Here is a 56,551-nt window from a genome sequence, read left to right as displayed (position 1 = left end):
TTCAAAGGGGTCGCGGCTCGCGCGATCGATCACGGCGACGGAGACGTTACAGTGACGCTGGAACTTCATCACGACGACCCGGACCTCTGCGTTCCGCTGCTCGTCGCACACGACCTGTCCGATATCGCGGCCGACTGGCGCGCCTGGGCGGAGGCCTATCGCATTCCGATGCTGATGGTCGAAGCGGATGGCGTCGCAAGGCCCCTCGAAGAGCATCTCGGCGATGTGCGCACCGCGCCGGTCAAGCCGCGGCGCCGCCACTCCTTCTTCGCCGAGCGCCGGCCGCGTTTCCTCGTGCGCCGTTCCACCGGCACGCTTGGCGTTCACATGAAGATCGACGGGCGCGAGATCATCGCCCGCAGCTAATTCGCAGCAGCACCTCCAGCGCGACAGCCGGCCGTTCCCTGCGGCCGGCTGTTGTCGTTTGATCTCCGCGCTGCCGATTTTGGGGCTGCCGATTTTGGGATGCCGTTGCGGACGGCAAGCCATTTCACAGGTTTTCTGGGATTGCTCGAGATGTTCCCACGGAAACAGCTCCGCCGCCTTCTTCGTGCCATATCGGGTTCATAGCCAAGATCACGAAAGAAGGAGAAACCCGATGCGCAAGCATATCGCCGCCGCCGTTGCTGTCATCCTGTCCAGCTTCCGTGCGCGTCACGAGGCGAAGGAGCGCAAGGCCGCCCGCGAGATCAGCTGGGCCTGAAGCTTTTGCGGCCCGCCACTACAGCGCCGCGCGTCTTTTCAGACGCGCAAAGGTCGCTGTAGCAATTTCAGGGCTGCATGTTTTTATCCTTAAACCGACTAGGATTTAAGGAAACATGCAGAGGCGGGACGGACCGAATGCATGAAGAGGATCCTCCGCCGCGACGGAGGATTTTTCATATCAGGCGAACAAGAAACGCCAGCACCAGGCCGACAAAGATGATCAGGCCCACGACCCCATTGAACTTGAACAGCGCCAGGCATTGCGCCGGATCGTGGATGTTCAGCACCAGGATCTGATAGGTCAGCATCGCCGCCGCAATCAGAAGTCCGATATAGGCAATGGCGCCGGCACCGGCAGCCACGAAGGACATAAGCAACAGCAGCGTCGCGATGCCATAAAGGCCGATCAGCCACGGCCGCGGATTTTCGCCGAACCGCCTTGCCGTCGAACGCACGCCGATCAGCTCGTCGTCCTCCCGGTCCTGGTAGGCGTAGATCGTGTCATAGCCGATCGTCCAGGCAATCGCCGCACCGTAGAGCAGCACGGCTGCCAGCGACAATGTACCGAACGCGGCCGCCCAGCCCATCAGCGCGCCCCAGGAGAAGGCGAGGCCCAGGAAGAATTGCGGCCAATCGGTAAACCGCTTGGCGAAGGGATAGATCGCCACGATCGCGAGCGACAGAATGCCGAGCACGATCGAGAAAGTATTGAACTGCAGCAGTACGACAAGGCCGACGAGCGCCTGCAGCACCATGAACACCTTCGCCTGAAGACGCGAAACGCGTCCCGACGGCAGCGGCCGCGAGCGGGTGCGCGCAACCTCCATATCGATGTCGTGGTCGACGATGTCGTTGTAGGTGCACCCGGCGCCGCGCATGGCAATCGCGCCGGCGGTGAACAGGAAGCAATGATACAGGAAGCGGCCGAACGAGAATTCTTCGGTGCCCGCCGCTGCGCCCGTCGCCAGCGCCACGGACCAGAGGCAGGGCAACAGCAGCAATTGCCAGCCGATCGGACGATCCCAACGGGCAAGCTGCGCATAGGGCCAGAGCGCACGCGGCAGCACGCGATAAACCCAGTTGTTGGAGGGCGCGTCGTGGACGCGGCCGGAATCGGCGGAGAACGTGTTCATCCCCCTGTTTGACGCCGCCCGTCCGGCCGGTCAAGCGGCGAGATCGTCGCGGCGCCGGACCAGCGCAATGTCAGGGAAGGGTGAAGTCGAAGCGGTAGGTCGCCGACAGACCGACCAGGACCTGGTTGCGGCTGCCACGCTCTTGAACGAGGCTGGAATCGGCGGCAGGGCCAAGCAGGCGCCGATACTCGGCATAGGCACTCGTCTCAAGCTTCTCCGTTGCCTGCCAGGTGATCGCGGCGCCGACGCCGGCGGATCCGACGCCGCCATGCGGATAATACGTGGCGAGGCCGGATGCGGCAGACTCGCGGTCGTTCACGCCATAATAGGCGCCGTAGTAGTCGCTGGTCGCAGCGGTCAGGCGTGGACCGCCGGAGATGCGGACATTGCTGCTGACATCGGTGAGGGCGTCGGCCGCAACGTCGGCGACGATACCGTGGTGGCTGCGAATGCCCTGGCGAACTTCGGCGCGCACCCGCAGCCAGTCCGTCGGATAAACCTCCGCAAAGCCGCCGACTTCACCGCCGAACTTGATCGGATCGAGGCCCTTCAGGTCGCTGGAGGTGCTGGCGTCGCGCTCGAAGATCAGCTTGCCGACGAGACCGGCACGGAAACTTCCCTGGTCGACGAGCGCATAGGACATGTTGTCGTTGCGCGAGGAGAAGCGGACCGAGCTGCCGGCCTTGCCGAGCGAGATCAGGGGCGCGGCCTGGAACATGCGCTTCGAGGCGCCTTCATACTTCGGGCCGAGGAAGCCGGTGGCACCGACCTTCAGATACCAGTCGCCGGACCAGAAATACTGGCCGTCAGCGGCAGAGGCGGCGTTGGCCGACAGCAAAAGGGTTCCAGAAAGGAGGACGAGAGAACGGATACGCAAGAAACAACTCCGGAAGAATCATTCGCCGGGGCGAAGTTTGACCGTGCCGCTGCGCCGAAGGAGGGAGGTGGGCAGGAACGACACGAGGGCGGTTTATTGCGGCTTGTTCCTACGATTCCGTTAACCAGGTCAATTCAACCTTCCTTTGCCATACCCGGTTGGCGAACCCCGGTCACTGGCCAAGATAGGTCTTGAGATAGACGCTCGGCGGGCTGCCGAGCATGCGGCGAAACATGGTGGTGAAGGCCGCGACATTCTCATAGCCGGCATCAAGGGCCACATTGGTGATTGGCTCGCCATCGGCAAGGAGCGGCAAGGAAGCGAAGATACAGGCCTGTTGGCGCCAGGTGACAAAGCTAACGCCCGTCTCCTTGCGGAAGAACCGCGTGAATGATCGCCGGCTGAGGCGCATGCGATCCGCCCACTGGTCGATGCTCGCTGCCGCCGATGGCGCCTGCAGGAACTGTCGGCACAGCGCCGCGAGCTTCTCGTCGCGCGGAAACGGCAGGCCGAGCGGGCGTTCCTGGAGTCGGCCGATTTCTTCCAGAAGCAGATCCGTGACCAGTTGTTCGCGCCGCTCCGACATCGTCTCGTTCTCGACGCTGACGAGCGCATCGACAAGGCTGCCGGCGAGCGGATTGATTTCCATGACCATCGGCCGTTCGGCGCGCAGCAGTTCCGGCGCGAAGTAGATGGAGTGCATGCGCACGTCACTGATCATCTCGGCCGAGTGCTCCATACCGGCCGGGATCAGCAGGGCATGGCCGGGCGGAACCATCCACCGCCCGCGCTCGGTGCGCATCAGCACGACGCCGCCGCGCGCCCACCAGAGCTGCGTGCGCGTATGGCTGTGGAAGGGAACCAGAAGACCGGCGCTATAGTCTCGTCCGAGCGCCAGCACCGGGGCGTTTCCCGTCTCGACCCAATCGAGGTTCCGGAAGTGATCGTCATCGGGAAGCTGCGGCAAGGGATATCGGCGGATCGGCATTTGGCCCACTCACGAAAGAAATCGACCAGATCACAAAAGCAGGCCAATCGCAACCTCAGTACAGATAGCCCTTGCCGCATACAACCTTCGAGACGGCAAGGAATCACCCATGTCTACCGTGACCTCAACTTCCGGGATCTCGCCGGAAAAGACGGCCTTCTCCGTCATCCTGGCTGTCAGCTTCTGCCATATGCTGAACGACATCATGCAGTCGCTGCTGACCGCGCTCTATCCGCTGCTCAAGGCGAACTATTCGCTCGATTTCGTGCAGATCGGCCTCTTGACCTTTACCTTCCAGCTGACGGCGTCGATGCTGCAGCCGGCCGTCGGCATCATCACCGACCGCTGGGCGCTGCCCTATTCGCTGCCGCTCGCCATGCTTTCGACCTGCAGCGGCCTGATCCTGCTCGCGAATGCGCATGATTTCTGGGTCCTGCTGGTGGCCGCGAGCCTGATCGGCATCGGCTCGGCGATCTTCCATCCGGAATCGTCGCGCATCGCCCGCCTCGCCTCCGGCGGTCGCCACGGATTGGCGCAATCGCTCTTCCAGGTGGGTGGCAATGCCGGCAGCGCCATGGGTCCGCTGCTTGCCGCCTTCATCGTCATTCCCTTCGGCCAGGGAAGCCTCAGCTGGTTCTCGATCGTCGCGATCATCGGCTTCTTCGTGCTCTCCTGGGTCAGCACCTGGTATGTGCGCCATCGCCGCACCACGATGAGCCGGCCGGCACCGAGCCGTGCCCTTCCGCTGCCGAAGGGGCGGGTCATGTGGGCGGTCGCCGTGCTCGTGCTCCTGACCGCCACCAAGAACGTCTACATGGCGAGCATCTCCAGCTACTTCACCTTCTTCGTCATCGAGAAGTTCGGCATCGACGTGCAGCAGGCGCAGCTCATGCTGTTCCTGTTCCTCGGCGCGGCCGCGGCCGGAACCTTCCTCGGCGGGCCGATCGGTGACCGTTACGGCGCCCGCTTCGTCATTTGGTTCTCGATCCTCGGCGTCATCCCCTTCGCCTTGCTGTTGCCCTATGCGAACCTCTTCTGGACCGGGGTCCTGTCGATCATCATCGGCCTGATCTTCTCCTCGGCCTTCTCGGCAATCGTCGTCTTCGCCCAGGAGCTGGTGCCGGGTCGCGTGGGGCTGATCGCCGGCGTCTTCTTCGGTTTCGCCTTCGGCTTCGGCGGCATGGGCGCGGCCGTGCTCGGCATCTTTGCCGACCGGCAGGGCATCGAGTTCGTCTACACCATCTGCTCCTATCTGCCGCTGCTTGGCATCCTCACGATCCTGCTGCCGAAGATCCCCGCGCGATAGGCTCTTCGCGCCGAAATCGCTTCCGTTTTCACCGGGCGCCGCCATGCGGCGCCCGGTTTTCGTCTTGCGCCACAAGCAGCACGCGACACCCCATCCCCGTCGCAGCCCCACGTAATCATTCATCAATTTTTGCGCGCTACGGTCGTCTGACGGGCTTGGGCAGGGGTATAGAATGCAGGGGCGAACGGCGATTCCGGCCTTTCTGGCGACGTTGCTATTTGCAACGGCGGCACCGGCCGAGACCCTGAACCTGCTGATCTGGGAATCCTATATCGACCAGAAGATCCTTGATCGCTGGACGTCGATAACAGGCGTCGCGGTGCACCAGGTCTATTACGATAGCGGCGACACCCGCGACGAGGTGCTGGCCGACCCGAACAGCCGCGTCGACCTGGTGGTAACCGGCGAAAACAGCGCCGCCCTCTTCGGTCGCAAGGGCGTGCTCGAAAAGCTCGACGAGACCAACGTCGCCTCGCTCCGGGACTATGACGAAAGCTGGCGCAAGCGCTGCTCGGGCCGAGGCCTGCCCTATCTTTGGGGCACGATGGGCATCCTCTACCGATCGGACGTCGTTCGGGAGGCGCCGGCCTCCTGGCAGGATCTCATGCGCCCAACCCCGGCACTCTCCAAGCATGTCGCCATGTACGACGACCACAACGAGGCCTTCGTCGCGCCGCTGATGCTGCTCGGCCAATCGATCAACACCAACGACAGCGCCACCTTGAAGGCCGCCTTCGGCCTGATGAAGGAACAGGCGCCCTCGGTGCTCACCTACGAATATATCATCAGCTCGATCCAGAACCCGACGGTCAGCAAGGACATCTACATGGCGCTGGGCTACAGCGGCGACCAGCACGTGCTGAACGACAAGGCAGGTACGCCCGGCGTCTGGCGCTACGCCGTTCCCAAGGAAGGCACGCTTTCCTGGCTCGATTGCATGTCGGTCGTCGCCAAATCCCCGAACAAGGACCGCGCGCTCGCTCTCCTCGACTATCTCGGCTCGCCCGGCAGTGCTGCCGCGAACGCGCTGGCGCTCAACATGCCGACGGCAAGCCGGGCAGCCTATGCGCTCCTGCCGGAAGAAGTCCGCGCCGACCCCGCCATCTACCCCTCACCCGACATCCTGGCCAAGAGCCAGTATCAACAGGAACTGTCCACAGAGTCGGTGCAATTGCGCCGGCGCATCATCAGCACATTGGCGAACTTCCAGTGAATCTCGGCAAACGCGCGCTCATCCTGATCTTCCCCGTCGTTCTCGCTGGCTACCTACTGGCGGCAGTCTCGGTCCACGTCACGCAGAGCCGCTCCATCCGCGCGCTCGAACACGCCAAACTGTCGCAGCGCCTGGAACATGCGGCCGCCGTCTTCCAGAACGAGATCGGCCGCAGCAAGGGCTTCCTCAATGCGCTCTTGAACGGCAACTCGCTGCGCCAGTATGTTTCAGAGACGGACGAGAACTACCGCGCCAATGCGCTTGGTGTCAGGCTGCAGGAAAGCATCAAATCACTCCTGGACGACCCGACGGGCTACGTGTCGCTGGCGCTGCTGACTTCCGATCTGAAGACGGACTACTATTTCGAAAACAGCTGGGACCCCTTCGCCCAGATCGACGAGGCCCAGCTCAACCTCGCCCGTCGATTGATCCGCGAAGACACGCTCGCCGACTGGACCTATCTTTACGAAGCGGGACAAAGACCACGCATCGTTTATTCCTTCTTCCTCGATCCGGTCGCCTTCACCCGGCCGCTGCCGAGCAAGAAATCGAGCGCTCTGCTCGTCCAGGTCGCGATCCAGCCGGACCGCTTCCTCGACATGCAGCAGGCACTGAAGAAGGAATACGGCTCCGACATCGTGCTCCAGCCCTGGCCGCTGGCGATTACCGAAGACCTTTCGGCAAGCGTTCATCTCGGGCCCTCGCTCTATGCGACGCTCACGGTTTCGAGCGAACATTTCGATGCGCTGTTGGCCAGGCAGAAGATCCTGCTGGCGCTCGGCGCCGTGGCGATGAGCCTGTTCTCGATCTGGCTGATCATCATGCTGATCCGCCGCTTCATTACCGACCCGATCGCAAGCCTCGACGCCAACGTGATGGCGGTGATGGTGGGCGCGCGCGACGAGATCCGCGACATGGAGGAGAAAGGCGAGATCGGGCGGCTGACGGAAAATATCCGCGAATTGCATCGGCAGTCGGTGCAATCGCTGAAACTCGTGCAACGCAGTTCCTGGACCGACACCCTTACCGGCATCAGCAACCGCGGCCATTTCAACGCGCTTGCCGCCGGCGCCGTGCGCGAGGCAATCGCCGCCGGCGAGAAGTGCAGCCTGCTGTTTATCGACATCGACAACTTCAAGTTCGTCAATGACAAGCACGGCCACGAGATCGGCGACGAGCTCCTGAAGACGCTGGCCGTCCGCATCGGCGAGCGTGTCGATGCCATTACCAAGCGGCGCGGCCAGAAGCCGGCCATTCTTGCCCGCCTCTCCGGCGACGAATTCGCCGTTTTCGTGCGATCGCGACCCGGCGACGGAACGGTCCGGGAAATCTCGGCCGCCATTCTGGGATTGTTCGAGGACGGCTTCGAAGTCTCCGACAAACGCTATCCGGTGACCGCAAGCATCGGCGCGGCGATCTGCCCGGACGATGCGACCAACCTTGCCGAGCTGATTTCGAATGCCGATGCCGCGATGTATCAGGCGAAGACCAGCGGCAAGAATCGTTCGGCCCGTTTCTCGCGCGCGCTTCACGATAAGCGCACGCGGCTGCGCCAGATCCAGGACGAGCTGCGCGCGCTCGATCCGGACGAACAGTTCCATCTCGTCTACATGCCGATGGTCGACACCGAAGGCCGCGTCACCGGCTGCGAAGCGCTGCTGCGCTGGTACTCGCCCGTCCTCGGCAATGTTACCCCGGATGAATTCGTGCCAATCGCCGAAAGCTCCGGCCTCTTCACCAAGATCGACTGGTGGGTGATCAACAAGGCGATGTCCGATTGCCGGCAGCTCAAGGCGCTGTTCGGCCCGGAAACGGTGCTGGCAATCAACATCTCCTCGGCCGAACTGCACTCCAAGGCGATTGCCGACCATTTCTCTGACTGCCTGGAGCAACATGGGCTGGAGGCGCGTTCGATCGAGATCGAGCTCACCGAAACCTTCGCCGTCAAGTTCAGCGACCAGCTTCGCCGCAACATAGATGCCCTGCGCCAGAAGGGCTTCCGCCTTTCGATCGACGATTTCGGCGCCGGCTACACGTCCGTGCAGCAGATCATCGAATACACGGCCGACACGATCAAGCTCGACCGGGCGCTGGTCTCGAACCTGACCGCGTCGCAGTCGCTGCCGGTGCTCAAGGCGCTCATCGCGCTCTGCCACGCCAAGGACGTCGCCGTCGTCGGCGAAGGCATCGACACGCCAGAGAAGCTTTCGATGCTGACCGCAGCCGGTTGCGATCTGTTCCAGGGCTATCTCATCAGCAAGCCGCTGCCGATCGGAGATCTCGGCATCTGGGCGCTGACGCGCACCGCCCGCTACGCGCACGACGAAGGGCTGGATGACGTACAAACTCGGCAGGCCATCGCCTGAACGGTGGCGATTGCGGGAATCGCTGCCCGGACTCCCGTTTTCCCTTGACCTTGCCGCCCTGCCGTCCTAACCGCAGCGCAGCAATTTCGGGATATCGGGGGCTGCAATGAAGGTTCTTCTCATCGGATCGGGTGGGCGCGAGCACGCCCTTGCATGGAAGATTGCGCAGTCTCCCAAACTGACGAAGCTCTACGCGGCACCGGGCAATCCCGGCATCGCCGAAGAAGCTGTCATCGTCGCGCTCGACACGGACGATCATGCGGCCGTCACCGATTTCTGCCGCAAGGAAGCAATCGATTTCGTCGTGGTCGGTCCTGAGGGCCCGTTGGTCGCCGGTCTCGCCGACGTCCTGCGCGCAGCCGGCATCGCCGTCTTCGGCCCGTCTGCCGCCGCCGCCCAGCTCGAAGGCTCCAAGGGCTTCACCAAGGATCTTTGCGCCCGCTACGACATTCCGACCGGCGCCTATGGCCGCTTCACCGATGCCGAAAGCGCCAAGGCCTATGTGCGCGCCCAGGGTGTGCCCATCGTGATCAAGGCAGATGGCCTGGCAGCCGGCAAGGGTGTCACCGTCGCCATGGCGCTCGATGAGGCGCTCGCTGCCGTCGACGATTGTTTTGCCGGCGCTTTTGGTGCTGCCGGCGCCGAAGTGGTGGTCGAGGCCTATCTCGATGGTGAGGAAGCAAGCTTCTTCTGCCTGTGCGACGGCAAGACCGCGTTGGCGCTTGCCTCCGCGCAGGATCACAAGCGCGTCGGCGACGGCGATACCGGGCCGAATACCGGCGGCATGGGCGCCTACTCGCCCGCTCCGGTCATGACGGCCGAGATGATCGAGCGCACGATGAAGGAGATCATCGAGCCGACGATGCGCGGCATGGCGGAAAGCGGCCATCCCTTTTCCGGCGTCTTCTTTGCCGGCCTGATGATCACCGCCAAGGGCCCGGAGCTAATCGAATACAATGTCCGCTTCGGCGACCCGGAATGCCAGGTGCTGATGATGCGGATGAAGAGCGATCTTCTCCCGTTGCTCTATGCCGCGGCGAGCGGCACGCTCGCAGGCATGGTGGCCGATTGGCGCGAGGAGACGGCGCTGACCGTCGTGATGGCCTCCAAGGGCTATCCTGGCAGCTACGCCAAGAACACGCCGATCACCGCCCTGCCCGTGGCCTCGGCCACCACCAAGGTGTTCCACGCTGGCACAGCGATGAAGGATGGCGCCCTGGTCGCGACCGGTGGCCGCGTGCTCAACATCACCGCAACGGGCGCAAATGCAGGCACGGCCAAGGACAGAGCCTATGCGGCGGTCTCGGCCGTTTCCTGGGACAACGGCTTCTACCGGCACGATATCGGCTGGCGTGCGGTTGCACGCGAGAAAGCGTGATCCGGAGCGGAACTCATTTCCGGATCATTCTATTTTTACCAATTCTCCTGACGGGAAAGTAAGGGAGTGCGCATATTCTCGCCGCTAACAATTGCGGGAGAAAGCGTATGCGCCTGTTGCTGATCACCACCGTCCTCGGGCTTGCCGCCGGCAACGCAGAGGCGTCGTCGATCGAGGCGCTCGCGTCGGGCACGACCGACAACGCCAGTGTCGCCACCGTCTCCTGCGCCGCGTGCCCGCCGCTGCAGTCGAAGAAGAAGGTGACCTATGTGGTACCCACGATCGCTGCGGGCGACGAAACGGTCGAGCTCAAGAAAATCAACGGCGAGATGAAGATGGTGCGCACCGAAGCCTGGCTCGGTGGCTCCCCGGTCGTCTTTGTCAGCAAGCCTTCGCAGGAGATCATCAAGGCGGCTTCCGCCGACAGTGATGCCTCCCCGACGGTCGTCGTCTCGACGAATGCGGACGACCAGAACCCGGTGGCGGACGACGCGAAGATGATCGCGATCGACCAGACCGCAAAGACCGCCGCGGTCACGCCGATCGGCGCCTCCATGGGCGGCTCAGTTGCACCGCCGACCGAAGACGGCTCACAGCAATTTGATCCGTCCACCCTCGAACTTCGGCTAGACTGATCTCCTATCGGGAAAGTTCCCTGCCCCGCTCAGCTGTCCCCTGCATGCAAGGCTGACGGGCGTTTCGCTGCACAGCGAGAGATTGCGCCCCTGAGAGAAGCAGGGGCGCAATCTTTTATTATGGGCCTTCCAATCCTTCGATCCGCGCGACCAGCGCCTCGATCTGCCTGTCCGAATAGACTTCGATGCCATTGCCGGCGAGCAATGCTGCCGTCACACCCTCGCCCGGATGGCGAGCGCCGGAAAAGCTGCCGTCATAGACGAAGCCGGGTCCGCAGGACGGGCTGCCATCAATCAGCAGCGCAAAACGACAGCCGGTTTCCTTCGCCAGCGCAAGCGCGTTTTCGGCGGCCCGCACGAAGTCTTCGGTCACGTCGCGGCCGGTGATCTCCACCACCCTCGCCTCGCCTTCGAGCACATCCTTGCCGACGGCGCCTGAAGCAATTTCCGCTGGCGGGCGCGGCACCGGCATGCCGGCAGACATTTCCGGACAGATGGTCACGAGACGGCCTTCGGCGCGCCAGCGATCGATCGCCGGATGAAGGAGCGGTTTCGACTGACCGTCATAACGGACGGCATGGCCCATGAGACAGGCGCTGACGAGGATCTTTGCGGGCATATGCCTTCCTACTCCGAGGCGGGATGGTCATCAAGCGCGATCCCGACCCTACAGCGCCGCGCTGCATGAATTCGTCCTCAAATCGAGGTCGATTTGAGACATGCAGTGAGCAGCCACGCGCGTCAGATCCAGCGATCGTTTTCCGCCGTGCGTTCGCCGCCCTCATGGCCGGTGTTGAGGGTGCCGCGCGGCTCGATCAGCAGCATCTTCACCTCGCGCTCCGCATAGGGCTTGTGCTCGACGCCCTTCGGCACGACGTACATCTCTCCTGGCCCAATCGTCACCGACCCGTCGTGGAAATCGATGCGCAGTGTACCTTCAAGCACGATGAACGCCTCGTCGGTATCCTTGTGATCATGCCAGATGAAGTCGCCCTCGATACGCACGATCTTGAACTGATAATCATTGAGTTCGGCAATGACGCGCGGCTGCCACTGATCGCTGAAGAGCGAGAGTTTTTCGGCGAAATTGATCGGCTTGTGGGTCCTCGTCGCGGTATCCATCGGCTGTCTCCATCTGCGTGATGGAGACAGGTTATAGGTCGCCTCACGGCGACCCGCTTGAACGTTTGTGCGGGAGCAACAGCGGATGCTTCCGGAGCCGGGAGCCGACCTTTTCGCCTTAGCCTGCGATCTTGGAGAAGTCCGCGACAGTGCCGGTTGCCGAACGGATCAGGCCAAGCAGCGCCAGGCGGTTCGCACGGATCGCGGCATCGTCATCATTGACCAGAACGTCGTTGAAGAACTGATCGACCGGCTCGCGCAGCCTTGCCAGCGCTTCCATCGCCGAGCGGAAGTCTTCCTTGGCGATCGCGTTGCGCGCTTCGCCCGAGCCGGTTTCGACGGCCTGGTGCAGCGCCTTTTCGGCATCGAGACGGAAGAGGCCGGCATCGACGGCGTCCGCGACGGTCGTTCCCTTCTTCTCTTCGGCCGCGAGAATCTGGGTCGCACGCTTGGTGCCGGCCAAGAGGTTGCGACCTTCCTCGTCGGTGATGAACGCCGTTAGCGCCTCGACGCGGCGGGCAATCATCAGGAGGTCGTCCGAATCCGACGTCAGAACCGCGTCGATCAGGTCGTGACGGGCGCCGAGATCGCGCAGATAGACCTTGAGCCGGTCATGGAAGAAGGAGAGCAGATCGGCGGAAACGTCGCCTGCAAGCGCCGGCTTCTGTGCTCGGAGAGCAACGAGCGCGGCTTCGAAGGCCGGGAGCAACGCCAGGCGCGCCTTGCCTTCGAGGATCAGGCGGATAACGCCGAGTGCCGCGCGGCGAAGCGCATAGGGATCCTTCGAGCCGGTTGGCTTTTCGTCGATCGCCCAGAAGCCGACCAGCGTGTCGAGCTTGTCGGCAAGCGCGACGGTCACCGCCACCGGATCGGTCGGCACGCGATCGGACGGGCCCTGAGGCTTGTAGTGATCCTCGAGCGCATCGGCGACCGACTGCTCTTCGCCTTGAAGCAGCGCGTATTTGTGACCCATGATGCCCTGAAGCTCGGGGAATTCACCGACCGCTTCGGTGCGCAGGTCCGCCTTGGCGAGCACCACGGCGCGGTCGACGAGCTTCTGATCCGCGCCGGTCACCTTGGCGAGTTCGGCGGCCAGCGCCCGGATGCGGGCGACGCGTTCGCCCTGCGTGCCGAGCTTGGCGTGGAAGGTGACGTTCAGCGCGTCGAGCTTGGCCATGCGCTGGTCGAGCGGCTTCTTGAGATCGAGAGCGAACTTTTCCGCGGACGCTTCCAGCGTTTCGAGATCCGGCAGGTTGCCCTGGTCGCGGTGCCAGAAATGGGCGGCGTCCGAAAGGCGGGCGCGCACGACCTTGCCGTTGCCGTGCACGATCTCCTTGCCGCCGTCCTTCGCCTCGATGTTCGAAACGAGGATGAACTTGTTGGAGAGCGTTTCGGCGCCAGGTGCGCGGGTGACGAAACACTTCTGGTTGGTCTTGATGGTCAGACGGATGATTTCCGAGGGAATTTCGAGATAGGCATCCTCGAAGCTGCCCATCAGCACCTGCGGCCATTCGACGAGGCCGGAGACCTCTTCCAGGAGACCCTCGTCCTCGACGAGCTCCAGGCCATTGGCGAAGGCGACGTTACGCGCGTCGGCAAGGATCATTTCCTTGCGGCGCTCGCCATCGAGGACGACCTTCGCCTTTTCGAGCTTCTCGGCGTAGTCGGCAAAGCGGCGAACCGTAATCGCCTCAGGCGCTTGGAAACGGTGCCCATAGGTGACGTTCGAGGCAACGATGCCGTCGACTTCAAACGGGATCACATGCGTTTCCTCGGTTTCCGAGCCGAAGGTGCAGACGATCGACTGCAGCGGGCGGACCCAGCGAAGCGCACCGGGCTTTGCCGACGCAACGCCGGAGCGCATCGGCTTCGGCCAGGGGAAATTGCGGATGATGCCGGGCATCGCCTCGGCGATGATCTCTTCGGCCGGACGGCCCGGCTTGACGATATGGGCGACGTAGAAATCGCCCTTCTTCGGATCGCTGTGGACATGCGCCTCGCTGATCGAGGAGAGACCGGCGCCACGCAGGAAGCCTTCGATCGCCTTCTCGTTGGCGTCGGTGCGCGGGCCCTTGCGCTCTTCGCGAATATCGGCGGAGCGGGCGTTGAGGCCACGGATATCGAGCGTCAGCCGGCGCGGCGTCCAATATTCGCGCGCACCCTCATAGGTCAGGCCCGCCTCGACCAGGGCATCGGTCAGCAGCTTCTTGAAGTCGCCGGCCGCCTTGCGCTGCAGGCGGGCAGGAATTTCCTCGGAGCGGAGTTCGATAAGAAGATCGGGCATGGGAGCGACTTTTTCTGTTCCTGACGGTTGCGGCGGACTTAGCAATCTCTGGCAACATTGTCACCAAGCGCCGCGATGATTTTGGCTTTCTATGCCCGAGCGCGCTGCGGATTCACCAACCACCACCGCCGCCACCGCCACCGCCGCCGCCGGAGAAGCCGCCGCCGGTCGAAAAGCCTGACGATGACGATTTGGGCGGGGGAGGCAGGGACGAGGTCATCGTGTCCGCCATCGAACCGGCAAATCCGCCGATACGGTCGCCGAAGGTGCTCGAGCCGAAGCCGTCGCCGTGATACCAGCTCGGTTGATAGGCGGCCGCCGCCGCCGCGGCGGCGAGCAGCCATCGATCGAAGGTCTCTGTCCACGGTTTCTCGACGCCGAGCGCTACCGCATAGGGCAGAAGCGTCTCGAAATGCCGGGGCGACATTTCAGGCGCGCCCTGCATGTTCATCCGGTCCTTTTCGGCGAGCGTCATGTACTGCCTAAGCCCGTCGATACCATCCATCATCCGCGTGCCGAGCGGCGTCGGCGCACCCATCAGGAAGAAGAACAACACGTTGACGAGGACGATGGCGCCGATCACGAACAACAGCGGCAACTCATCGGTTTCGGCTGCCGAGTAGAAGACGGCTGCGAGGATCGCCGAGAAGATCGTGAGGGCCACGAAGCCGATGAAGGCGACCACCACGATCGACATGATCCGGCTCATCAGGCTCTTCTCACGGCGCAGCGACTTGCCGAATGAGACGGCGAGGATCGACACGAAGAAGGCGATGAAGACGGGAACGATTACCAGCGGCAGGCTGTCTTCGCTGAGATCGCCGAAGAGGAAGACCGCCGCGACCGCCAGGACCGACAGGACGACCCCGGCGACGATGTAGCCGCTGTTCGCCAGGTAGTACTTGCCGCGATGCTCGCGCTCCATGGCATTGCGAAAATCCGCACCGGTCGCCTGCACTCGTGTGCCATGAGCGCGATCGATCGTGAGCGTGCCGCCGGCCGCATTGACCGCCTTCATGACGGCCGCTTCGCCGGTCGGCAGTTTTTCGTTGCTTCCCTTGCCGGTGGCGGCGATGACGATGGCGTTCTTGAGATCTTCGAGAACCACGTGGCCCTTGACCGCGAGGTTGAGTGCTGCCGCCGACAGTGCGGTCCAGCCTTCGCCGGAAAAACCCTTGTTGTCGATGTAGTTGACCAGCGCCGGCGAGATGCCTTCCGGCGGATCCCAGCGCGGCACCATGACGCCGCGGTCCGGGTCACGCCCGACCCGCAACCAGGCCTGGCTGTAATAGATGAGGACGAGGACGAGCCCGGCACCGGCGATGACAAGCGCGAGGTGGTCACGCAGCCACCAGGCGTTCTCCTGGCTGGAGGACGGCCTGATGATGCTGCCCTTCGGCATCTTGATGGCGATCGTCAGCCCTTCGCGCGGATCGAGACGGCGGGTGGTGGCGAAAAAGATCTCGCTGCCGTCCCGCGAGCCTCGGGCGTCCTTGCCGGTCGCGCCGTAGCCGCCGGTGAAGAAATCGAGTGCTTCCACCCTAACGCCTTCCGGCAGGGTCACCGTGGCGCTCGCCTCGTCGATCGGGAAGTCCCACTCCGTGCCGGTCACGTTCCAGTAGAGTTCGTCGTGATCGTCGAAGAAACGGATCTGCCGGCCGGTCTCGTAGGTGAACTGGAAGGTATGCTCACCCGGGTCCAGAAACACCTCGGCAGAACCGGTGTAGATGCGGACGCCGCCGCTGATCGACTCCGTGCGGTAGGGCTCCTCCTCGCCATCGCGCTCGACCGATAGCAGCTCGAAGTCGACCTTGCTGCGCTTGCCCTTCGCATCGGTGAAGGTCAAAGGCAGGTCGCGATAGATGCCGCGGCGGATCTTGTTGCCCTCGACCGTCGCCGTGATCGTCTCCGTCACGGTCATCGTGCCGTCCTTGGCGAGGTCGATGACGGAGCGATAGGCGGAGAAGACCTCCTCCGCCCGCCCGATGCCCGCCGTCGCCAGCAAAAGAACCAGAATGGCGAATGCGGCAGCGAGACGGGCCATGCGGATCAAGCTTTCTTCCGGTTGAGGGTCAAGTTCCGGTTGGGGGTCAAGGCGCGGCGATTTGATAAGTTAGAGCGGGATGCGGGCGGAAAACCGCATACACTTTTCCTCATCCGCTCTCGATCACGGCCGGTCGCCGGTGAATTCGACGCCGAGGGATGCGAGCGCGTCCCAATAGGCCGGATAGGTCTTGGCGACGCAGCCAGGGTCCTCGATGGTGATGCCGCGGATCTTCAGGCCGGCAAGCGCGAAGCTCATGGCGATGCGATGATCGGCAAAGGTGTCGATCGATGCCGGCAGGGTCTGGCCGGCAAGACCCGGGTCGGACGAGACGATGAGGTCGTCGCCTTCCTCATGCGCAAGACCCGGCCGGATCGCTGTCAGGCCCAGCGAAAGCGCGCGCACGCGGTCGCATTCCTTGACGCGCAGATTGGCGAGACCGACGAAGCGTACCGGCGTGTTGTTGAAGGCGGCGAGCACCGCAATCGTCGGGATCGCGTCTTGCATCTGCGAACCGTCGATGACAGCAGGCAGGTTCGGGAAGCTTGAGATCACTGCATGAGCGCGCGCATCTGGCTGGGAGAAGGCTGTTGCCGGGACGCCGAGATCGATGGCGCCGCCGGTCAGCACTTCCGCCGCCCAGAGATAGGTTGCAGCCGACGCGTCAGGCTCGATGACATAGTCCGCCGCACGATAGCCGGTCGGGGCGACCTGCCAGACGGACGGGCTCACCTGCTCGACTTCGGCCCCGAAGGCGCGCATGGCGGCAACCGTCAGGTCGATGTAACCACGCGCGCCGATCTCGTCGCCGGCAAGCTCGATGCTGACAGGCCCCTTGGCGCCCGGAGCCGCCATCAGCAAGGCAGAGACATACTGGCTGGAAAGGCCGGCATCGATGACGACGCGGCCGGCCGGAAAGCCGCCGGTGCCCTTGACGGTGACCGGCGGGCAGCCGGTCTCGGAGGTAACCTCGACGCCGAGGGCGCCGAGTGCTTCGACCAGCGGCTTGATCGGGCGCTTGCGCATATGCTGGTCGCCGTCGACGACGACTGTGCCATCGACGAGAGCGGCCGCCGCCGTCAGGAAGCGCGTCGCCGTTCCGGCATTGCCGAGGAACAGCGGTGCAGCCGGCGGGAGCAGCTTGCCCGTGCTGGTCACGACGAATGTGGTTTCATCCGGCTCGCTGACCTCGACACCCATCGCCCTGAGTGCATCCGCCATGTAGCGGGTGTCGTCGCTCTTCAAGGCACCCGTCAATCGGCTCGTGCCTTTCGCAAGGCCGGCCAGCAAAAGCGCGCGGTTGGTGATCGACTTCGAGCCCGGCGGGCGCACATGGCCGCGAAGCGGATGGTCGGTCGGCAGGATGGTCAGCTTCTTCATGGTATCGGTGGTCATCGAATAGGTCTCTTGATGCGAATGAGCTGCGGCGGGAGCCCGCGGCCGGGATGTTCGTGGCGATCGGAACCGCGGATGGGAAAAGCTCAGAACTTGACCTGCGGCACCGCGCGATCGGCTTCGTTGGTGATCTCGAAATAGCCGGCTTTGACGAAACGGAAGGCGTTGGCGATCAGGTTCGACGGGAAGCTCTCGACCTTGACGTTGAGATCGCGGGCAGCGCCGTTGTAATAGCGGCGCGACATCTGGATCTCGCCCTCGATCGTCTCCAGTGAGCGCTGCAGTTCGGCGAAATTCTCGTTGGCCTTCAGATCCGGATAGGCTTCGGCAAGCGCGAACAGCTTGCCGAGCGCCTGGGACAGCGCGCCTTCGGCCTGCGCTCGCCCCTCGACATCGCCTGCAGGCACCGCTTGCGCCCGGTTGCGCATGGCGATCACCTCTTCGAGAGTCGACTTCTCGTGCGCCGCGTAGCCCTTCACGGTTTCGATCAGGTTGGGGATGAGATCGGCACGACGCTTCAACTGCACATCGATGCCGGACCAGGCCTCCTCGGCGATCTGCCGCGCCTTGACGAGACCGTTATAGACGAAAACCAGATACAGGATCACGACGACGGCGATTGCCAGACCGATCATAGGGTGCCCTCCAAAATTGCCCGGCCGAGATTAGCACCGGCTTTCAAGCTGCAAAGGCCTTTCTACCGCAATTGCGCGGAGAAACGCACTCCTCCCCAACTGTCGCTTCAAACGGAGACAATGCGCATTCCCCCTCGTGAACACAGTGTTCGCGTGCGGCGTCCAATCCCTGTTCCAACGGGAACGGCAGCATTGCTGACCTTCAGCCATATTCCAATCCAGAGAGCAACTCCTGGAAAACGAAGCTAAGGTCATGAAAACGTTCGCACCCCTCATCAACGCAATCGCCTTCACGGCGCTTTTCGTTGCCTATGCGAACGTGTCCATCGCAGAGGAAAAGCCGGTCGGTGTTCGTCGCGCCTTACAGACCTATGCGGGTCAGATCTACACCGGCGCCTACCCCACCCTGGACCAGGCCAACAACGCTGCCGCCATCGTCAATGTTGTTTGATCACGCAAAGATACGGCCGGCGATATGCTCGGCGGCCTCATTGGCGCCAAGCGTCGTCACATCGATCTCGACAACCGCATGACCATTGCCCCGCAGCAATCTGTGTCTGGCCCTAAGGTCCAAAAGGATCGCAGGATCGGTCAGCTTGTGTTGCTTTGACCGTCCGGCCCTTGTCAGCCGCTTGAGATTTTCCTCGACATCGCAATCGATGACGACCGCAACGAAGCGGGCGCCGCGCAGGCGCGCAAGCTCGGCGTAGTCTTCGAAGGCGCGGGTGTCGGAGGCGTCATCCGAGAGCGCATCGGTAAAGACGAAGGATTGTTCCCCTGGCGCCCTCGCCAAATGGTCCAACACACTCTCACGGATCGCCGCGCGCAGCGATCGATAGAGCGGTGTGCCGCGCGCAAACAGCGCCTCGGCCGGATTGATCAGCGTGTGGTTGTCGGCAAGCCGCGCGCCCAGCCTTTCGGCCAGATGGCGCGCGATCGTCAGCTTGCCGGTTCCCGGCCAGCCGTTGATGTGAACGACGAGGCCGGACGGTTGCGTGATCAAGCCGCGTCCCGGTTGAAGTTCGCGCCGCCAGCGTCGGTCAGCAGGAAGGCTTCGCCGCAGGCCTTGGCCAGCGCTCGGACGCGCAGGATGTAGCTCTGGCGTTCGGTGACCGAGATGACGCCACGGGCATCGAGCAGGTTGAACACGTGGCTCGCCTTGATGCACTGGTCATAGGCGGGGAAGACGCATTTGTGCAGCTGATTGTTGCTGTGATCGCCTGGTGCGCCGGCGGCCAACAATGCCTGGCACTCCGCTTCGGCATCGATGAAGTGCTGATGCAGCATGGCGGTGTTGGCGTATTCGAAATTGTAGCGCGAATATTCCTGTTCCGCCTGCAGGAAGACGTCGCCATAGCTGATCTTCTCGGCGCCTTCGCGGCCGTTGAAATTCAGGTCGTAGACGTTGTCGACGCCCTGCACATACATGGCGAGACGCTCGAGACCGTAAGTCAGTTCACCGGAAACCGGCGAGCATTCGATGCCGCAGACCTGCTGGAAATAGGTGAACTGCGACACTTCCATGCCGTCGCACCAGCACTCCCAGCCGAGGCCCCAGGCGCCGAGCGTCGGGCTTTCCCAGTCGTCCTCGACAAAGCGGATATCGTGCAGCAGCGGATCGAGGCCGATCGCCTCCAACGAGCCGAGATAGAGCTCCTGCAGGTTGGACGGGTTCGGCTTCAAGAGCACCTGGTACTGATAGTAGTGCTGCAGGCGGTTCGGGTTTTCGCCGTAGCGGCCGTCGGTCGGGCGACGCGACGGCTGCACATAGGCGGCACGCCAGGGGCGCGGACCAAGCGCGCGCAGGGTCGTTGCCGGATGGAAGGTACCGGCGCCCACTTCCATGTCGTAGGGCTGCAGGACGGCGCAACCCTTGTCGGCCCAGTAGTTGTGCAAAGTCAGGATCAGGGCCTGAAACGAGCGCTTCGGGTTCATATGATCGGGCAGAGTGGTCATGGATCGCGTCCGGATTTCTTCATAAAAATTGAGCCGGACAGGTGCCACGCCTGATGAGAAGGGTCAAGCAACTACAGCGCCGGCCCGCCAATTAGACGCGCCGGAGCCTCCGCGCCCTTTGATCTCGCTACTCGTCGTCGCGTTTCAGCCTGTACTCACCGGTCTCCGGATCCTGGACCAGCGTGCCCTGCGCCCCGGTCCGCTCCTCGCGGCGGGTCTGTTCACGCTGGCGCGTCAATTTCTGCGCATCGGCCACGAACTTGCGGTAGCCGAGCCAGAAGACGAAACCTGCAATCAGGAGCAGGATGAGTTGCGGCATTTTTCCTCCAAGGACATCACGCGTGAGCCAGGGCGCTTCCGATCAAATTCAGTCGTCGAAACGCCCTATCTCATGTTCTACGCAATTCCGGATGCGAAACCGTCGTACAATTTCGCTGGAATTGCTTGGGCTCAAAGCCCGAACCGCGCCCACAATGCCCTTTCCTCGATTGCTTCGGCAAGACCCGCTGCCGCCGACGCCGCCAAGGGCTCGACAAGGGCGCCGGCAACGGCCGTGCCGGTCTGCCGGCGGCCGAAAAGGCTGCGCACCGGCTGGATGAGTTCGAGCCGCGCCTTGTCGCCGTAACGCTTCTTCACCTCGCCGCGCAGATCGCCGAGACCGTCGATTAGCCCCAGTTCCAATCCGCGCCGGCCAGTCCAGAAAAGGCCGGAGAAGATATCCGGATCATCGGCGAGCATCTGTCCGCGACGCGCCTTCACCATCTGGATGAAGGTATCATGGATGTCGAGCTGCAGGTTCTTCAGAAACGCGATGTCCTGCTCCTTTTCCGGCTGGAACGGGTCGAGCATCACCTTGTTTTCGCCGGCGGTATAGACGCGTCGTTCGACGCCGATCTTCTTCAGCAGCTCCGGAAAGCCGAAACCGCCGGAAACGACGCCGATCGAGCCGACGATCGAGGTAGGATCGGCGATGATCTCATCGCCGGCGAGTGCGATCATGTAGCCGCCGGACGCTGCAACGTCCTCGACGAAGATCAGGACGCGCTTCTTCTTCTCCTGGGCGAGGTCCCGGATACGCTGATAGATCAGGCGCGACTGCACCGGGGAGCCGCCGGGCGAATTGACGGAGATCGTAACCGCAGGCGCTTCCTTGATTGCAAAGGCCTTTTCCAGAAGCGGTGCCGCCGTTGCCAGGTTGAGCGCCGGCCGGAATTGCCCGCCGCCAGCCATGATCGCACCGTGAAGCCGGACAACGGGGATCGTCACGCCTTCCCTGCGAAATCGCCTCGGCAACAACCGTCTCAGGAACGCCTTCATTTCAACTCCTGCCTACTGGATCGCTTTGGAGCAGCGTGAGGAAAACGGCATGGCACCTTTCCTCATGCCGCTCCGATGGCCAAATGTATTGGCCCATCCATGGCATGTATGCACTGCCACGACAAACGCAATGCCGCATACGGTAAATCAGCGGCGGCGATAGGCGGCACGACCGTTGTTGAGATCGTCGACATGATCAGCGAAGCGATGCCCCTCCTCATGCATGACGAGTGGCGCGCGCAACACCAGCCGCTTGCGGCTCTGCTTGATCGCCGTCACCAGGATGCGCACGGCGTTTTCGCCGACACGCGGATGCAGCGCAGTGATCTCGATGCCGCCGAAGCGGCGGCCGCAGGCGGCGATGATCTCGGCGATCGATTCCGGCCGGGCAATCAACGACAGTTGCCCGCCCGGCTTCATGATCGCACCGGCCGTCTTCACCCAGACCTCGAAGAGCCCGTCGCTCATCGCATGGGCCTCAGCCTTGAGGCTGTCCGGCGTCTTTCGGTCGGAAGCGTCGTTGAAGGGCGGATTCATGATCACGTGGTCGAAGCTGTCATCCGCCAGACCCGCCGCGACACGCGCCTTGCCGGCAAGCGAGACATCGGCCTCCAGCACCGAGACCCGCGAAGCAAAGCGGGCATTCTCAGCCAGCAGCAGGCTGCGACGGGCATACTCCGCCATGATCGGTGAGCGCTCCACCAGCACCACCTCCGCAGCTGCGATCCGCGAAGCGACGGCCATGCCGGCGGCGCCCGCACCGGCGCCAAGATCGGCGATGCGGCAGGGATGATCCGAGGAAACGAGCGATGCCAGCAGCATCGCGTCCATGCCCGAGCGATGTCCCTGCCCCAGCGGCTGAACGACATGGAACTTGCCGCGATGGAAGGCATCGACGGTTTCGGTTGCGGCCGCCAGCACTGGGTCCGAGTTCACGACCGCAACTCCGCCTCGAGCCCGGCGTCGATCAATATCCGCCGCGCGGCTTCCGCGTCCTCGTCCGCGACCAGAAAACGGCGGGGCAGCAGGCCGAGCGAGCCTTCCAGAATGCTCATCCCCTGATCGGCGATGAGACTTGCGATGCCGGCATCCTTCATCAGGCTCTCGGCAAAGGAGAGCACGACGGCATCGTTGGTACGGATCAATTCCTTCATCCGGCGGTTTTTCCTGTCCTATTTCAGCAAGCGGGACAATTCGCCTCTTGCCGCACGGGACACCCCTTCCTATTGTCGAAAGCGACAATGAAAACAGGAGTCCCGGTGTGGGCGTAGTGATACCGCTGGAAGACAGCAAAAACAAACAGGCGTCCGTTAAGCCGCTCGTCGACCTGACAGCGCCGGACATGGAGCGCGTCAACCAGCTCATCCTGTCGAAGGCCGGTTCCGACGTTCAGATGATTCCCGAGGTCGCCAACCACCTGATTTCTTCCGGCGGCAAGCGCCTGCGCCCGATGCTGACGCTCGCTTCCGCCTCGATGTTCGGTTACGAGGGCGACGCCCACGTCAAGCTCGCCACCAGCGTCGAGTTCATGCATACGGCGACGCTGCTGCACGACGATGTCGTCGACGAAAGCGACCTTCGCCGCGGCAAGTCCACCGCGCGCACGATCTGGGGCAACCAGGCGAGTGTTCTTGTCGGCGACTTCCTGCTCGGCCAGGCCTTCCGCATGATGGTCGATGTCGGCTCGCTCGACGCGCTCGACGTGCTCTCGACGGCGGCTTCGGTCATCGCCGAAGGTGAAGTTCTCCAGCTTTCCGTCGCCAAGAACATGGAAACGACCGAGGACGATTATCTCCAGGTCATTCGCGCGAAGACCGCGGCACTCTTTGCCGCTGCCGCCGAAGTCGGACCGATCGTCGCCCAGACGAGCAAATCCGACCGCAATGCGCTGAAATCCTACGGCATGAACCTTGGCCTCGCCTTCCAGCTCGTCGACGACGTGCTCGATTACGGCGGCTCGTCGAGCGACCTCGGCAAGAATGTCGGCGACGACTTCCGCGAAGGAAAGATCACGCTTCCGGTGATCCTGTCCTACCGCCGCGGAACGGCAGAAGACCGGGCCTTCTGGCGCGAGGCGATCGAAGGCGGCGACAGCAGCGATCAGAACCTCGAAAAAGCGCTCGGCCTAATCAAGCGCTACGGCGGCTTGAGCGACACCATCGCGCGCGCCCAGCACTACGGCACGATTGCCCGCGATGCGCTGGCACCGCTGCCGGCGTCCCCCTGGAAGTCGGCGCTCACGGAAGTGATCGACTTCTGCATCGACCGGGTAAGCTGACGGGACCTCAACCCTACCGGGACGACCGACAGGATTTTCTTGCCGCATTGCGCCAAAAAAGCCATTCTGTTCCTCAAGAGTTGCGCTGGGCTATATGTGGCTGACTCCGGAAACAACCCTCAGTGGTGCGCAAGACCGAGCAATCGGCACGAAAGGTTTGACATGCGGCAAATGACGATCCTCCGCCTCCTTAGCGGCGCAGCACTGCTGGCTCTCGCCGCAGTCAGCGGCAGCCACCAGGCCTTCGCGGAAGACAAGGTCGCCGCTGTCGAGGAAAGCGAACCCTTTGACATCAAGACGGTGAACACTTTCGCCGGCGCCTTCCTCGCTGCCCGCACCGCCGATACGGATCGCGACTTCGCGTCCGCCACCGAGCTCTACAAGATCGCGCTGCAGTTCGAACCAAACAACAACGACGTCAAGCAGCGGCTGATGATCACCCTGCTGATGGCCGGCCAGTTCGATGAAGGCGCCAAGATTGCCGAGCAGCTGAAGTCAGACCCGGCCGTCGAGCGCATCACCATCGTGATCCGCGCGATCGAAGCGATCCGCAAGCGCGAGTATCGCAATGCGCAGAAGCTCCTCAACTACCAAGGCCCCAACGATCTCGACCGGCTGATGAACGGCCTGCTTTCCGCCTGGGCGAAGTTCGGCCAGGGCAAGCCGAAGGAAGCGCTGGCACAGATCAACGGCCTCGAGGGCCCCGACTGGTTCCGCGTGTTCAAGAACTATCATGCAGGCGCGATCGCGGTTGCCGCGGGCGACAAACAGACGGCACGGACCAGGCTCAACGATGCCATTCTGGACCGGGAAGGCGGAAGTGCTGCGCCCGACACCTTCATGCGGGCGGTCGAAGCGCTGGCTCGGTTCGAGGCGCGCGAAGGCAACAAGCAGAAGGCGCTCGACACCGTCGCCGTCGGCGAGAACATGGTCAACAACTACACGCCGCTGCAGGCGCTGAGGACCGACATAGAGAACGGTGTTCCGCAGGAACAGCAGGTCAAGAATGCCAGCCAGGGTGCTGCGGCCGTGCTCTTCTCGATTGGTGCTGCGCTCAATCGCGACGGCGCCGAGGATATCGTTTCGCTCTATCTGCAGACCGCCCGCCGGCTCGACCCCGACAGCGCCGACATCCTCGTGATGCTCGGCGGCATCGCCGAAAACCTGAAGAAGCCGAACGAGGCGATCGAGCTTTACAAGGCTATCCCGGAGACCTCGCCGATGCGGCGCGTCTCTGAACTGCAACTCGGCCTGAGCCTGGCCAGCATCGGGAAAGTCGACGAAGCGAAGAAGCACCTGAAAGCGCTGATCGACGTCGATCCGAAGAACATCCGCAACTATCTCGCCTATGGCAGCGTGCTCTCCGACGCCAAGGACTACAAGGAGATGGGCACGCTCTACGACCAGGCCGTCGAACAGATCGGACCGGTGCCGAAGCGCAGCGACTGGACCGTGTTCTTCCAGCGCGGCATTGCCTACGAGCGCCAGAAGCTTTGGGACAAGGCCGAACCGAGCTTCAAGAAAGCGCTGGAACTCAACCCGGACCAGCCGCAGGTTTTGAACTATCTCGGCTATTCCTGGGTCGACATGAACATCAATCTCGACGAAGGCCTCGAGATGATCCGCAAGGCGGTCGAACTGAAGCCCGACGACGGCTACATCGTCGATTCGCTCGGCTGGGCCTATTTCCGCATGAACCGCTTCGACGATGCGGTGGTGGAACTGGAAAAAGCGGCTGAACTGATGGCCGGCGACCCGACGATCAACGATCACCTCGGTGACGCATACTGGCGCGTCGGCCGCAAGCTCGAAGCGGTGTTCCAATGGACGCAGACGCTTGAGCTGAAGCCCGAGGAAGCCGAGATCCCGAAGATCAAGGCGAAGATCGAAAACGGCCTGCCGCCGCTGAAGGAAGAGGTTCCGGCCTCCGCCGATGCCAAGGAAACCGCGCCGAAGAAGGTGACCCCGGAAGCGGAAGCGCCGGCGCCGGACAAGAAGTCCTGATCGATCCATGATTGATGACGGCATCGCGGGCTTCACGCTGACGCGCGCGGCGCCCGCAAAGATCAATCTGGCGCTCCACGTCGTCGGCCAGCGGGCCGACGGCCACCACCTTCTCGAAAGCCTCGTCACCTTTGCCGATCGCGGCGACAGGATCGGCTTTGCATCGGCAGACGCCGATCTCTTTACCGTATCTGGACCCTTTGCCGCCGAACTGCCAATGGATGCCAGCGCCCAGGGCGGCAATCTGGTCCTAAAGGCGCGAGATGTCCTTCGTGAGGAACTGCGGTCCCGCAACCTCGCCGCTGCCGGCCCTGTTCATCTGCATCTCGAAAAGAATTTGCCCCTCGCTTCCGGCATCGGCGGCGGTTCCGCCGACGCGGCGGCGACGCTTCATGGACTTCTCGAACTTTGGCACGCCGCGATCGAACCCTCCCGCCTCGATGCAATGGCATTGACGCTCGGCGCCGACGTACCGATGTGCCTCGCCGGCATTCCTCTCGTGGCGAAAGGCATCGGCGAGAACATCACGCCGCTTGACGACCTTCCATCCCTGCCCCTCGTACTGGTCAATCCGCTTGTTGCCGTTTCGACGCCGGTGGTGTTCCGGACGCTCCCGAACAAGACCAATGCGCCGCTCGTTTTGCCTCAGGCTTCGGGAACGCTCGACGCGTGGCTGGCGGCAATGGCAACGATGCGCAACGATCTGCAGCCGCCGGCGCAGCAGCTGCAGCCTGTCATCGGCGACGTCTGCCAGTCGCTGATGGAGGCCGGGGCCCTGCTGGTTCGGATGTCGGGCTCAGGCGCCACTTGCTTCGGCATTTTCGACAACGGTGAGCTTGCGGCTGCGACAGCGCGTACTCTTTCGGAGGCGCAGCCCGGCTGGTACGTTCTCGCCTGCAACACGATAGGAAGAGGCAAGTAGAATGGCTGGCATCGACGAAAAACGCCCCTTCGTTCCCGTCGGAATTGCTGTCCTCACGGTGTCCGACACCCGCACGCTCGCCGACGACAAATCGGGCGACACGCTGGAGGCGCGGGTGCGCGACGCAGGTCATCGCCTGGAAGCGCGCGCGATCGTGCCGGACGATCGGGCGCAGATTTACGACCAGGTGAAGGCCTGGACGCTCGAACCGACGATCGACGTGGTGATCACGACCGGAGGCACGGGCTTCACCGGCCGGGACGTGACGCCGGAGGCGCTGGAGCCGCTGTTCGAAAAGCGCATGGACGGCTTCTCCGAGGTTTTCCATCGGATCTCCTACGAGAAGATCGGCACCTCGACGATCCAGTCACGCGCAACTGGCGGCGTTGCCAACGCCACCTTCATTTTCGTTCTGCCCGGCTCACCCGGCGCCTGCCGCGATGCGTGGGACGGCATATTGAAGCAGCAGCTCGATTACCGGCACATGCCCTGCAATTTCGTCGAGATCATGCCCCGGCTCGACGAGCACCTCAAACGCGGTTAAGCCCGGATCCTCCACGTCCCATCGCACTTTCGGCCCGTCTGTTACCTTTGGAACTGACAGCCATTTTTCGTGCCTTTAGCGTCCGATCATCAGCCCACCGAAGATCGGACGCCGCACGTTTCTCTTCAGGCTGCAAAGACGCCTCCCCGCCGATATCCCCGGGCGGGGAGAACAAGGGGATACGACGTGCAGCCAGAATGCTGCCCGGCAAGAAATTTACCAGACAAGGTCATTTGAGAGCCACCTTGAGGTGCCGTCCCCTGGGACTGGCACCTTTTTAGTGCACAGCGATCAGGAGCGTCCCGGCGTCGGCTTGCTTTCGGTGACGACCCAGGCCGGAACGAGCTCCGTCGAGAGTTTGCGGACCGCCCGGACATTCGTCATGTCGCCGAGGCATCGATTGCCGTCGGCCGCTGCGAGCGCATCATGCTTGTTCACGAGGAAACCCGTTTCCAGCGGCTTTCTTCGCCGGATCAGGCGACGGAAGAACGGTTTGCGGTGCATTCTGGAATCGGAGAAGCGCGCGGGCGCCCTGTTGAGCGAGACGTATTCGGCAAGCTCGTCGATCCACCGGCCGATCGGACGGGCACCGGGTTCGAGCAGCATCAGCCATTCGCCGCGCGCCGAACGCACGACGTCGCCGAGATTCCAATCGACGTGAAAGCGGCAGCCGGCCGCTTCCGCCACACGCGACGAGCCGTCCTTGGAGCCGTGATCGAGGACAATCACATCACTGACGAGGCCCTCCACGGCGCCGGCGACGAGCACCGACAGCGTCTGCACCAGCTCGGCTTCGTTGTCCCGCGTTTCCATGATGATCGTCAGCATAGCCCGTCCTACCGCATCACACTCACAATTGCTACATGCACTGCTGGCTTGGCTGAAAACCAAACCGGGGAGCACGAAACTCCAAACGTACTGCTCCCGCTTTTTGTTCTTGAATTGTTCTCGTATTCGAGATAGGAAAATAATCAGAACAAAACGGGATCAAAGCTCTGATTCCGGGGAGATTCCAATGAACGAGCTGTCTCAGATCAGGCAGGGTGCGCTTGCGCCCGCCAATACGGCAGATGTCGCCGAAGCGATGATGAGCGCAACAGGCTTGCGGATCGATATCGACCGCCGCCGCGGACGCGGCGCCGGGCTCAACACGTCCGGCCGCTTCGAGCCGCAGGCGCGGGAAAGCTTCGACGACGGCTGGGAAAGCCTGGAAGATCTGCCCCCCTTCAAGACCGAAGTCCAGGTCGAGAAGCCGCGGACGGTGATCACCCGCAACGAATCTCCCGATATCTCCTTTGACCGTTCGATCAACCCCTATCGCGGGTGCGAGCACGGCTGCATCTATTGTTTCGCCCGCCCCACACACGCCTTCATGGGCCTGTCGGCGGGTCTGGATTTCGAGGCGAAGCTCTTCGCCAAGCCGGATGCCGCGCGGCTCCTGGAGCGCGAACTGGCGCGACCGGATTACAAGGTCAGGCCAATCGCCATCGGCACCAACACCGATCCCTATCAGCCGATTGAAAAGGAATGGCGCATCATGCGCCAGATCCTCGAAGTGCTGAGGGACGCCAACCACCCGGTCATGATCGTCACCAAATCGGCGATGGTCACCCGCGATATCGACATTCTCGCGCCGATGGCCGAGAAGGGACTGGCGCGGGTCGGCATTTCAGTCACCACGCTCGAGCGCAAGCTGGCGAGGACAATGGAGCCCCGCGCCGCAACGCCACCCAAGCGGCTGGAGGCGATGCGTGCCATTGCCGAGGCCGGCATCCCCGCCGGGGTTCTCGTCTCTCCGATCATCCCGGCGCTCAACGACCATGAGATCGAGCGGGTTCTCGAAGCGGCAAGGACGGCCGGTGCGACGGAGGCGAGCTATGTGCTGTTGCGCTTGCCGCTCGAAGTCAGCCCGCTGTTTCGTGACTGGCTTCTGCGCAACTATCCGGACCGCTACCGCCACGTCATGTCGCTCGTCCGCTCCATGCGTGGCGGCAAGGACTATGACGCCGAGTTCGGCAAGCGCATGAAAGGCGCCGGCCCCTATGCCTGGCAGATCGGCCGCCGCTTCGATCTCGCCACCAAGCGCCTCGGCTTCAACCCGACACGCCGCCAGCTTCGCGACGATCTGTTCGTGCCGCCGCTCGGAACGGGGGTGCAGCTCTCGCTTCTTTGAAGGTTTTCCGGAATGGCCTGCGTGATGGCTGTTCCGGGTTTGTAGCCAGCGATAGGCACCGAGGATGCCCGGGCAATGGGGGAGTTTTCGTCACCGCCCCTCAGGCAAGCCGGTGTGAACGCTAGAAGGTCGCAAAACAGTTCCGGTGCCCCGCCCCCGCCTGGGGCATCGGCCATCCCCCCGTCCGCCGCCGCACTCGGACCTGGGGGCTTGAAGAGAATCGGTCGATCATGCGAATTAGACTTATGTCTCGCAGGTCGTCCGATTCTCCCCTTTTTCCCGATATCATCGAAGCACCCGATTTCAGTTTTGAACTCTCGGCAAGAGGTGATGGATTTTGGCCGGTCGCCGGCGCCGATGAAGCTGGTCGCGGCCCGCTCGCAGGACCGGTCGTAGCGGCTGCGGTCATTCTCAATCCCGACGCCATTCCCGAGGGCCTCGATGACAGCAAGAAGCTCAGCGCGCAGGCGCGCGAGAAGCTGTTCGACGAAATCCTCGCGACATCGGAGGTATCGATCGCCTCGGCCTCGGCCGGCACGATTGATGCCACGGATATCCGCAAGGCAAGCCTGGAGGCGATGCGACGCGCAGTGGCGGGTCTTCCCTCGACCGTACGCTTCGTACTCGTCGACGGCCGCGACGTGCCGCCCGGGCTTTCATGCCATGCCAAGGCAGTCGTAAAGGGCGACGCACGGTCGCTATCGATTGCCGCCGCTTCGATCGTCGCCAAGGTTACGCGCGATCGCATGATGGCTCGCGCCGACCTCGCGCATCCCGGCTACGGCTTCGCGCTCCATGCCGGCTACGCGACCGTAACCCACCGGCGCGCCATAGAAACGCAAGGTCCCTGCGCCCTGCACCGCATGAGCTTCCGGCCCCTGCGGCAGGATTAATGGCGGCTGAACGGTTCTTGGGAGCGCCGATTCTAGCTCGCCAGCTTGCAGAAGAAATCTTGTCTGACACAGCAGCGCGTGCCCATAGGGCCACGCGCCGATGAATATGCGCGCGTAAAGTTTTATCGGCGTCACCGGCGCCTCGCGAGGCGCCCGCCGTGAAGCGGGGGCATGCGCATTGTTGTCTCAGCGATCGCCCAGCGTATCGCCGGCAAGCCAGTGCCTGCAGCCAAACCCGGTGCATGGCCCAAACAAAAAGCCCCGCACAGGGCGGGGCTTTTCAAATCCGGAATGTCCTGAGGCTTAGTTCAGGCGTGCCTTGACTTCGCCAAGCGCCTTCGTGAACAGATCACTCTGTGCACCGGCGTCGGCCTTGGCGGCGACGACCTTCTCGGCAGCGGCAATCGCCAGATCGACGGCAGCGGAACGGACGGCGTTGATCGCGTCGCTTTCAGCCTGCTTGATCTTCTGCTCCGAGAGAGCCGTGCGACGGGCAACGTATTCCTCGGTCTTCTGCTTGGCTTCCGCCGTCAGCATTTCGGCTTCGCGCTGAGCGGCAGCGACGATACCGGCAGCTTCCGCTTCGGCATCCTTACGCTTGCGCTGGTACTCGGCGACAAGGCTCTGTGCTTCTTCGCGCAGACGCTTGGCTTCGGTCAGCTCGTTGCCGATCTTTTCGGCGCGGGCGTCGAGCGCCTTGCCGATCATGCCCGGAACCTTGAGATAGGCGATCAGGACGAAGAACAGGATCAGGCCGACGAGGGCATAGAAGGTCGCATCAAGATGCATGGTTCAGTGCTCCTCAGTTACCGGCCGATGCCTTGACGGCAGCGGTGATCTCGGCCTTGGTGACGGTTCCACCGATCAGCTGCTTGACGACAGCGGTCGCGGTTTCCTCAGCGATGGCGCCGACGTCAGCCAGTGCCTTTGCCTTGATGTCGGCGATGCGGTCTTCCGCAGCCGAAATCTTCTTGGCGAGATCGGCTTCGACGGCCGTGCGGTCTGCATTGGCCTTGGCCTTTGCGGATTCGCGAGCGTCGTCAGCGATCTTGTGACCCTTGGACTTGGCCGTTGCCAGATCCTGCTCGTAGGAAGCGATGGCCGCGTCGGCTTCGCCCTTGAGGCGGGACGCTTCATCGAGATCCTGAGCGATCCGATCGTGACGGGTTTCGAGAATTCCGCCGATACGCGGAATGATGACCTTCGACATCAGGATATAGAAGAGGCCGAACGTGATCGCGAGCCAAAGCAGCTGCGATGCGAAATGGGTCGAATCGAAGGGCGGGAACACGCCGGAGCCAGCCTCGCCTTCGTGGGCCACACCCGTTTCGGTGTGCACCTCACCGGCCGCAGCGGCATCGTGTGCTTCGGCGCCTTCAGTGGTGGTTGACTGCTGGGCATAGGCCGCGGTCACAAACATGCTCACCTCCAGGTGCACTCAAGAATATGCGCGGCCGCGGCCTTTTGACGGGCCGCGGCCAAAACTCCAGCCGATATTAGACGGCGAAGAGGAGGAGCAGGGCTACGAGCAGCGAGAAGATGCCCAGAGCTTCCGTAACGGCGAAGCCGAATACGAGGCGGCCGAACTGACCGTCAGCAGCCGACGGGTTGCGCAGTGCGCCGGACAGGTAGCTGCCGAAGATGTTGCCGAGGCCGAGAGCCGTGCCGGCCATACCGAGGCAAGCGAGACCTGCGCCGATGTACTTTGCTGCTTCCGCTTCCATGTTTGAACTCCTTCGAATGGTGTTGCGGCTTAGGATTGTGCTTCCGGCGGAGGGCCGGCCGAAAGCAAGCGACTGTTATTCCTTAGTGGCTTCCGGGATGGACAGCGTCGTTGAGGTACATGCAGGTCAGTACCGCAAAGACATAGGCCTGGAGGAAGCAGACGAGGAACTCAAGACCGGTGATGGCGACGGTCATGATGAGCGGCAGGATCGCGCCACCGATGCCGAGCGCGCCAAGGGCGCTGAGCGACGTGACGAAGCCTGCAAAGACCTTCAGCGTGATGTGGCCGGCCAGCATGTTGGCGAAAAGACGGACCGAGAGGCTGATGGGGCGGGAAAGGAACGAGATGATTTCGATCGCGACGACAAGCGGCAGAAGCACGCCAGGAACACCATGCGGCACGAAAAGCTTCAGGAAACCGAAACCGTGCTTGTAGAAACCATAGAGAATGACGGTACCGATCACAAACAGCGCCAGTGCGAAGGTGACGATGATCTGGCTGGTGATCGTGAAGAAGTACGGGAACATGCCGAGCAGGTTCGCCGTCAGGATGAACATGAACAGCGAGAACACCATCGGGAAGAACTTCATGCCGCCGCTGCCGGCGCCTTCGCGCAGCATCGAGGCGATGAACTCGTAGGACATTTCGGAGACCGACTGCATGCGGTTCGGGATCAGACCGCGCTGCGACGTCGTCAGATACAGGAAGCCTGCGGCAGCACCCACGGTCGCGACCATGAACAGCGACGCATTGGTGAAGGAAAAGTCAATTCCGCCAATCTCGATCGGGACAATCTTGTTGACCAGGAACTGGTGGGTCGGATCGTTTGACACCGCGCTTCTCTTTCGTTCTGCCCGCCCAAGAGCGGAAACCGTTTTCTTCGGGACAACGCCTCAGTGGGCGTCTCCGTCCTTCTTGTCATCCTCAGGGCCGCCTCTTCCAGCTTCCGGTGTTGCCACCATACCGGCCGAGCGCAGCACATTCAGCACGCCAGCGCAGAAGCCAAGAAGCAAGAGGATGATCATGCCCCACGGCCCTGTACCCGCAAAGTGGTCCAAAAGATAGCCCAGAAACGCGCCGACAACGATGCCGGCGATGAATTCGCTCGACAGCTTCATCGCCGCCGCATAGCCCTTACGGCTTTCGGCGGCACGGGCCTCCGCTGCATCAGACGTATGAGGCTTCTTGGCCTCAATCTTATCGCCGAGCTGCTTCAGCCGCGCTTCCAGACTTTCTTCAGGTTTCTCCGCCACGTGGCCACTCCCTTGCCGTCCTGATCGGGTCTCAGACCGCGATTTCGGTCATACAATAGGCCATCGTTCAAGCCACGTTTCGGCCCCATTTGAAGTCGCGCGCAACATAGTTTTAGGCACCCGCATAGTCAAGGCATGCGGGCAGCTTGACCGTGGACAATATTATTACGATAATTCAAATAGTTAGAATTGCAAAGCACGATCCGCGACAAGGTTGTGCAGGATTCCTGCACTCTGTCGGCTGGAATCTCGGTTCTACGGGTTAGACAGGAAAAGACGGCGGAATCGCGCCAGGCGCCGATCAACTCCAGCCGCCGCCATAGGTCCGGTAGAAGATGTGCATACCGATCTTGCCGACCCGCTTCATCGTCTTTGCCCAGGGCGGATTGACGTAGGTCGCATGGTAATGGGTGGCAGAGCCCACTTCCGGCAGCCAGATCTTGCCGGCCGTGACCGCCATCGCGACTTCCTTGGCCATTTTCCAGTGCGAGCGCGAATAGATCAGGTCCCGGATCATGTCGCAGGCGAAGGAAAACTGGCAACGGTTGCGCCAGGTCTTGTTCTGATAGACGACGCCGCAGATGGTTTTCGGATAGGTCGGATTGCGGACGCGATTGAGAATCACTTGAGCGACGGCCGCCTGGCCCTTGAGCGACTCGCTGCGCGCTTCGAAATAGATGCCTTCAGCCAGGCAGGCCTGCTCTTCCTTGCTGAATACGGCCGAGGGCAGCACCGTTGCCGCCCAAGCGTGGTCGTCAGGCGCGATTTCGGGAATGAAGCGGCCAGCGTTCTTGTCCTCGCGCAGGATCGAATCGAAGGGTGATTCACGCGCATAGTCCGGCTCGGGCCGGACGTAAGCAGTCGCAAGAATGTCGGGCTTGTCGTTCGTCACGAGCTTGGCCAGCATCGGCGAAACGCCGGGATCCGCCTTTGGCGGCTTCTTTCCATAGAAGGCCGTGGCGATCTCGATCTCCTTGCCCTTGATGCGCGCCTTGGCGAAGACCATTTTCTCGCCCTCCTCGAAGCGCGGCTCCGTGAGGGAACTCGTGCGCTGCAGGATGGAGCCGGCGCTGAAATCCTTGGGCGGCGTCATCGGCGTGACGGCGACGATGCGTCCCTTCTTGTCGCGGCGGTTGATACGCTCTTCGTCTGGCGTGCCGGAATGCTTGGTCTCGGACGTGAGTGCGACATGGCTGCCGTCGGGCATGTTGATGCCGGCGCCGCCATCGAGCGCGCCCGTCGTGATCGGATCGGCAAAGACCATCTCGACTTCGTGGATCGAGCCCGCCGGCGACGGCGTCATGTACATGCGCCAGCGCTCACCGCCACGATTGATGCCGGAGAGAAAGGTCGCGAGATCCGCATAGGCCGCAACGGAAGGGAAGCCGAGATAGAGCGCGAGGCCGATGATTGCAGGCGCCATCCACGTGGACACGTTCAGGCGAGACTTTTGACGCAGGTTCCGACTCTTACGCACCAACCGACTCCACGCAACGCTTGACGAACGGCACGGCTTTGCCCGCGCCGGCAAGAAGCCAGCGTCGGAGATTCCGCGCGGGAAGCTAAGACAATGAGGCGGCCGGACACCCCGCCGGAGCCGCTTCGTTCGAGCTTTGAAAATGAAGCATTAACCTTGATGTTTAGTTAATGCAGCCTCGCTGAAGAACACGGCCGTCATAACGCGAACGGAGCCGCCCCGGCCGGGTACGGCTCCGCTTTATCCGACTGTGTGCGCGAAGCCCCTGCCCGGTACACCAGGTTGAGGGACGCAAGGATCAGATGATGACGTGCGAGCCGAGTTCGACGACGCGGTTGGTCGGCAGGCGGAAATAGTCCGAGGGGTCGATCGCCGCATTGGCCAGTGCGATGAACAGCCGGTCCTGCCAATGGGGCATGCCGGATTCGGCATCGGGCACGAGCTTGCGGCGACCGAGATAGAAGGAGGTCGACATGATGTCGAACTTCAGCCCCGATTTGCGGAAAAGGCCGAGCGCCTGCGAGACGTTCTGCGTTTCCATGAAGCCGAAGCGCATCTCGAGCAGCGTGAAGCGATCCGAAAGCGGCTGCATGCTCACCCGCTCCGACTTCGGCACTTTCGGTGTATTGGCGGTACGGATCGTCAGAATGAAGTTCTGATTGTGCAGCACATGATTGTGCTTGATGTTGTGGAGCAGTGCGGCCGGGGTCGATTCCGGATCGCTCGTCAGGAACACGGCCGTGCCGGGAACGGCCACCGGTGCATGCTCGCTCTTGCGCTCGATCGACTTGATGAAGCTCGCAAGCGGAATGTCGATGTGGCGCGTCTTGGCGTGCAGGATCTCGGTTCCGCGCCGCCAGGTCCACATGATGACGATGAAGGTGGCGGCGATCAGCACCGGCACGTAACCGCCGTCGTGGATCTTCAGCATGTTGGCGCCGAGGAAGATGAACTCAAGCCCAAACAGCGGCAGCAACACCGCCGCCGCCCAGAGCCCGGACCAATTCCAGCGCGTGCGCAGGAACTCGAACGAAAGCACCGTCGTCACCACCATCGCGCCGGTGACCGAGATGCCGTAGGCGGTGGCGAGCGATTCCGACGAACCGAAGACGAAGACGAGCGCCATGACGCCGAACATCAGCAGCGTGTTGACGTTCGGAAGATAGATCTGGCCCGTATGCGTCTCCGACGTGTGGAAGATCGCCATGCGCGGCAGGAAGCCCAGGTGGATCGCCTGACGTGTCAGCGAAAAGGCCCCTGTTATCACCGCCTGGCTGGCAATGATGGTCGCCGCCGTCGCCAGGATGACGACCGGTAGCAGCGCCCATTTCGGGAACATCAGGAAGAACGGATCGGACATCGCTTCCGGGTTCTGCAGCACGAAGGCACCTTGCCCCAGATAGTTGAGGGTCAGCGCCGGGAAGACGACCAGGAACCAGGCCCATTGGATCGGTCGGCGACCGAAATGTCCGAGGTCGGCGTAGAGCGCCTCGGCACCCGTCACCGTCAGGAAAACGGCGCCAAGGACGATGATGCCGACATAGCCTTCATTCAGCATGAAGCTCACGGCATAGTAAGGATTGAAGGCCTTGAAGATCGTCAGGTCGTCGGAAATGTGGACGAGGCCGATCCAGCCCATCACCAGGAACCAGACCAGCGTGATCGGCCCGAAGAAGTTGGAGACGGCCGCCGTTCCCTTTGACTGCACCGCAAAGAGCATGAGCAGGATGACCACTGCGATCGGAACCACGTATTCCGACAGCGCCGGCGTCACCAGCTTCAGACCTTCGACCGCCGAAAGAACGGACAAGGCCGGCGTGATCATCGCATCACCGATGAAAAGTGCTGCACCCGCGATCCCCATGAAGAAGAGGATCGATGCGTGCCCATTGGCGGACTTCATCAGAAGAGCGAGCAACGACAGCGTGCCGCCCTCCCCCTGGTTGTCGGCGCGCAGCAGGAACAGCACGTACTTGATCGTGACGATAATCGTCAGCGTCCAGATCATCAGCGAGATCAGGCCGATGATCTCCACGTCGGTCACGCCGTCGTGGGAAACCGGGCGCAGCGCTTCGCGAAAGGCATAGAGCGGGCTGGTGCCGATGTCGCCGTAGACGACACCGATCGAGCCAAGCCCGAGGATCAGCAGGCGTCGCAGATCCTTCGGCTCGTGGGAGGGGGCATGCGGTTGGGTCATGCAAACCTACTGGCGTTCACAGCCAGCCTTTCCAGCGGAAAAAGAAAAAGGGGATGACGGCCGATATCACCATCGCCGCAATCGCCCAGGGATAGCCGAAGTGCCATTCCAGTTCGGGCATAACGCGGAAGTTCATGCCGTAGACCGAAGCGACCAGGGTCGGCGGCAGCAGGACGACCGATGCGATCGAGAAAATCTTGATGATGGCGTTCTGCTCGACGTTGATCAGACCCAGCGACGCATCAAGCAGGAAGGTGATGTTGCCGGAAATGAAACTTGCGTGCTCGGAAAGCGACTGGATGTCGCGGGAGATCGAACGGCAGAGTTCGCGCGTGTCCTTGTCTTCCTGCACCTCCGGAACAGTGTAGACGAAGGTCAGCAGGCGCGAGAGCGAGGCAAGGCTGTCACGCGTCTTGGCGACGAGGCGATGATGGCCAGCGACATCACGCAAGCGCGCCTCGAGATAATGCGGCGACCGGCGCTTGCCTGCAGCCTTGTCGCTGAAGACGTCGATCGACAGATCGTCGATCTTGGTGACCGCCTGCTCGAGAATCTCGGCGGTTCGGTCGGCGACCGTTTCCAGAAGCCGGGTCAGGACAACCGCGCCATCGCGGCAACCGCCCGGGAAGCGATGCATCGATGTCTTGAAGAGGGTGAACGACCGGGGCTCGGCATAGCGGATGGTGACAAGCCGGCCACCCGACAGGATGAAGCCGACATCCGTCAGTCCGGGGATATCCGTATCCGAACGGAACACCAGTGACGCCGTCATGAACACGGCACTCTCCTCGACATAGAGGCGGCTCGACGGTTCGATGTCCTTCAGATCGTCGCGTGTTGGGATGGAAATGCCGAGAAGCTTCTCCATCATCAGGTCTTCTGCCTTGGTGGGTTCGACCAGATCCAGCCAGATGACATCGGGACGCAATTTTTCGGGTGGTTCGGCCGGTGTCAGAACGACGGCTGTCCCATCGGCGCAATAGCCGGTGATCATGCGACCGTCCTCGTCATGCGAAGCTGACAGCGCCGCCCGTCTTCTGAGACGCGCAAGGGTCGCTGTAACACATTGAGCGGCTGCATAATTTTATCCTTAAATCGATTCCGATCTAAGCAATCATGCAGCGTGCCGAACCGCGAAGGCGAAAGGTCGTGCGCCACAAAATACCCGCAATAGAAATCCATCGGATGGAGCGTTCCGCCAGTCAGGACAAAGTCTTCAACTCAGTCATCGCGCGAGGCCAAAATCTCCGGCGAGCGGGCGTCAAGTTGGGCACCTTCGCAAGTGCGGCAAGGCATATGGCGCAACGCAAACGCAAAATCAATGCCCCCTTGCAATCCAGCACGCGGGCATGTGCCGCCATACCGGCACCACCCTACCGCATGTTTGCTTAAATCAAAATCGAATCAAGGGCAAAACGATTCGGTGCCGAGCGTCACGTCATGCCTGACGTGCAAAGTCGCTGTAGCGCCTTGAATTGCTGTTCCGGAACAGCGGGAACCGCGGCCCGGAAAGACCAGACGGCCTTCCCGGAAACCGTCACTCGAAAACAATGGTCGGCGCGGCGCGGCTCTTGTCCTGCTGCGCGGCGGATATCTGATCCCAGACCTTGGTGGCGATATCGCGATAGACACGCGCGATCTCACCGCTCGGGTCGGACGCGACGAGCGGTGTCCCGGCGTCCGACGTTTCGCGAATCCCCATGGTCAGGGGCACTTCGCCGAGGAACGGGACGCCGATGCGCTCGGCTTCCTTGCGCGCACCGCCATGGCCGAAGATATCGTAGCGCTTGCCGGTGTCGGGCGCGATGAAATAGCTCATGTTCTCGACGATGCCGAGAACCGGGACTTCCACCTTGCGGAACATGGCGAGGCCCTTGCGGGCATCGATCAGGGCGAGATCCTGCGGCGTCGAGACGATGACTGCGCCGGCGAGCGGCACCTGCTGGGCCATGGTGAGCTGGGCGTCGCCCGTGCCGGGCGGCATGTCGACGACCAGCACATCGAGATCGCCCCAGGCGACTTCCCGTAGCATCTGCAGCAGGGCCGACTGGATCATCGGTCCGCGCCAGATCATCGCCACTTCCTCATCGACAAGGAAGCCCATGGACATGACCTTGAGACCGTAATTCTCCATCGGGCGGATAAGGCGCCCTTCGATCTGTTGCGGCCTTCCGGAAATCTTCAGAAGGCGCGGCATTGACGGGCCGTAGATATCGGCATCGAGCAGGCCGACCTTCAGGCCGTTTGCCTTCAGCGCCAGCGCCAGGTTGACCGAGGTCGTCGACTTGCCGACACCGCCCTTGCCGGAGGCGACGGCGATGATGGCGCCGACGCCCGGAATTCCAGCCTTGGCCGGCGGGCCACCGGCGGGACGCGGCGCATGGGAATGGCCGGCATGAGGCGCTGCCGAGGGCTGCGGACGCTGCACCGGGGCGCCGGCGGGCGCCGCCTTGCGGTCGGCGGTCAATGCAACCATGGCCGCCGTGATCCCCGGGATGTCGCGCACGACGCGCTCGGCTGCGGCCCGCATCGGCTCCAGTTCCTTGGCGCGGTCGGCCGGCACGGTGATCGAGAAATAGGCCTTGCCATCGGAGATGAAGACATCAGACACAAGTCCGAGGTCGACGATGTTGCCTTCCATGCCCGGGCCACGCACCGTGCGCAACTTCTCAAGGACCACTTCTTTCGTGACTACCGGCATCGCGCCCTCTCATTCTTTTGTTATCCCTTAGATAGTCGAGGCGGGGCGCTTCGCCAATGCGACATAACGGAAAAAGGAAGGGCCACCGTCCACCCCGGTGTCCGTACATCCGGGATCACCTTGAGGCGGGCAGTGGCCCTTTCGATCGCGACCTTCGTGGGCGCTGTCTTCTTTTTAGTCCCCTCTGGACATGCCAATAGAAATGCAGGATGCGTGCCAGATTCAAATTCGGCAAGAATAGCAAGCAATTTCAAATAGATGGGTGAATTCTCAACGCCTGATGCGGCCAAAGCATCTGCCCAGATTCTGAGCACCTCTCTGCAAATCGTCCAAGGATGGAGCAATTCGGCTGCGGCGGTGGGTGATCTCAGCGGCATAGGAACGCGGGCGGCAGCCTTCGTGATCGCAACGGACGGAGGGCACGCGAGAAGAGGAAAACGGCCTTCGACGCCGGGAGGGCTAGCTGATGTAGCCCTTCTTCATCGCCTTTACGACCGCTTGGGTGCGGTTCACGGCGTCGAGCTTCTTGGTCACGTGATTGAGGTAGTGATTGACCGTATGTTCGGAGAGGCCGAGGATGCCTGCGATCTCGGCACTGGTCTTTCCGGCCGCCGTCCAGCTCAGGCACTGGACCTCGCGCTCCGAAAGCGCCGCGCCGCTGCTCTTCCACACAGAGCCGATCTCGGCGAGGCGATTGTAGACATGGATCGCAATCATCTGCAGTTCCATGGTCACCGTCATCGGCAATTCGACCAGCGGGCCCATGAGAATGACCGCGCCGCGGCCACCCTCGGCGTCGTGAACAGGGAAATAGCTTGCCTGGAAGATACCGTTCTCGCGCAGCATCGCGATGTACTCGGCCGCCGTCTCCGGCTTGCCGCCCTCGCCTTCCCAGGCGTCCAGCGTCACCTGGAACGGCGTCGTCGTCTCGCGCAGGCGGCGCACGCCGGTGCTGAAGCGCAGCATCGACAGGCTGTCATATTTGTTCAGCAGTTCCGCCGGCATATTGGAGATGACCGTGCTCGCGGCCAGCCGCTCCACGTCGATCGAGGGGATCGAGCAGATCAGAAAGGTCTTGAAGCCGAAGACCTGCGTAATCCGCCGCATATAGCGGATGATATCGAACTGGGTCTCAAGCTTTGCGATCTCGGACGCGAAATCACCGCCCCGGGGCAGATCTGCGTCAGTCATCCCGGTCGTCATCGTATCCTGCATTCGCGCGTTCCATGGCATTCATCAAGTATCAAATAGACCGAGCGGCCTGCCAATGCCAACAGATGATCGAGATTCCCTGCCTCCTCGGCCCAAAAGTCTGTGTATTTCTCTCGCGAAGCGCAGACCGTGCCGTTCGCTTCAGGCGCGGCCGGCACCGATCTCAATTGATGAGACCGGCGCGCATGGCCTTGGCGACGGTCTGGACGCGGTTGACCGAGTCCAGCTTGCGCGTCGCACGGTTGAGGTAATGGTTGACCGTATACTCGGACAGCGCCAGGATTTTCGCCATCTCACTGGTAGTCTTGCCGGCAGCCGCCCAGCGCAGGCACTCCACTTCGCGGCGCGAAAGACTGCCCGGCCCGCGCCGATCGCGGTCGCGAACTTCCATGTACTTGCTATAGAGCAGGCCCGCCCACAGATTGAGCTCCTGCAACTCGTCGTTCGAGACGACGGAACGATCACCGCCAAAGGCGATGGCCGCGCGATGGCCGCTCGCATCATGTACCGGCAGATAGAGGCCGCGCGGCATGTTCGCCTGTTCGAAGACACAAATGGCCGCATCGCCCTTGCCGTCGGACCGACGGCGCGCCAGCTGATGCGCGTCATAGGTGAAGGGAATGGTGCTGCGGCGCAGGCGCTGGATCACCGGGCTGCCACTAATCAGGCCCGCGCTGTCATACCCCTGCAAGAACGCGGTCGGATAATTGGTCATAAGTGCGTTGGCCGTCAGGCTGCTGCAGCCCGTCTCCGGAACCGCAAGAACCAGAAAGCCGCGGAAGCCATAGGCATCCGCTACCTGGGCGATCACTCGCCGAAAGTCTTCTTCGCAACAGATCGGCCCCCTGATGCTCCGCCCATCAGGAAGCGTCAACGACGACAAATTCGCGCTGAAATCGATCATCTTCCGCCCTTCTCCACATCCGGCGCCAAAGAAAGGCCGGCCGCTGACGCCGCATGAAGTCCACGTCAAAAATTCTACAAATACCAAAACCAAACCAGACTAAGACCATCCACGAACCTGAGTCTGATATATTAAAGCTACCGAGCTTGACGCGCCGCGTCCAGTCGATGTTTCTAATTTACCGTAAAGTGAATTCAAGGTCCACCACGTCCGGGCCCAAGCCGGATCGCGGCCTCCTCGGCAATCGCCCGAGCCGCTTCGCGCACAGGTGCCGCCCAAGCCACCAGTTGCTCCATGCTCACCCTGTAGGCCGGCCCCGTCACCGATATCCCCGCCGCAAGCTCGCTACCGGGGATAGCAATGGGTGCAGCCACGCAACGAATCTCGGCTTCATGCTCCTCGCGATCGAAGGCATGGCCGTCGCGCCTGATCTCTTCGACTTCCGCCAGCAGCGTCGCCGCCGAACGATGCGTGCGCGAAGTGAAAGGGTGAAACGCCGTTCTCGCCAGCACATTCTTCAGCACCGGCTGCGCCAGCAAGGACAACGCTGCCTTGCCGATGCCGGTGCAATAGGCTGGCGAGGCCTTGCCGATCTGCGAGCTCATGCGCACTGTCTGACGGCTCTCGACCTTGTCGACATAGACGATCTCCGTTTCGCGCAGGATGCCGAGATGCACGGTCTCGCCGGTCAATTCGTGCAGGCGCTGCAGGTGCGGTTCGGCAACGTCGCGAAAGCGGTTGGCCGACCAGGAACGATAGGCAAGCGTCAGCAGCCGAAGGCCGGGCTCATAGGAGAGATCCCGGCGCTGAATGAGCAGCCCTTCCTCGACGAGGTGGCTGAGCAACCGGTGCAATGTGCCGCGTGGCTGGCCGGATCGGGCAAGAATATCGGTAAAGCGCTGCGGGCCGTCCGCCGTGACCACCGCTTCCAGCACGGCAATCGCCTTGCCGAGCGTGCCGGTACCGGCCTCCCCTCGCCCCTCGTCCGCCACCATCATGTCGTTTGTCATCGTCGTTCGCTTGTCTTCAAGTGACGTCGCCGTCGCGCGCCTGATCTTGACAAGATAGACGCTTCGACACGATAATTCCACATACTAAAATCAAGTTCCAAATAATGGAACAAATCATAGCCTTAGAACGGTTTTACGAGGGAATGCGGGACATGCCGGCGCCCAAGGCACAATTTCACGATTTGCGCGACCGCTGCGTGCTGGTAACCGGCGGCGGCTCGGGCATCGGCGCTGCCCTGGTCGAGGGCTTCGTGCGCCAGGGCGCGCGGGTCGCCTTCGCCGATATCGACGAGCGGGCAAGTGCCGAGCTCGTCGAACGGCTTGACGATCAGACGGGCTACAAGCCGCATTTCATCCCCGGCGACCTGCGCGAGATCGAAGCGGTGCGTCATACGGCGGAAGCGGCGGCGGCATCGCTCGGTGCGATCCATGTGCTCGTCAACAATGCGGCGCGCGATGATCGCCAGGCATTGGAAGCCGTGACTGAGGAGATCTGGGACGAAAGCCAGGCGGTCAATCTCAGGCACCTCTTCTTCATGAGCCAGTCGATCGTGCCACACATGCGGCAAGCGGGCGGCGGCTCGATCGTCAATTTCTCCTCGATCGCCTTTCTGCTCAACATGGGCGAGATTCCAGCCTATGCCACGGCGAAGGCCGGCATCGTCGGTCTGACCAAATCGCTCGCCGGCAGGCTCGGGCCCGACAATATCCGCGTCAATGCAATCCTGCCCGGCATGATCGTCACCGAACGGCAGAAGCGGCTGTGGCTGGACGACATGGCGATCGCCAAGATGCAGGAAAGGCAGTGCCTGAAACGCAGCCTAACCGCCGACGATCTCGTCGGGCCCTGCCTTTACCTCGCGTCGGACTGCTCCGCGGGCATGACGGCGCAAACAATGATCATCGATGGAGGCGCACTGTGATGACGGCAGCCTATTATGCGGCAGTCGACTGGGGAACGACGAGTTTCCGACTGTGGATCATCGGCGAGGATGGCTCGGTGCTTGCCGAACGCCGCAGCGGCGAAGGCATGACGACCGCCAGCAAGGCCGGTTTCCACACGATCCTGGAACGCCACCTCGCTGCCGTCGACGCGCCGAGCCACCTGCCGGCGATCATCTGCGGCATGGCCGGCGCCAAGCAGGGCTGGGTCGAGGCCGGCTATATTGATACCCCCGCGGCCCTTGCCGACATCGCTTCCCATGCGGTTGCGGTGCCGGATCGCGATCGTGACATCCGCATCCTGCCGGGTCTCGCGCAACGCGACATGCGGCACCCGGACGTCATGCGCGGCGAGGAGACGCAATTGCTCGGCGCTGCCGGCGAACTCGGCCGCGGCCGACACCTCGTCTGCATGCCGGGCACGCACAGCAAATGGGTTCGCCTCGAAGACGGCGCCGTTAGCGGCTTTTCCACTTTCATGACCGGCGAACTGTTCGACGTGATTTCGAAGCACTCGATCCTCAGCCACTCGATCGCAGATGCCCATGCGTTTTCCGGCGATCACCCTGCCTTCGCGGCGGCGGTAGCCGAGGCACGCACCAATCCCGCCTTGGGGACCAGCTTGGTCTTCGGCGCGCGCGCCGGACAATTGCTGCACGGCGCCAGTGCGACCGACGCCAAGGCCTTGTTGTCGGGCACGTTGATCGGCCTTGAGATCGCCGGCGCGCTGGCGTCAGCCAAGACGATCGACAGCATCTGCCTCGTGGCCTCCGGTTCACTCGGTACACTTTATCAAGCCGCGCTTGAAAGCCTCGACCGCCCGCTTCGGGTCGTCGACGCCGACACGGCAGTCCGCGCCGGCCTTTCGACCGCCGCCCAGGCGATCTGGCCTCTCTGAACGAAAGACAAGCTCATGACCCGCATTCCCTTCCCGCCGATGAAGTACCCGCTGATCGCGATCCTGCGCGGCCTCAAGCCCGAGGAGACCGAAGGCGTCGTCGGGGCGCTGATCGAAACCGGCTTCACTGCGATCGAGATCCCGCTGAACTCCCCCGATCCGTTCCGCTCGATCGAGACGGCGGTGAAAATGGCACCGGAAAATTGCCTGATCGGCGCCGGCACGGTGCTGACGACGGCACAGGTGGAGCAGCTTGCCGATGTCGGGGGCCAATTGATGGTCAGCCCGAACGTCGAACCGGCGGTGATTTCGCTTGCGGCACAGAAGGGCATGGTTACCATGCCCGGCGTGCTCACTCCGACCGAGGCGCTTTCAGCCGCGGCAGCGGGCGCGACCGGCCTCAAGTTCTTCCCGGCGAGCGTGCTCGGGCCATCGGGCATTACCGCGATCCGCGCGATCCTGCCGCCCGACCTCGAAATTGCCGCCGTCGGTGGCGTTTCCGATGCCAACTTCGGCGACTACGCCAAGGCCGGCATTCGCAGCTTCGGCCTCGGCTCGAGCCTCTACAAGCCGGGCATGAGCAGCGCCGAAGTCCGCGAACGCGCCGTCGCAACGATCAAGGCCTATGACGCCGTCTACGGAGCACGCTGATGAGCGATACCATTCCTTTTTCCGGCAGCATCCTTTGCGAAGCGACCTCGATTCTCGGGGAAGGCCCGACCTATGACCCCGTCAGCGGCACCGCCTGGTGGTTCAACATCAAGGGCCAGGAACTGCATGAGCTACATCTCGAAACCGGCCGCAAGGCTGTACATAACCTGCCATTCCTCGGCAGCGTGCTTGCCGTCATCGATCCATCCCGGCAACTGATTGCCTCCGATCAGGGGCTTTTCCTCAGGGATACGCAGACAGGCACCTTCAGCCTCCTGACCACGCTTGAGGACAAGCCCGGCAATCGCTCAAACGACGGCCGCGTGCACGCTTCCGGTTCGTTGTGGATCGGCACCATGGGCCGCAGCGCCGAGAAGGGCGCCGGCGCGATCTATCACGTCGCCGGCACGAAGGTGACGAAGCTCTACGACAGGATCACCATTCCCAACAGCATCTGCTTTTCGCCGGATGGGACGATCGCCTACTTCGTCGACACCGACATCAACCACCTGATGCGCGTCGATATCGATGCCGAGACCGGGCTGCCGAAGGGCGAGCCCACCCTGCTTGTCGACAGCAGTGGCGAAGCCGGTGGCATCGACGGCTCCGTGTGCGATGCCGATGGTCTGATATGGAATGCCCGCTGGGGCAGCGGCACGGTCGACGTCTACAGGCCCGACGGTGCACGGATCGCGCGCTACGCGATGCCGGCAACGCAGCCGAGCTGCACAGCCTTCATCGGGGCGAAGGCCGACCGCATGCTGGTGACATCCGCCTGGCAAGACCTGGACGATGCAGCGCGCGCGGCCGATCCGCATGCCGGCAAGACCTTCGATCTCGGCATCAGCGTCAAGGGCCGGTTTGAACCATCGTTCCGCCTCTGAGCGGAAGCGCGACTAACCTCTTGGCGAAGCGCCAATAAAAAGTCATACAATTCGGCCACGCGTTTCATCGCATGGTGAGGAGGAAGCTCGCATGAGCGACAAGAAGAAAGAACTGCGCAGCCGTCACTGGTACGGCGGCACCGACAAGGATGGATTTATCCATCGCTCCTGGATGAAGAACCAGGGATTTCCGGACCACGTTTTCGACGGCCGTCCGATCATCGGTATATGCAACACCTGGTCGGAACTGACGCCCTGCAACAGCCACCTTCGCATCCTTGCCGAAGGGGTGAAGCGTGGCGTCTGGGAAGCCGGCGGCTTCCCGGTCGAGTTCCCGGTCTCCTCGCTCGGCGAGACGCAGATGCGCCCGACCGCGATGCTCTTCCGCAACCTGCTCGCGATGGACGTCGAAGAGGCGATCCGCGCCTATGGCATCGACGGCGTGGTTCTGCTTGGCGGCTGCGACAAGACGACGCCAGGCCAGCTGATGGGTGCGGCCTCCGTCGACCTGCCGACCATCGTCGTCTCCTCCGGACCGATGCTCAACGGCAAATGGAAGGGCAAGGACATCGGCTCCGGCACGGATGTCTGGAAGTTCTCCGAGGCCGTGCGCGCCGGCGAAATGAGCCTGCAGGAATTCATGGCGGCCGAAAGCGGCATGTCGCGGTCGCCGGGCGTGTGCATGACGATGGGCACGGCCACCACCATGGCCTCGATCGTCGAGGCGATGGGCCTGTCGTTGCCGACCAATGCGGCGCTTCCGGCCGTCGACGCCCGCCGCATGGCGCTGTCGCACATGACCGGCAAGCGCATCGTCGAGATGGTGCATGAGGACCTGCGCCTGTCGAAGGTGCTGACCAAGAAGAACTTCGAAAACGGCATCATCGCCAATGCCGCCGTCGGCGGTTCGACCAATGCGGTCGTCCACATGCTGGCGATTGCCGGGCGCGCCGGCGTCGATCTCTGTCTCGAGGATTTCGACCGGGTCGGCAGCCAGGTTCCGTGCATCGTCAACTGCATGCCGTCGGGCAAGTATCTGATCGAAGATCTCGCCTATGCCGGCGGCCTGCCGGCCGTGATGAACCGCATCCAGCATCTGCTGCATGCCGATGCGCCGACGGTCTTCGGCGTGCCGATCAGCAAGTATTGGGAAGATGCCGAGGTCTACAACGACGACGTCATCCGTCCCCTCGATAATCCGCTCAGGGCGGCCGCCGGCATCCGCGTGCTCAAGGGCAACCTTGCGCCGAACGGTGCTGTCATCAAGCCGTCGGCTGCGAGCGAGCATCTGCTCGTACACGAGGGCCCGGCCTATGTCTTCGAAACGATCGAGGAACTGAAGGCGAAGATCGACGATCCTGATCTGCCGGTGACCGAGGACACCATTCTCGTGCTCAAGGGCTGCGGGCCCAAGGGCTATCCGGGCATGGCCGAGGTCGGCAACATGCCGATCCCGCGGCGGCTGGTGGAAAAAGGCGTGCGCGATATGGTGCGCGTTTCGGATGCCCGCATGTCCGGCACCGCCTTCGGCACCGTGGTCTTGCATGTCAGCCCGGAATCGAATGCCGGCGGGCCGCTCGCCATCGTCAAAACCGGCGATCGTATCCGCCTCGACGCGATGAAGGGCGAACTCAACCTGATGATCAGCGAGGAAGAGTTTGCGACGCGCATGGCTGCTTGGCAGGCGCCGCCGCAGAAATGGACGCGCGGCTACTACAAGCTCTACCAGGATACGGTGCTGCAGGCCGACAAGGGCGCAGACCTGGATTTCCTCGTCGGCGGCAGCGGCAGCGAGGTTCTGCGCGAAAGCCACTGACGACGACGCGTCGCAACGGTAATTCGCGAAGTGTTCAGATACCCCGCCACTCCGGCGGGGTATTTTTATCCGGCGAGCGGATGCGAATTGAAGGGGCGTGTTGCAGCCGATGCCGTGACGGGCGAACGCAGACGCGACCAGATCTGAACGCCGTAAAGCGCCAGACCAAGGGCAATGAAGAACTCCTTGTATTCGGTCGGGTCCCAGAGCCGAACGAGCAGTGAAGCCTGCAGGATAAACAGCTCCTGGATGGCAACAATCAGGACGGCGCCGATCGTCAGCACGATGAACTCCCGCCAGTGACCCGCCTTCAACGCGATATCCGCAATCACCAGCAGCATGATCACGGTCATCATCACCATCATCTGCGTCGGCAGCATGCTCCAGTTGTCGCTGTTGAAGGCGGCCATAGGCGCACTTGCCACCAGCACGAGCACGCCCGGCGCGAAGGCGTCGAGCCGGCCAAGGCTCACGCCCTTGCGAAGGTGGAGCCAAATGAAGGGCGCAAGCGTCAGCAGCACGAAACTGCCGGTGTAGTAGAGCAACTCGGAAAAGCCGGTTGAAATGTTGTGCAGGTTCAACTCCTGCTGCTTGTTGACGGCCAGGAGCCCTTCCGGCGTTGAGATGCCGAAGATGCGCTGCATCCAGGATATCTCCTCCATGCCAATCACGAAGAAGCCGGCGCTCAGAAGCGCCGCGGCGCTTGCGGCGATCCACGCAAGCCGCTCTCCCCCGGCGAGGGCTGCACGAAGCTGGCCTGTGGCCGCTGCGGCAAGGAACCCGCTGACGATGAAGATCAGCAGGGCGGACGACCACTCGACCAGGCCGTCCTCGCGCGCCAGGACACTGAAGACGTTCGGATCGATCGCGAAGACCAGTGCCATGAGCGTCGCAAGCGTCCATGTCGCCACGCAGATCCACAGCTCGCGACGCGAGGCCAGCCGGAGCACCGGCTCTCCGAGCCTGGAGACATCGCGGGTGAACCCCTGAACCGCGGCGAGCGACAGGCTGAGCGCGACCCAGGCATGCCAGAGGTTATAGGGCTGAACCTGAGGCGCACGCTCGGAAAAATAGCGAGCGCCGAAAAGGTTGCGCTCGATGGAAACGAGAGCGGCCATCGCCAGGACAGACAGGAGGGAGACCGAAAGAAAGCGCCGCGGCAGAAACATGGTGATGTCGTCCAGGATGACAGGACGAAGCACCTCTGCGTTCTATATCCTGTGTTCAGGGAAGTATCTGCAAGAACAATCAAGAATCCGTCAACGAATAGAAGACCATTATAAACCTCTAAAATACCTGAGTTCAGAATATAAAGACGATTCCCGTGAAAAATTGGCCGGTAATCTCCCGCTAAGTTCCAAAGGACATCGGGGATGAACGCAAGTGCGGCCTTACCCATTGAGATTTTGACTGTTTTTTCCGGAACCGTTTGGGCGCTTAGGCGTTGACGTCATATCACCGGTGCGGTGGATCTGGCGACAGCAGCCAGGCCCGTACCTTGATCTGAAACGTCAAGGAAAGGCAGTTTGACATGACTAAGAAACTCGTAACAACCGTCGCGGCTGGCGCGCTCTTCGCGGGTCTTGCTGTCGCCCCGGTAGCTTACACCCAGGATACGACGCAGCCTCAGCCCGACCAGACGCAGACCATGCAGCCGGCACCGACCACGGAAGCTCCGGCTAACGAGGCTCAGACGACGACGCCTCCGGCCGCAGGTGAAGCACCTGCCGACGTCGCGAAGTCGGATGCCACCTATCTGACCGAGCAGGCGAGCGACCAGATTGCAGCCAGCACCTATATGGGCCAGACCGTCTACAATGCCGGTGACGAGAGCATCGGTGAGATCAACGACCTGATCATCAAGAAGGATGGTGCCGTCGAGGCGGCCGTGATCGGCGTCGGTGGCTTCCTGGGTCTGGGCGAAAAGAATGTTGCGGTCCCGTTTGATCGCATCGCGATCGCCGAACAGCCCAATACGGACGCATTGAAGCTGACAACGACGGAAACCGCCGACACGCTGAAGGCGGCTCCGGAGTTCAAGACAAAGGCGCAGCAGGTGGCCGAGCAGAACGCCAACCAGCCGGTTGACACCTCGACGACCTCTTCGACGGGCACGGCACCGGCTCAGCCGCAGCAGTAATCAGTATCAGGCTGTCTTCAGTGCAACTACAGAGAGCGGCGGTACCCATCGCCGCTCTTTCCTTGTTCAAACGGGCTTTGCTCAGACGAGCACTCCATACCGAAGGGCGTCATAGATGCCCGCATGGATGTTGCGACTGGACACGGCGTCGCCGATCCGGAACATGTCGAAGCCGGCCGCGGGGTTTCGCTGCGGGATCGGGTTCTCGCCGCGAAGCAGGGCCTTGTAATCGACCGCGCCCAGATTGCGCGACAGCGGCTTCAGTTCACGATAGAGCTCATCCATCGGCAACGTACCGTGCTCGACCACGACCTGGGCCACGCGCCGTTCGACGACGGCTTTCTCAGAGAAGTCCGACCCCAGCGTTGCAATCAGCCCATTGCCGTCGCGCCGAACGGATCTGAGCCGCGTGTTGATCGTCACCCGCACATTCTTTTCGGCGAAGGCGGCCGCATAGGGCACATGGTTCATGCCACCGATCTCCGGCGCGAACATGCGCTCGGGCGAAACGATCTCGAGCTCGACGCCGGCACGCGCGATCAGTTCGGCAGCCGTCATGCCGCTATGGGCACCGTTGTCGTCGTAGAGCAGCACCGGGCCTTCCGGCTTCACAGCTCCGGCTATGATATCCCAGCTCGACACGACGAGGTTGTCGCCCGCATCGAGCGCAGGATTTTGCGCAATACCGCCGGTCGCCACCACGACGAGATCAGGGGCACGTTCCTCTATGTCGTCCACCCCGGCAAAGACGTTGTAGTGGATTGGAACGCCCAACCGCTCCAGCTCGGCCAGCCGCCAGTCGATGATGCCGATCAGTTCGCGGCGCCGCGGATTGCGCTGCGCCAGCAATATCTGGCCGCCGGCTGCTCCCGTCGCCTCCAGCACCTCGACCTGGTGGCCGCGCTCGGCAAGCACCCGGGCAGCTTCGAGCCCAGCCGGACCGGCGCCGACGACGACCGCCTTGCGTTTCGGCCCTTCGCTCTTCCGGATGACGTGCGGCACGATCGCCTCGCGCCCGGTGGCCGCATTGTGGATACAGAGCGCCCCGCCGCCTTCATAGATACGGTCGAGACAGTAGGTCGCGCCAACGCAGGGACGGATTTCCGCCTCCCTGCCCTCTTCGATCTTCCGGACGATATGCGGGTCGGCGATATGGGCGCGGGTCATGCCGACCATGTCGAGCTTGCCTTCGGCAATCGCGTGGCGGGCGGTCGCGACATCGGCGATGCGCGCGGCATGAAAGACCGGAAACTTCGTCGCCGCCCTCACCTCGCCGGCGAAATCGAGATGCGGCGATGCGGCCATGCCCTGTATCGGAATGACCTTGGTCAACGGCGCGTCATGATCGATATGGCCTCGAATGATGTTGAGGAAGTCGACCCTGCCGGAACCCGCCAGCCGCCGGGCGATTTCGATGCCCTCCTCCTTTGAGAGCCCCTTGTCCCAATCCTCGTCTGAGACCATGCGGATGCCGACGATGAAATCCGCGCCGACGGAGGCGCGGATTGCGTCGAGCACCATGTTGGTGAACCGCAGCCGGTTGTCGAGCGAGCCGCCGAAATCGTCGTCACGATGGTTCGTCGCCGGTGACCAGAAGCCATCCATCAGGTGGCCGTAGGCCTCGAGCTCGATGCCGTCGAGGCCGGCGGCCTGCATGCGCGCGGCGGCCGCCGCATAGTCGCCGACGATACGCTCGATATCCCAGTCCTCGATCTCCTTGGGAAAGGAGCGGTGCGCGGCTTCACGCACCGGCGATGCGGAGAGAACTGGCAGCCAGTCACCCTTGTTCCAGCCGGTGCGGCGCCCGAGATGGGTAAGCTGGATCATCACCGCGCAATCATGCTCATGACAGTCGTCGGCGATCTTCTTCAGCCACGGCACGATCTCGTCCGAATAGGCGTAGAGATTGCCGAAGGCCGGCGGCGAATCCTCAGACACGATCGCCGAGCCCGCGGTCATCGTCAGCGCCATGCCGCCCTTGGCCTTTTCCAGGTGATAAAGCCGGTAGCGATCCTTCGGCATGCCGTCTTCGGAATAGGCCGGCTCATGCGCCGTCGACATGATCCGGTTCTTGAGCGTCAGATGCTTGAGGCGATAGGGCTGGAGCAGCGGGTCTTTCGACGATGTCATTTCCTGTTCCTTGAAAGGCGATCGAGCATGCCGGTTTCGTCAGTACCAGGCATCCGCCATGCTCTCCTTGCGGCGCGTGACATAATCGATCAGCGCCTCGTCGAGTGCCACATCCAGCGGCGGCGCTTCGTATTCGGCAAGCGTCTTCTTCCAGGCGCGGTTGGCGCGTGTTGCCATATCGGTCTCGCCCTCCTCGACCCACTTCTCGAACGGTTCGTTGTCGGAGAGCGCCGAATCCCAGAAGGCCGTCTGGTAATTGCGCATGGTGTGATCGCAACCGAGGAAGTGGCTGCCGGGACCGACCTGCAGGAAGGCGTCCATCGCCAGCGTGTTGTCGTCGACGACGACGCCGGCGAGATAGGAATGCAGCGCGCCGCAGAAGTCCGTGTCCATGACAAACTTCTCGTAGGACATGGCGAGCAGCCCATCGACGAAACCGGCCGAATGCAGAATGAAATTGGCGCCGCAATGCACCGCCGACAGCATCGACATCGCGCCTTCCTGCATCGCCTGCGCGTCGGGCAGCTTCGAATTGGAGAAATTGCCGGCACAGCGCAGCGGCAGGCCGAGCCGGCGCGCAAGCTGGCCGACGACCATACTGCCGATCGCCGGCTCCGGCGTGCCGAAAGTCGGCGAGCCCGAACGCAGCGACATGGACGACAGGAAATTGCCGAAGATCACCGGTGCCCCCTTGCGTTCGAGTTGGGTCAAGGCACAGCCGGCGAGCGTCTCGGCATAGGATTGGGCAATGGCGCCGGCATTGGTGACCGGGCCCATGGCGCCGCCGAGAATAAAGGGCACGATGACCGCGGCCTGGTTTGCCCGCGCATAGGCGCGCAGCGACCTCGTCATCGTCCCGTCCCAGACGAGCGGCGAGTTGACGTTGACGTTGCCGAGGATGACGCAGTTCCGGTCGACGAAATCGCGACCGAAAAGAATGCGCGCCATCTCGATCGAATCCTCGGCCCGCTCTTCGGCCGTGATCGAGCCCATGAAGGCGCGGTCGGAATACTTGATATGGCTGTAGACCATGTCGAGGTGGCGCTTGTTGACGGGCACATCGACCGGCTCGCAGATGGTGCCGCCGGAATGGTGCAGCCAAGGGCTCGACTGCGCCAGCTTGATCAGGTTGCGAAAGTCCTCGATCGTGCCATAGCGCCGGCCCTTGTCGAGATCCATGACGAAGGGCGACCCATAGGCCGGGGAGAAGACGACGTTGTTGCCGCCGATCTCGACATTGCGGGCGGGATTGCGGGCATGCTGGGTGAACTGCCGTGGTGCCGAGGCGACGATTTCCTTGAGCATGCCGGGCTCGAAGGTTACGCGCACGCCATCAATCTTGGCGCCGGCCCGCTTCCAATGGTCGAGCGCTTCGGGGTCGTCGCGGAACTCGATGCCGACCTCGGCAAGGATACGATCGGCGACCGCTTCGATCCGCAGCAGGCTCTCTTCGCCGAGGATATCGTAGGTCGGGATGTTGCGGACGATGTAGGGAACGCCGAGGCTTCGGCCCGCGCCTTCGCGCCGTTGCGGTCTTGAGCCCCGCGTCCGTCTCGGTGCCGCCTCGCCTGCTGCCAGTACTGTGTCCATTCTCACGTCCTCCCATCACCTGAGATGATGCTATTGACGAAAAACTCCATTGTAACGCTGGAAAAATTCGAGCCATGCGATAAGCATGATTTATGGAAAACCTGCGCCGCCTGCTTCCCTCCGCCGCAAGCCTCATCGTTTTCGAGGCGGCCGGCCGTCACCAGAACTTCACCCGAGCCGCAAGCGAGCTCGGCATGACGCAGGCGGCGGTCTCCTACGCCATCCGCGGCCTCGAAGACCAGCTGGGCGTGCCGCTGTTTCACCGCGTGCACCGGGCGGTGGAACTGACCGAGGCGGGGGAGAAATTTCACGCCGACGTGTCGGTCGGTCTGTCGCGCATTCAGAAGTCGGCGGAGGAAATCCGCGCCAAGGGCCGCGAAACCAACGTAACGCTTGCGGCGTCGACCGCCTTTGCCTCGATGTGGATGCTGCCGCGCCTCAACCGCATGCGCGAGGACCTGCCGGAGATCGACCTCCGCATCCAGACGAGCGTGCGCGATCTCGATCTTGAGGAGGATCCGATTCCGCTCGGCATCCGCGGCGGCGACCCCAGCCACTGGCCGCGCTATCATGCCGCCCAGCTCGCCGAGGAGGTCGTCAACGCCGTCGCAACGCCGGCCTATATCGAGGAGCACGGGCTGCCGGGGACCGCAGCCGACCTGCAGCGGCACAACCTCATTCATCTCGAGGAACCGGTGCGACGGGCCTGCGACTGGACCGAATGGTTTGCGAGCGCCGGCCTCACCTATCCCAAGCAGGCACGCCGCCTGACGATCAACGATTATGTTCTGGTCATGCAGGCGGTGCTCGCGGGCGAAGGCGTGGCGCTCGGCTGGGAACACCTGATCAACCCGCAGATCCGCTCCGGCGCCCTGATGCCGGTCGCCGGACACGTGCTCAAGACCGGTCTCGCCTTTTATGTCGTCTGGCCGCGGTCACGCGAACTCAACGCCCAGGCAAAACGGGTCCGCGACTGGTTGTTGGAAGAGGGGCGGCGGGATCGCGTGGCGCTCTCGGGAACCGGTGAATAGACCGATCAGGCCTGGACCGAAACACCGCTATAACGATCGGAAAGGTACCGCATCGTCGCCACGGCATCGGCCGGTTTTCCATAGAAGTAGCCCTGCCCGAGGCCGCAACCGAGCGCCTTCAGCTTCAAGGCTTCGGAAAAGTCCTCGATGCCTTCAGCGACGACTTCCAGTTCGAGGCCCTCGCACATCGAGACGATCGCCTTGATGATGTGTTCCGAAGCACGGTCGGCGGAAATGCGCGAGACGAAGGCGCGATCGATCTTGACCTTGTCGAAGGAAAAATCGCGAAGGCGACCCAGGCTCGACTGCCCGGTGCCGAAGTCGTCGAGCGAGACGCGCACGCCGGCGGCACGCAGTTCCGCAACGATCTTCTGGGCGATGTCGGCATCGGCCATGACAGCCGTCTCGGTGATCTCCAATTCCAATCGCCTGGGATCGAGGCCGATCTGATGGATGATCGACAGCAACCGGTGGCTGGTCGCCGGATCCATGAGCTGCGCCGAGGAGAGATTGAAGGAGAGGAAAAGCTCCTTCGGCCAGGAGAGCGCCGCATGCGCCGCCTTGCGCAACAGCACTTCGGCGAGAGATTCGATAAACCCGCGCTCCTCGGCCAGCGGCACGAAAACAGCCGGGGAAACATAGCCGAGATCGGCATCGCACCAGCGCGCCAGGGCTTCGAAACCGACGACCGCATCATTGCGCAGATCGACGATCGGCTGGAAATGCACGTCGACCTCGTTGGCGATGATGGCATTGCGCAGCGCCTGCTCGAGCTGCGTCGCGCGCTTCATCTCCTGAGCGATTTCCTGCGAATAGACGGTGATCTGCCCACGGCCGCGACGCTTCGAGCGATAGAGCGCTGTATCGGCGCTCTTCAGCAGATCCTCGAACACTTCCCCGGCAAAGGGGTAGACGGCAAAACCGAAGGATGCGGACAGACGCACATGGCGGTCGCCGAGATCGAAGGGCGCCGACAGCACCTCCTTCAACATCTGCCCGACCTTCTCCGCCCCCTTGCGCTCGAAGACGAGCGGCAGGACGAAGGCGAACTCGTCACTTTCCGAACGGGTGATCGTCGCCCCCTCGGGCGCGCAGGCTTTCAGCCGGTAGGCCACTTGGCAGAGGATCTCGTCACCAGCCGCCGGCCCGAACAGGTCATTGATCGGCTTGAAACCATCGATATTGGCAAGGCCGATGGTGAAGGGCGCGGGATCGCTGGCACGCTCCCTGGCGAGATCCAGCACGGTCTGGCGCAGGCATCGGGAATTACCGAGCCCCGTCAATAGATCGATATTGCCCGTCACGGCGGGCATCTCGAGGCCGATGCGATGATAGGGGGTCTCAACCGCCGTCATTGCCGCGTCTCCGCAGCTCGGTCAGCAGAATGCGGGCGACGACGCTCCGCTGCCGGCGAAACCACACGCCACGGCGCGAACCGGCAATGTCGTTCCGACACGGTCCGGACATGGGCAACGGGATGGGCGCAATGCATTCGGGCGGGCTCTACACTTTAACGGCAATTCGGTGCAGACGATCGCAATCGGCGGTTAACAATCCGATATCGCTCTTCTCCTAGATCTGCCATTAGCCTCCCCAATTCTAGCGAGTTGACACGTCTTTCATTCAACCTGCCGTTCGCATCGCCTTTGCCGGCATGAATTTTCTAAGCACCGCCTCGATCATGTCGGGGCTCACGGGCTTCATGATATGGTCGTCCATGCCCGATGCCTTGCACTGCTGCAGGTCGATATCCAGTGCCTGCGCGGTGACCGCGATGATCGGCGTTTTCTGTCCCCTGGTGTTTTCTGCCGACCGGATGGC

The 56,551-nt window shown here is 62.6% G+C and carries 53 protein-coding genes (2 of these 53 only partly in view); 20 read left to right on the top strand and 33 right to left on the bottom strand.

Annotated elements, in window-relative coordinates; translation table 11 throughout:
• Positions 1-366, top strand: the 3' portion of a protein-coding gene (locus BLU35_RS02370; RefSeq protein ID WP_057250756.1) for a DUF6101 family protein. 201 nt of this gene lie to the left of the window's left edge; only the last 366 of its 567 coding nucleotides appear in the window; the start codon falls outside the window, past its left edge; the stop codon is at positions 364-366.
• A 512-nt stretch (positions 367-878) separates the two neighbouring features.
• On the opposite strand, the gene ubiA is transcribed toward BLU35_RS02370, so the two are convergent.
• The 3 genes from ubiA to BLU35_RS02355 form a co-directional block, all read right to left on the bottom strand.
• On the bottom strand, positions 879-1,838 hold the full coding sequence (gene ubiA, locus BLU35_RS02365; protein WP_093232052.1) for a 4-hydroxybenzoate octaprenyltransferase: 960 nt from the start codon (positions 1,836-1,838) through the stop codon (positions 879-881).
• 70 nt (positions 1,839-1,908) lie between these two features.
• Positions 1,909-2,715, bottom strand: coding sequence for a MipA/OmpV family protein (locus tag BLU35_RS02360; protein ID WP_093232051.1), 807 nt, complete (start codon positions 2,713-2,715; stop codon positions 1,909-1,911).
• Positions 2,716-2,887: 172 nt separating this feature from the next.
• Positions 2,888-3,703, bottom strand: a complete 816-nt coding sequence (locus BLU35_RS02355; RefSeq protein ID WP_057250763.1) for an AraC family transcriptional regulator — start codon at positions 3,701-3,703, stop codon at positions 2,888-2,890.
• A gap of 109 nt (positions 3,704-3,812) precedes the next feature.
• Here BLU35_RS02355 and BLU35_RS02350 point away from each other — a divergent pair, with 109 nt between their 5' ends.
• From BLU35_RS02350 to BLU35_RS02330, 5 genes are all read left to right on the top strand, one after another.
• Positions 3,813-5,009, top strand: coding sequence for an MFS transporter (locus BLU35_RS02350; protein WP_058320406.1), 1,197 nt, complete (start codon positions 3,813-3,815; stop codon positions 5,007-5,009).
• Positions 5,010-5,181: 172 nt separating this feature from the next.
• Positions 5,182-6,222: a polyamine ABC transporter substrate-binding protein gene (locus BLU35_RS02345; RefSeq protein WP_093232050.1), complete on the top strand. Its 1,041-nt coding sequence runs from the start codon at positions 5,182-5,184 to the stop codon at positions 6,220-6,222.
• Positions 6,219-8,588 (top strand): putative bifunctional diguanylate cyclase/phosphodiesterase, encoded by a 2,370-nt coding sequence (locus tag BLU35_RS02340; protein ID WP_093232049.1) that lies wholly within the window; start codon positions 6,219-6,221, stop codon positions 8,586-8,588. The genes BLU35_RS02345 and BLU35_RS02340 overlap by 4 nt, the downstream gene beginning before the upstream one ends.
• Before the next feature lie 106 nt (positions 8,589-8,694).
• On the top strand, positions 8,695-9,966 hold the full coding sequence (gene purD, locus BLU35_RS02335; RefSeq protein WP_093232048.1) for a phosphoribosylamine--glycine ligase: 1,272 nt from the start codon (positions 8,695-8,697) through the stop codon (positions 9,964-9,966).
• A gap of 107 nt (positions 9,967-10,073) precedes the next feature.
• Positions 10,074-10,601, top strand: a complete 528-nt coding sequence (locus BLU35_RS02330; protein ID WP_093232047.1) for a plant virulence effector HPE1-like domain-containing protein — start codon at positions 10,074-10,076, stop codon at positions 10,599-10,601.
• Positions 10,602-10,719: 118 nt separating this feature from the next.
• On the opposite strand, the gene BLU35_RS02325 is transcribed toward BLU35_RS02330, so the two are convergent.
• The 6 genes from BLU35_RS02325 to BLU35_RS02300 form a co-directional block, all read right to left on the bottom strand.
• A complete protein-coding gene (locus tag BLU35_RS02325; RefSeq protein ID WP_093232046.1) occupies positions 10,720-11,220 on the bottom strand; it encodes a 2-thiouracil desulfurase family protein in 501 nt (166 codons plus the stop codon).
• Positions 11,221-11,342: 122 nt separating this feature from the next.
• On the bottom strand, positions 11,343-11,723 hold the full coding sequence (locus tag BLU35_RS02320; RefSeq protein WP_093232045.1) for a cupin domain-containing protein: 381 nt from the start codon (positions 11,721-11,723) through the stop codon (positions 11,343-11,345).
• 118 nt (positions 11,724-11,841) lie between these two features.
• Positions 11,842-14,007, bottom strand: a complete 2,166-nt coding sequence (gene glyS / locus BLU35_RS02315) for a glycine--tRNA ligase subunit beta (RefSeq protein ID WP_093232044.1) — start codon at positions 14,005-14,007, stop codon at positions 11,842-11,844.
• 112 nt (positions 14,008-14,119) lie between these two features.
• Positions 14,120-16,051: a DUF2207 domain-containing protein gene (locus tag BLU35_RS02310; protein ID WP_093232043.1), complete on the bottom strand. Its 1,932-nt coding sequence runs from the start codon at positions 16,049-16,051 to the stop codon at positions 14,120-14,122.
• Between the two features lie 123 nt (positions 16,052-16,174).
• Complete coding sequence (locus BLU35_RS02305) at positions 16,175-17,446, bottom strand: 3-phosphoshikimate 1-carboxyvinyltransferase (protein ID WP_057250780.1); 1,272 nt, start codon at positions 17,444-17,446, stop codon at positions 16,175-16,177.
• An 86-nt stretch (positions 17,447-17,532) separates the two neighbouring features.
• Positions 17,533-18,081 carry a LemA family protein gene (locus tag BLU35_RS02300; RefSeq protein WP_057250782.1) on the bottom strand — a complete coding sequence of 183 codons (549 nt, stop codon included), beginning with the start codon at positions 18,079-18,081 and terminating at the stop codon, positions 17,533-17,535.
• Between the two features lie 253 nt (positions 18,082-18,334).
• On the opposite strand from BLU35_RS02300, the gene BLU35_RS02295 reads away from it, so the two are divergent.
• Entirely contained in the window at positions 18,335-18,532 is a 198-nt protein-coding gene (locus BLU35_RS02295; protein ID WP_057250783.1) for a hypothetical protein, read from the top strand.
• Here BLU35_RS02295 and BLU35_RS02290 read toward each other — a convergent pair whose 3' ends face one another.
• The 6 genes from BLU35_RS02290 to BLU35_RS02265 form a co-directional block, all read right to left on the bottom strand.
• The gene (locus tag BLU35_RS02290) at positions 18,533-19,084 is read right to left on the bottom strand and encodes an AAA family ATPase (protein ID WP_057250785.1); all 552 of its coding nucleotides are present in this window, start codon (positions 19,082-19,084) and stop codon (positions 18,533-18,535) included.
• On the bottom strand, positions 19,081-20,037 hold the full coding sequence (locus BLU35_RS02285) for a glycine--tRNA ligase subunit alpha (protein WP_093232042.1): 957 nt from the start codon (positions 20,035-20,037) through the stop codon (positions 19,081-19,083). Before BLU35_RS02285 ends, BLU35_RS02290 begins: the two co-directional genes overlap by 4 nt.
• Before the next feature lie 127 nt (positions 20,038-20,164).
• Entirely contained in the window at positions 20,165-20,356 is a 192-nt protein-coding gene (locus BLU35_RS02280; RefSeq protein WP_057250790.1) for a hypothetical protein, read from the bottom strand.
• A 131-nt stretch (positions 20,357-20,487) separates the two neighbouring features.
• A complete protein-coding gene (locus BLU35_RS02275; RefSeq protein ID WP_057250793.1) occupies positions 20,488-21,354 on the bottom strand; it encodes a S49 family peptidase in 867 nt (288 codons plus the stop codon).
• A 147-nt stretch (positions 21,355-21,501) separates the two neighbouring features.
• Positions 21,502-22,290: a tRNA1(Val) (adenine(37)-N6)-methyltransferase gene (locus tag BLU35_RS02270; RefSeq protein WP_057250794.1), complete on the bottom strand. Its 789-nt coding sequence runs from the start codon at positions 22,288-22,290 to the stop codon at positions 21,502-21,504.
• Positions 22,287-22,508 carry a putative signal transducing protein gene (locus tag BLU35_RS02265; protein WP_057250796.1) on the bottom strand — a complete coding sequence of 74 codons (222 nt, stop codon included), beginning with the start codon at positions 22,506-22,508 and terminating at the stop codon, positions 22,287-22,289. Before BLU35_RS02265 ends, BLU35_RS02270 begins: the two co-directional genes overlap by 4 nt.
• A 107-nt stretch (positions 22,509-22,615) precedes the next feature.
• On the opposite strand from BLU35_RS02265, the gene BLU35_RS02260 reads away from it, so the two are divergent.
• The 4 genes from BLU35_RS02260 (at position 22,616) to moaB (ending at position 27,102) form a co-directional block, all read left to right on the top strand.
• A complete protein-coding gene (locus BLU35_RS02260) occupies positions 22,616-23,632 on the top strand; it encodes a polyprenyl synthetase family protein (RefSeq protein ID WP_058320418.1) in 1,017 nt (338 codons plus the stop codon).
• Positions 23,633-23,794: 162 nt separating this feature from the next.
• Positions 23,795-25,636, top strand: coding sequence for a tetratricopeptide repeat protein (locus BLU35_RS02255; protein ID WP_093232041.1), 1,842 nt, complete (start codon positions 23,795-23,797; stop codon positions 25,634-25,636).
• Between the two features lie 7 nt (positions 25,637-25,643).
• Entirely contained in the window at positions 25,644-26,558 is a 915-nt protein-coding gene (locus tag BLU35_RS02250) for a 4-(cytidine 5'-diphospho)-2-C-methyl-D-erythritol kinase (RefSeq protein WP_093232040.1), read from the top strand.
• Between the two features lies 1 nt (position 26,559).
• Entirely contained in the window at positions 26,560-27,102 is a 543-nt protein-coding gene (moaB, locus tag BLU35_RS02245; protein ID WP_057250805.1) for a molybdenum cofactor biosynthesis protein B, read from the top strand.
• Between the two features lie 291 nt (positions 27,103-27,393).
• On the opposite strand, the gene BLU35_RS02240 is transcribed toward moaB, so the two are convergent.
• On the bottom strand, positions 27,394-27,930 hold the full coding sequence (locus tag BLU35_RS02240; RefSeq protein WP_058320419.1) for a glycosyltransferase family protein: 537 nt from the start codon (positions 27,928-27,930) through the stop codon (positions 27,394-27,396).
• Between the two features lie 187 nt (positions 27,931-28,117).
• Between BLU35_RS02240 and BLU35_RS02235 the strand changes: the two genes are divergently transcribed.
• Entirely contained in the window at positions 28,118-29,275 is a 1,158-nt protein-coding gene (locus BLU35_RS02235) for a PA0069 family radical SAM protein (protein ID WP_057250809.1), read from the top strand.
• Positions 29,276-29,520: 245 nt separating this feature from the next.
• On the top strand, positions 29,521-30,168 hold the full coding sequence (rnhB, locus tag BLU35_RS02230; protein WP_057250811.1) for a ribonuclease HII: 648 nt from the start codon (positions 29,521-29,523) through the stop codon (positions 30,166-30,168).
• Between the two features lie 303 nt (positions 30,169-30,471).
• Here the strand turns inward: rnhB and BLU35_RS02225 are convergent, their stop codons facing one another.
• The 12 genes from BLU35_RS02225 to BLU35_RS02170 form a co-directional block, all read right to left on the bottom strand.
• The gene (locus BLU35_RS02225) at positions 30,472-30,957 is read right to left on the bottom strand and encodes a F0F1 ATP synthase subunit B (RefSeq protein WP_057250812.1); all 486 of its coding nucleotides are present in this window, start codon (positions 30,955-30,957) and stop codon (positions 30,472-30,474) included.
• A gap of 13 nt (positions 30,958-30,970) precedes the next feature.
• Complete coding sequence (locus BLU35_RS02220) at positions 30,971-31,588, bottom strand: F0F1 ATP synthase subunit B (RefSeq protein ID WP_057250814.1); 618 nt, start codon at positions 31,586-31,588, stop codon at positions 30,971-30,973.
• Positions 31,589-31,664: 76 nt separating this feature from the next.
• Complete coding sequence (locus BLU35_RS02215) at positions 31,665-31,892, bottom strand: F0F1 ATP synthase subunit C (RefSeq protein WP_025426100.1); 228 nt, start codon at positions 31,890-31,892, stop codon at positions 31,665-31,667.
• A gap of 82 nt (positions 31,893-31,974) precedes the next feature.
• The gene (locus BLU35_RS02210) at positions 31,975-32,727 is read right to left on the bottom strand and encodes a F0F1 ATP synthase subunit A (protein WP_057250816.1); all 753 of its coding nucleotides are present in this window, start codon (positions 32,725-32,727) and stop codon (positions 31,975-31,977) included.
• A 60-nt stretch (positions 32,728-32,787) separates the two neighbouring features.
• Complete coding sequence (locus BLU35_RS02205; RefSeq protein WP_057250817.1) at positions 32,788-33,147, bottom strand: AtpZ/AtpI family protein; 360 nt, start codon at positions 33,145-33,147, stop codon at positions 32,788-32,790.
• Between the two features lie 301 nt (positions 33,148-33,448).
• On the bottom strand, positions 33,449-34,570 hold the full coding sequence (locus BLU35_RS02200; protein WP_057250819.1) for a cell wall hydrolase: 1,122 nt from the start codon (positions 34,568-34,570) through the stop codon (positions 33,449-33,451).
• 352 nt (positions 34,571-34,922) lie between these two features.
• A complete protein-coding gene (locus tag BLU35_RS02195) occupies positions 34,923-36,821 on the bottom strand; it encodes a potassium transporter Kup (protein WP_057250821.1) in 1,899 nt (632 codons plus the stop codon).
• Positions 36,822-36,837: 16 nt separating this feature from the next.
• Positions 36,838-37,815, bottom strand: coding sequence for a magnesium transporter CorA family protein (locus tag BLU35_RS02190; protein WP_093232039.1), 978 nt, complete (start codon positions 37,813-37,815; stop codon positions 36,838-36,840).
• A gap of 543 nt (positions 37,816-38,358) precedes the next feature.
• On the bottom strand, positions 38,359-39,522 hold the full coding sequence (locus BLU35_RS02185) for an Mrp/NBP35 family ATP-binding protein (protein WP_093232038.1): 1,164 nt from the start codon (positions 39,520-39,522) through the stop codon (positions 38,359-38,361).
• A 459-nt stretch (positions 39,523-39,981) separates the two neighbouring features.
• Positions 39,982-40,755 (bottom strand): LuxR family transcriptional regulator, encoded by a 774-nt coding sequence (locus BLU35_RS02180; protein WP_143032881.1) that lies wholly within the window; start codon positions 40,753-40,755, stop codon positions 39,982-39,984.
• A gap of 142 nt (positions 40,756-40,897) precedes the next feature.
• A complete protein-coding gene (locus BLU35_RS02175; RefSeq protein WP_057250829.1) occupies positions 40,898-41,638 on the bottom strand; it encodes a LuxR family transcriptional regulator in 741 nt (246 codons plus the stop codon).
• 194 nt (positions 41,639-41,832) lie between these two features.
• Complete coding sequence (locus BLU35_RS02170) at positions 41,833-42,648, bottom strand: IclR family transcriptional regulator (protein ID WP_176907110.1); 816 nt, start codon at positions 42,646-42,648, stop codon at positions 41,833-41,835.
• Positions 42,649-42,800: 152 nt separating this feature from the next.
• Here BLU35_RS02170 and BLU35_RS02165 point away from each other — a divergent pair, with 152 nt between their 5' ends.
• The 5 genes from BLU35_RS02165 (at position 42,801) to BLU35_RS02145 (ending at position 47,839) form a co-directional block, all read left to right on the top strand.
• Positions 42,801-43,571 (top strand): SDR family NAD(P)-dependent oxidoreductase, encoded by a 771-nt coding sequence (locus BLU35_RS02165; RefSeq protein ID WP_093232316.1) that lies wholly within the window; start codon positions 42,801-42,803, stop codon positions 43,569-43,571.
• Positions 43,571-44,488, top strand: a complete 918-nt coding sequence (locus BLU35_RS02160) for a 2-dehydro-3-deoxygalactonokinase (protein WP_057250831.1) — start codon at positions 43,571-43,573, stop codon at positions 44,486-44,488. Before BLU35_RS02165 ends, BLU35_RS02160 begins: the two co-directional genes overlap by 1 nt.
• Before the next feature lie 15 nt (positions 44,489-44,503).
• On the top strand, positions 44,504-45,139 hold the full coding sequence (locus BLU35_RS02155) for a 2-dehydro-3-deoxy-6-phosphogalactonate aldolase (protein ID WP_093232036.1): 636 nt from the start codon (positions 44,504-44,506) through the stop codon (positions 45,137-45,139).
• Entirely contained in the window at positions 45,139-46,023 is an 885-nt protein-coding gene (locus tag BLU35_RS02150; RefSeq protein WP_093232035.1) for an SMP-30/gluconolactonase/LRE family protein, read from the top strand. Before BLU35_RS02155 ends, BLU35_RS02150 begins: the two co-directional genes overlap by 1 nt.
• Before the next feature lie 91 nt (positions 46,024-46,114).
• Complete coding sequence (locus BLU35_RS02145; protein ID WP_058320427.1) at positions 46,115-47,839, top strand: IlvD/Edd family dehydratase; 1,725 nt, start codon at positions 46,115-46,117, stop codon at positions 47,837-47,839.
• Between the two features lie 65 nt (positions 47,840-47,904).
• Here BLU35_RS02145 and BLU35_RS02140 read toward each other — a convergent pair whose 3' ends face one another.
• A complete protein-coding gene (locus tag BLU35_RS02140; RefSeq protein WP_058325448.1) occupies positions 47,905-49,041 on the bottom strand; it encodes a hypothetical protein in 1,137 nt (378 codons plus the stop codon).
• 329 nt (positions 49,042-49,370) lie between these two features.
• Between BLU35_RS02140 and BLU35_RS02135 the strand changes: the two genes are divergently transcribed.
• Entirely contained in the window at positions 49,371-49,979 is a 609-nt protein-coding gene (locus BLU35_RS02135; protein WP_058320429.1) for a PRC-barrel domain-containing protein, read from the top strand.
• A gap of 81 nt (positions 49,980-50,060) precedes the next feature.
• Here BLU35_RS02135 and BLU35_RS02130 read toward each other — a convergent pair whose 3' ends face one another.
• On the bottom strand, positions 50,061-52,109 hold the full coding sequence (locus tag BLU35_RS02130; protein ID WP_093232034.1) for an NADH:flavin oxidoreductase: 2,049 nt from the start codon (positions 52,107-52,109) through the stop codon (positions 50,061-50,063).
• Between the two features lie 39 nt (positions 52,110-52,148).
• Positions 52,149-53,699, bottom strand: a complete 1,551-nt coding sequence (locus BLU35_RS02125; RefSeq protein ID WP_093232033.1) for a trimethylamine methyltransferase family protein — start codon at positions 53,697-53,699, stop codon at positions 52,149-52,151.
• 92 nt (positions 53,700-53,791) lie between these two features.
• On the opposite strand from BLU35_RS02125, the gene BLU35_RS02120 reads away from it, so the two are divergent.
• Entirely contained in the window at positions 53,792-54,730 is a 939-nt protein-coding gene (locus BLU35_RS02120) for a LysR substrate-binding domain-containing protein (RefSeq protein WP_093232032.1), read from the top strand.
• Between the two features lie 5 nt (positions 54,731-54,735).
• Here BLU35_RS02120 and BLU35_RS02115 read toward each other — a convergent pair whose 3' ends face one another.
• Together BLU35_RS02115 and BLU35_RS02110 are read right to left on the bottom strand one after the other, a co-directional pair.
• On the bottom strand, positions 54,736-56,043 hold the full coding sequence (locus BLU35_RS02115) for a putative bifunctional diguanylate cyclase/phosphodiesterase (RefSeq protein WP_286161440.1): 1,308 nt from the start codon (positions 56,041-56,043) through the stop codon (positions 54,736-54,738).
• Positions 56,044-56,353: 310 nt separating this feature from the next.
• A protein-coding gene (locus BLU35_RS02110; protein WP_093232030.1) for a response regulator crosses the window boundary here: on the bottom strand, positions 56,354-56,551 show its 3' end. Its footprint extends 1,527 nt past the window's final position; the window shows 198 of its 1,725 coding nt (coding positions 1,528-1,725); its start codon lies beyond the right edge, outside the window; the stop codon is at positions 56,354-56,356.

Source organism: Sinorhizobium sp. NFACC03, from assembly GCF_900103435.1.
Classification (GTDB): Bacteria; Pseudomonadota; Alphaproteobacteria; order Rhizobiales; family Rhizobiaceae; genus Ensifer.
The sequence above is the reverse complement of the archived record's forward strand: the minus strand, read 5'-3'. Positions and strand labels throughout refer to the sequence as shown.

What these genes read in the sequence shown, in the direction of transcription:
- BLU35_RS02265 (WP_057250796.1), bottom strand. Translation starts at nt 22,508, where the DNA reads ATGAAGGAATTGATCCGTACCAACGATGCCGTCGTGCTCTCCTTTGCC.
- ubiA (WP_093232052.1), bottom strand. Translation starts at nt 1,838, where the DNA reads ATGAACACGTTCTCCGCCGATTCCGGCCGCGTCCACGACGCGCCCTCC.
- BLU35_RS02125 (WP_093232033.1), bottom strand. Translation starts at nt 53,699, where the DNA reads ATGGACACAGTACTGGCAGCAGGCGAGGCGGCACCGAGACGGACGCGG.
- BLU35_RS02345 (WP_093232050.1), top strand. Translation starts at nt 5,182, where the DNA reads ATGCAGGGGCGAACGGCGATTCCGGCCTTTCTGGCGACGTTGCTATTT.
- BLU35_RS02320 (WP_093232045.1), bottom strand. Translation starts at nt 11,723, where the DNA reads ATGGATACCGCGACGAGGACCCACAAGCCGATCAATTTCGCCGAAAAA.
- BLU35_RS02185 (WP_093232038.1), bottom strand. Translation starts at nt 39,522, where the DNA reads ATGCCGGTAGTCACGAAAGAAGTGGTCCTTGAGAAGTTGCGCACGGTG.
- BLU35_RS02220 (WP_057250814.1), bottom strand. Translation starts at nt 31,588, where the DNA reads ATGTTTGTGACCGCGGCCTATGCCCAGCAGTCAACCACCACTGAAGGC.
- BLU35_RS02165 (WP_093232316.1), top strand. Translation starts at nt 42,801, where the DNA reads ATGCCGGCGCCCAAGGCACAATTTCACGATTTGCGCGACCGCTGCGTG.
- BLU35_RS02215 (WP_025426100.1), bottom strand. Translation starts at nt 31,892, where the DNA reads ATGGAAGCGGAAGCAGCAAAGTACATCGGCGCAGGTCTCGCTTGCCTC.
- BLU35_RS02135 (WP_058320429.1), top strand. Translation starts at nt 49,371, where the DNA reads ATGACTAAGAAACTCGTAACAACCGTCGCGGCTGGCGCGCTCTTCGCG.
- BLU35_RS02225 (WP_057250812.1), bottom strand. Translation starts at nt 30,957, where the DNA reads ATGCATCTTGATGCGACCTTCTATGCCCTCGTCGGCCTGATCCTGTTC.
- BLU35_RS02120 (WP_093232032.1), top strand. Translation starts at nt 53,792, where the DNA reads ATGGAAAACCTGCGCCGCCTGCTTCCCTCCGCCGCAAGCCTCATCGTT.
- BLU35_RS02280 (WP_057250790.1), bottom strand. Translation starts at nt 20,356, where the DNA reads ATGCCGCAACTCATCCTGCTCCTGATTGCAGGTTTCGTCTTCTGGCTC.
- BLU35_RS02305 (WP_057250780.1), bottom strand. Translation starts at nt 17,446, where the DNA reads ATGACCACCGATACCATGAAGAAGCTGACCATCCTGCCGACCGACCAT.
- purD (WP_093232048.1), top strand. Translation starts at nt 8,695, where the DNA reads ATGAAGGTTCTTCTCATCGGATCGGGTGGGCGCGAGCACGCCCTTGCA.
- BLU35_RS02300 (WP_057250782.1), bottom strand. Translation starts at nt 18,081, where the DNA reads ATGATCGGTCTGGCAATCGCCGTCGTCGTGATCCTGTATCTGGTTTTC.
- BLU35_RS02200 (WP_057250819.1), bottom strand. Translation starts at nt 34,570, where the DNA reads ATGGCGCCTGCAATCATCGGCCTCGCGCTCTATCTCGGCTTCCCTTCC.
- BLU35_RS02285 (WP_093232042.1), bottom strand. Translation starts at nt 20,037, where the DNA reads ATGACCACTCTGCCCGATCATATGAACCCGAAGCGCTCGTTTCAGGCC.
- BLU35_RS02250 (WP_093232040.1), top strand. Translation starts at nt 25,644, where the DNA reads ATGATTGATGACGGCATCGCGGGCTTCACGCTGACGCGCGCGGCGCCC.
- BLU35_RS02275 (WP_057250793.1), bottom strand. Translation starts at nt 21,354, where the DNA reads ATGAAGGCGTTCCTGAGACGGTTGTTGCCGAGGCGATTTCGCAGGGAA.
- BLU35_RS02160 (WP_057250831.1), top strand. Translation starts at nt 43,571, where the DNA reads ATGACGGCAGCCTATTATGCGGCAGTCGACTGGGGAACGACGAGTTTC.
- BLU35_RS02155 (WP_093232036.1), top strand. Translation starts at nt 44,504, where the DNA reads ATGACCCGCATTCCCTTCCCGCCGATGAAGTACCCGCTGATCGCGATC.
- BLU35_RS02240 (WP_058320419.1), bottom strand. Translation starts at nt 27,930, where the DNA reads ATGCTGACGATCATCATGGAAACGCGGGACAACGAAGCCGAGCTGGTG.
- BLU35_RS02355 (WP_057250763.1), bottom strand. Translation starts at nt 3,703, where the DNA reads ATGCCGATCCGCCGATATCCCTTGCCGCAGCTTCCCGATGACGATCAC.
- glyS (WP_093232044.1), bottom strand. Translation starts at nt 14,007, where the DNA reads ATGCCCGATCTTCTTATCGAACTCCGCTCCGAGGAAATTCCTGCCCGC.
- BLU35_RS02195 (WP_057250821.1), bottom strand. Translation starts at nt 36,821, where the DNA reads ATGACCCAACCGCATGCCCCCTCCCACGAGCCGAAGGATCTGCGACGC.
- BLU35_RS02170 (WP_176907110.1), bottom strand. Translation starts at nt 42,648, where the DNA reads ATGACAAACGACATGATGGTGGCGGACGAGGGGCGAGGGGAGGCCGGT.
- BLU35_RS02115 (WP_286161440.1), bottom strand. Translation starts at nt 56,043, where the DNA reads ATGCCCGCCGTGACGGGCAATATCGATCTATTGACGGGGCTCGGTAAT.
- BLU35_RS02150 (WP_093232035.1), top strand. Translation starts at nt 45,139, where the DNA reads ATGAGCGATACCATTCCTTTTTCCGGCAGCATCCTTTGCGAAGCGACC.
- BLU35_RS02310 (WP_093232043.1), bottom strand. Translation starts at nt 16,051, where the DNA reads ATGGCCCGTCTCGCTGCCGCATTCGCCATTCTGGTTCTTTTGCTGGCG.
- BLU35_RS02145 (WP_058320427.1), top strand. Translation starts at nt 46,115, where the DNA reads ATGAGCGACAAGAAGAAAGAACTGCGCAGCCGTCACTGGTACGGCGGC.
- BLU35_RS02350 (WP_058320406.1), top strand. Translation starts at nt 3,813, where the DNA reads ATGTCTACCGTGACCTCAACTTCCGGGATCTCGCCGGAAAAGACGGCC.
- BLU35_RS02130 (WP_093232034.1), bottom strand. Translation starts at nt 52,109, where the DNA reads ATGACATCGTCGAAAGACCCGCTGCTCCAGCCCTATCGCCTCAAGCAT.
- BLU35_RS02190 (WP_093232039.1), bottom strand. Translation starts at nt 37,815, where the DNA reads ATGATCACCGGCTATTGCGCCGATGGGACAGCCGTCGTTCTGACACCG.
- moaB (WP_057250805.1), top strand. Translation starts at nt 26,560, where the DNA reads ATGGCTGGCATCGACGAAAAACGCCCCTTCGTTCCCGTCGGAATTGCT.
- BLU35_RS02330 (WP_093232047.1), top strand. Translation starts at nt 10,074, where the DNA reads ATGCGCCTGTTGCTGATCACCACCGTCCTCGGGCTTGCCGCCGGCAAC.
- BLU35_RS02295 (WP_057250783.1), top strand. Translation starts at nt 18,335, where the DNA reads ATGAAAACGTTCGCACCCCTCATCAACGCAATCGCCTTCACGGCGCTT.
- BLU35_RS02255 (WP_093232041.1), top strand. Translation starts at nt 23,795, where the DNA reads ATGCGGCAAATGACGATCCTCCGCCTCCTTAGCGGCGCAGCACTGCTG.
- BLU35_RS02180 (WP_143032881.1), bottom strand. Translation starts at nt 40,755, where the DNA reads ATGCCATGGAACGCGCGAATGCAGGATACGATGACGACCGGGATGACT.
- BLU35_RS02175 (WP_057250829.1), bottom strand. Translation starts at nt 41,638, where the DNA reads ATGATCGATTTCAGCGCGAATTTGTCGTCGTTGACGCTTCCTGATGGG.
- rnhB (WP_057250811.1), top strand. Translation starts at nt 29,521, where the DNA reads ATGTCTCGCAGGTCGTCCGATTCTCCCCTTTTTCCCGATATCATCGAA.
- BLU35_RS02325 (WP_093232046.1), bottom strand. Translation starts at nt 11,220, where the DNA reads ATGCCCGCAAAGATCCTCGTCAGCGCCTGTCTCATGGGCCATGCCGTC.
- BLU35_RS02235 (WP_057250809.1), top strand. Translation starts at nt 28,118, where the DNA reads ATGAACGAGCTGTCTCAGATCAGGCAGGGTGCGCTTGCGCCCGCCAAT.